Annotated in this window: 52 protein-coding genes, 1 tRNA gene, 1 other RNA gene and 1 pseudogene (1 of these 55 cut by a window edge); 22 read left to right on the top strand and 33 right to left on the bottom strand. The window is 69.3% G+C overall.

What is annotated here, in order from left to right; translation table 11 throughout:
- Positions 1-20: 20 nt before the first annotated feature.
- Complete coding sequence (locus V6S85_RS09125; RefSeq protein ID WP_101711910.1) at positions 21-407, top strand: RusA family crossover junction endodeoxyribonuclease; 387 nt, start codon at positions 21-23, stop codon at positions 405-407.
- Here V6S85_RS09125 and V6S85_RS09120 read toward each other — a convergent pair.
- The 14 genes from V6S85_RS09120 to miaA form a co-directional block, all read right to left on the bottom strand.
- Entirely contained in the window at positions 369-761 is a 393-nt protein-coding gene (locus V6S85_RS09120; RefSeq protein WP_116570129.1) for a hypothetical protein, read from the bottom strand. The two genes, V6S85_RS09125 and V6S85_RS09120, sit on opposite strands and share 39 nt — an antisense overlap.
- Before the next feature lie 55 nt (positions 762-816).
- Positions 817-2,685, bottom strand: a complete 1,869-nt coding sequence (locus V6S85_RS09115; protein WP_334348750.1) for a serine hydrolase domain-containing protein — start codon at positions 2,683-2,685, stop codon at positions 817-819.
- A 367-nt stretch (positions 2,686-3,052) separates the two neighbouring features.
- On the bottom strand, positions 3,053-3,853 hold the full coding sequence (locus V6S85_RS09110; RefSeq protein WP_334348749.1) for a C13 family peptidase: 801 nt from the start codon (positions 3,851-3,853) through the stop codon (positions 3,053-3,055).
- A gap of 7 nt (positions 3,854-3,860) precedes the next feature.
- On the bottom strand, positions 3,861-4,331 hold the full coding sequence (locus V6S85_RS09105; protein WP_334348748.1) for a PaaI family thioesterase: 471 nt from the start codon (positions 4,329-4,331) through the stop codon (positions 3,861-3,863).
- A gap of 3 nt (positions 4,332-4,334) precedes the next feature.
- The gene (locus V6S85_RS09100; protein WP_109099326.1) at positions 4,335-4,814 is read right to left on the bottom strand and encodes an SspB family protein; all 480 of its coding nucleotides are present in this window, start codon (positions 4,812-4,814) and stop codon (positions 4,335-4,337) included.
- A gap of 275 nt (positions 4,815-5,089) precedes the next feature.
- Positions 5,090-5,455, bottom strand: a transfer-messenger RNA (tmRNA) gene (gene ssrA, locus V6S85_RS09095).
- 5 nt (positions 5,456-5,460) lie between these two features.
- Entirely contained in the window at positions 5,461-5,688 is a 228-nt protein-coding gene (locus tag V6S85_RS09090; RefSeq protein WP_243410693.1) for an Atu4866 domain-containing protein, read from the bottom strand.
- Between the two features lie 271 nt (positions 5,689-5,959).
- Positions 5,960-6,841: a hypothetical protein gene (locus tag V6S85_RS09085; RefSeq protein WP_334348747.1), complete on the bottom strand. Its 882-nt coding sequence runs from the start codon at positions 6,839-6,841 to the stop codon at positions 5,960-5,962.
- 5 nt (positions 6,842-6,846) lie between these two features.
- Positions 6,847-7,404 carry an acetolactate synthase small subunit gene (gene ilvN / locus V6S85_RS09080; RefSeq protein ID WP_101717566.1) on the bottom strand — a complete coding sequence of 186 codons (558 nt, stop codon included), beginning with the start codon at positions 7,402-7,404 and terminating at the stop codon, positions 6,847-6,849.
- Positions 7,401-8,408, bottom strand: a complete 1,008-nt coding sequence (locus V6S85_RS09075) for a hypothetical protein (RefSeq protein ID WP_334348746.1) — start codon at positions 8,406-8,408, stop codon at positions 7,401-7,403. The genes ilvN and V6S85_RS09075 overlap by 4 nt, the downstream gene beginning before the upstream one ends.
- A 50-nt stretch (positions 8,409-8,458) precedes the next feature.
- Entirely contained in the window at positions 8,459-10,264 is a 1,806-nt protein-coding gene (locus tag V6S85_RS09070) for an acetolactate synthase 3 large subunit (RefSeq protein ID WP_334348745.1), read from the bottom strand.
- A gap of 109 nt (positions 10,265-10,373) precedes the next feature.
- A complete protein-coding gene (locus tag V6S85_RS26555; protein WP_370444040.1) occupies positions 10,374-10,421 on the bottom strand; it encodes a hypothetical protein in 48 nt (15 codons plus the stop codon).
- A gap of 117 nt (positions 10,422-10,538) precedes the next feature.
- A complete protein-coding gene (locus tag V6S85_RS09065; RefSeq protein ID WP_116570123.1) occupies positions 10,539-11,021 on the bottom strand; it encodes a CinA family protein in 483 nt (160 codons plus the stop codon).
- A 66-nt stretch (positions 11,022-11,087) separates the two neighbouring features.
- On the bottom strand, positions 11,088-11,957 hold the full coding sequence (gene miaA / locus V6S85_RS09060) for a tRNA (adenosine(37)-N6)-dimethylallyltransferase MiaA (RefSeq protein WP_442885650.1): 870 nt from the start codon (positions 11,955-11,957) through the stop codon (positions 11,088-11,090).
- A gap of 61 nt (positions 11,958-12,018) precedes the next feature.
- Here miaA and V6S85_RS09055 point away from each other — a divergent pair, with 61 nt between their 5' ends.
- Genes V6S85_RS09055 through V6S85_RS09045 form a run of 3 tightly spaced genes read left to right on the top strand, consistent with a single transcriptional unit; the run spans position 12,019 to position 14,042 of the window.
- Positions 12,019-12,489 carry a hypothetical protein gene (locus V6S85_RS09055; RefSeq protein ID WP_133244848.1) on the top strand — a complete coding sequence of 157 codons (471 nt, stop codon included), beginning with the start codon at positions 12,019-12,021 and terminating at the stop codon, positions 12,487-12,489.
- A 42-nt stretch (positions 12,490-12,531) separates the two neighbouring features.
- Positions 12,532-13,380, top strand: a complete 849-nt coding sequence (serB, locus tag V6S85_RS09050) for a phosphoserine phosphatase SerB (RefSeq protein ID WP_334348743.1) — start codon at positions 12,532-12,534, stop codon at positions 13,378-13,380.
- Entirely contained in the window at positions 13,377-14,042 is a 666-nt protein-coding gene (locus V6S85_RS09045) for an HAD family hydrolase (RefSeq protein WP_334348742.1), read from the top strand. The genes serB and V6S85_RS09045 overlap by 4 nt, the downstream gene beginning before the upstream one ends.
- Positions 14,043-14,167: 125 nt before the next feature.
- On the opposite strand, the gene hflC is transcribed toward V6S85_RS09045, so the two are convergent.
- Entirely contained in the window at positions 14,168-15,019 is an 852-nt protein-coding gene (hflC, locus tag V6S85_RS09040; protein WP_116570119.1) for a protease modulator HflC, read from the bottom strand.
- Positions 15,016-16,131, bottom strand: coding sequence for an FtsH protease activity modulator HflK (gene hflK / locus V6S85_RS09035; RefSeq protein ID WP_116570118.1), 1,116 nt, complete (start codon positions 16,129-16,131; stop codon positions 15,016-15,018). The genes hflC and hflK overlap by 4 nt, the downstream gene beginning before the upstream one ends.
- A gap of 105 nt (positions 16,132-16,236) precedes the next feature.
- Between hflK and V6S85_RS09030 the strand changes: the two genes are divergently transcribed.
- Positions 16,237-17,349, top strand: a complete 1,113-nt coding sequence (locus tag V6S85_RS09030; protein WP_334348741.1) for an Mrp/NBP35 family ATP-binding protein — start codon at positions 16,237-16,239, stop codon at positions 17,347-17,349.
- A 173-nt stretch (positions 17,350-17,522) separates the two neighbouring features.
- Here V6S85_RS09030 and V6S85_RS09025 read toward each other — a convergent pair whose 3' ends face one another.
- Together V6S85_RS09025 and V6S85_RS09020 are read right to left on the bottom strand one after the other, a co-directional pair.
- Positions 17,523-18,368, bottom strand: a complete 846-nt coding sequence (locus V6S85_RS09025; RefSeq protein ID WP_334348740.1) for a hypothetical protein — start codon at positions 18,366-18,368, stop codon at positions 17,523-17,525.
- A gap of 194 nt (positions 18,369-18,562) precedes the next feature.
- Positions 18,563-18,637 (bottom strand) — tRNA-Lys (locus tag V6S85_RS09020).
- 227 nt (positions 18,638-18,864) lie between these two features.
- Here V6S85_RS09020 and V6S85_RS09015 point away from each other — a divergent pair.
- The 4 genes from V6S85_RS09015 to V6S85_RS09000 all read left to right on the top strand — a co-directional run bounded on the left by V6S85_RS09015 (position 18,865) and on the right by V6S85_RS09000 (position 24,493).
- On the top strand, positions 18,865-20,115 hold the full coding sequence (locus tag V6S85_RS09015) for a rhamnogalacturonan acetylesterase (RefSeq protein ID WP_334348738.1): 1,251 nt from the start codon (positions 18,865-18,867) through the stop codon (positions 20,113-20,115).
- 19 nt (positions 20,116-20,134) lie between these two features.
- Positions 20,135-21,106 carry an alpha/beta hydrolase gene (locus V6S85_RS09010; RefSeq protein ID WP_334348737.1) on the top strand — a complete coding sequence of 324 codons (972 nt, stop codon included), beginning with the start codon at positions 20,135-20,137 and terminating at the stop codon, positions 21,104-21,106.
- Positions 21,103-22,548 (top strand): rhamnogalacturonidase, encoded by a 1,446-nt coding sequence (locus tag V6S85_RS09005; protein ID WP_334348736.1) that lies wholly within the window; start codon positions 21,103-21,105, stop codon positions 22,546-22,548. The genes V6S85_RS09010 and V6S85_RS09005 overlap by 4 nt, the downstream gene beginning before the upstream one ends.
- A 172-nt stretch (positions 22,549-22,720) precedes the next feature.
- Positions 22,721-24,493 carry a PAS domain-containing hybrid sensor histidine kinase/response regulator gene (locus tag V6S85_RS09000; RefSeq protein ID WP_165829099.1) on the top strand — a complete coding sequence of 591 codons (1,773 nt, stop codon included), beginning with the start codon at positions 22,721-22,723 and terminating at the stop codon, positions 24,491-24,493.
- A gap of 191 nt (positions 24,494-24,684) precedes the next feature.
- Here V6S85_RS09000 and V6S85_RS08995 read toward each other — a convergent pair whose 3' ends face one another.
- From V6S85_RS08995 to rhmD, 8 genes are all read right to left on the bottom strand, one after another.
- The gene (locus tag V6S85_RS08995; RefSeq protein ID WP_334348735.1) at positions 24,685-26,310 is read right to left on the bottom strand and encodes an MFS transporter; all 1,626 of its coding nucleotides are present in this window, start codon (positions 26,308-26,310) and stop codon (positions 24,685-24,687) included.
- Between the two features lie 89 nt (positions 26,311-26,399).
- Entirely contained in the window at positions 26,400-27,509 is a 1,110-nt protein-coding gene (gene bglB / locus V6S85_RS08990) for a beta-galactosidase BglB (RefSeq protein WP_109099342.1), read from the bottom strand.
- Positions 27,510-27,547: 38 nt separating this feature from the next.
- On the bottom strand, positions 27,548-31,327 hold the full coding sequence (locus V6S85_RS08985) for a beta-galactosidase (protein ID WP_334348734.1): 3,780 nt from the start codon (positions 31,325-31,327) through the stop codon (positions 27,548-27,550).
- A 31-nt stretch (positions 31,328-31,358) separates the two neighbouring features.
- The gene (gene rhaM, locus V6S85_RS08980) at positions 31,359-31,694 is read right to left on the bottom strand and encodes an L-rhamnose mutarotase (RefSeq protein ID WP_116570111.1); all 336 of its coding nucleotides are present in this window, start codon (positions 31,692-31,694) and stop codon (positions 31,359-31,361) included.
- Positions 31,695-31,723: 29 nt separating this feature from the next.
- Positions 31,724-32,629: an amidohydrolase family protein gene (locus V6S85_RS08975; protein WP_334348733.1), complete on the bottom strand. Its 906-nt coding sequence runs from the start codon at positions 32,627-32,629 to the stop codon at positions 31,724-31,726.
- A gap of 68 nt (positions 32,630-32,697) precedes the next feature.
- Positions 32,698-33,447, bottom strand: coding sequence for an SDR family NAD(P)-dependent oxidoreductase (locus V6S85_RS08970; protein WP_116570109.1), 750 nt, complete (start codon positions 33,445-33,447; stop codon positions 32,698-32,700).
- Positions 33,444-34,307, bottom strand: coding sequence for a fumarylacetoacetate hydrolase family protein (locus V6S85_RS08965; RefSeq protein ID WP_116570108.1), 864 nt, complete (start codon positions 34,305-34,307; stop codon positions 33,444-33,446). Before V6S85_RS08965 ends, V6S85_RS08970 begins: the two co-directional genes overlap by 4 nt.
- A 45-nt stretch (positions 34,308-34,352) precedes the next feature.
- Positions 34,353-35,531: an L-rhamnonate dehydratase gene (rhmD, locus tag V6S85_RS08960; RefSeq protein WP_058350573.1), complete on the bottom strand. Its 1,179-nt coding sequence runs from the start codon at positions 35,529-35,531 to the stop codon at positions 34,353-34,355.
- A 213-nt stretch (positions 35,532-35,744) separates the two neighbouring features.
- Between rhmD and V6S85_RS08955 the strand changes: the two genes are divergently transcribed.
- The 8 genes from V6S85_RS08955 to V6S85_RS08920 all read left to right on the top strand — a co-directional run bounded on the left by V6S85_RS08955 (position 35,745) and on the right by V6S85_RS08920 (position 43,406).
- The gene (locus tag V6S85_RS08955; protein ID WP_109099349.1) at positions 35,745-36,578 is read left to right on the top strand and encodes an IclR family transcriptional regulator; all 834 of its coding nucleotides are present in this window, start codon (positions 35,745-35,747) and stop codon (positions 36,576-36,578) included.
- 32 nt (positions 36,579-36,610) lie between these two features.
- Positions 36,611-37,372 carry an SDR family NAD(P)-dependent oxidoreductase gene (locus V6S85_RS08950; RefSeq protein ID WP_058350571.1) on the top strand — a complete coding sequence of 254 codons (762 nt, stop codon included), beginning with the start codon at positions 36,611-36,613 and terminating at the stop codon, positions 37,370-37,372.
- A gap of 15 nt (positions 37,373-37,387) precedes the next feature.
- Positions 37,388-38,527: an FMN-dependent L-lactate dehydrogenase LldD gene (gene lldD / locus V6S85_RS08945; protein ID WP_334348732.1), complete on the top strand. Its 1,140-nt coding sequence runs from the start codon at positions 37,388-37,390 to the stop codon at positions 38,525-38,527.
- On the top strand, positions 38,527-39,321 hold the full coding sequence (locus V6S85_RS08940; RefSeq protein ID WP_334348731.1) for a rhamnogalacturonan acetylesterase: 795 nt from the start codon (positions 38,527-38,529) through the stop codon (positions 39,319-39,321). The genes lldD and V6S85_RS08940 overlap by 1 nt, the downstream gene beginning before the upstream one ends.
- Before the next feature lie 195 nt (positions 39,322-39,516).
- Complete coding sequence (locus V6S85_RS08935; protein ID WP_334348730.1) at positions 39,517-40,743, top strand: SGNH/GDSL hydrolase family protein; 1,227 nt, start codon at positions 39,517-39,519, stop codon at positions 40,741-40,743.
- Between the two features lie 74 nt (positions 40,744-40,817).
- Complete coding sequence (locus tag V6S85_RS08930) at positions 40,818-41,003, top strand: hypothetical protein (RefSeq protein WP_116570104.1); 186 nt, start codon at positions 40,818-40,820, stop codon at positions 41,001-41,003.
- A 260-nt stretch (positions 41,004-41,263) separates the two neighbouring features.
- Positions 41,264-42,589 (top strand): serine hydrolase domain-containing protein, encoded by a 1,326-nt coding sequence (locus V6S85_RS08925; RefSeq protein ID WP_334348729.1) that lies wholly within the window; start codon positions 41,264-41,266, stop codon positions 42,587-42,589.
- Between the two features lie 49 nt (positions 42,590-42,638).
- Entirely contained in the window at positions 42,639-43,406 is a 768-nt protein-coding gene (locus V6S85_RS08920; protein ID WP_334348728.1) for an SDR family oxidoreductase, read from the top strand.
- A 202-nt stretch (positions 43,407-43,608) separates the two neighbouring features.
- Here V6S85_RS08920 and V6S85_RS08915 read toward each other — a convergent pair whose 3' ends face one another.
- A complete protein-coding gene (locus V6S85_RS08915; RefSeq protein WP_101717594.1) occupies positions 43,609-44,454 on the bottom strand; it encodes an arginyltransferase in 846 nt (281 codons plus the stop codon).
- Positions 44,455-44,565: 111 nt separating this feature from the next.
- Complete coding sequence (locus V6S85_RS08910) at positions 44,566-45,465, bottom strand: flagellar motor protein MotB (RefSeq protein WP_116570101.1); 900 nt, start codon at positions 45,463-45,465, stop codon at positions 44,566-44,568.
- A gap of 126 nt (positions 45,466-45,591) precedes the next feature.
- On the opposite strand from V6S85_RS08910, the gene V6S85_RS08905 reads away from it, so the two are divergent.
- Entirely contained in the window at positions 45,592-46,449 is an 858-nt protein-coding gene (locus tag V6S85_RS08905; protein WP_334348726.1) for an NAD(P)-dependent oxidoreductase, read from the top strand.
- Positions 46,450-46,451: 2 nt separating this feature from the next.
- Positions 46,452-47,534, top strand: a complete 1,083-nt coding sequence (locus V6S85_RS08900; protein WP_334348725.1) for an alpha/beta fold hydrolase — start codon at positions 46,452-46,454, stop codon at positions 47,532-47,534.
- Positions 47,535-47,700: 166 nt separating this feature from the next.
- Here the strand turns inward: V6S85_RS08900 and V6S85_RS08895 are convergent, their stop codons facing one another.
- The 5 genes and pseudogenes from V6S85_RS08895 to V6S85_RS08875 all read right to left on the bottom strand — a co-directional run bounded on the left by V6S85_RS08895 (position 47,701) and on the right by V6S85_RS08875 (position 53,682).
- Positions 47,701-48,591, bottom strand: a complete 891-nt coding sequence (locus V6S85_RS08895) for an exonuclease domain-containing protein (protein ID WP_334348724.1) — start codon at positions 48,589-48,591, stop codon at positions 47,701-47,703.
- Positions 48,567-50,915, bottom strand: a complete 2,349-nt coding sequence (ligA, locus tag V6S85_RS08890) for an NAD-dependent DNA ligase LigA (RefSeq protein WP_334348723.1) — start codon at positions 50,913-50,915, stop codon at positions 48,567-48,569. Before ligA ends, V6S85_RS08895 begins: the two co-directional genes overlap by 25 nt.
- A 178-nt stretch (positions 50,916-51,093) precedes the next feature.
- Positions 51,094-52,083 (bottom strand): DUF2891 domain-containing protein, encoded by a 990-nt coding sequence (locus V6S85_RS08885; RefSeq protein ID WP_334348722.1) that lies wholly within the window; start codon positions 52,081-52,083, stop codon positions 51,094-51,096.
- A pseudogene (locus tag V6S85_RS08880) lies at positions 52,064-52,957 on the bottom strand (DUF979 domain-containing protein). The gene V6S85_RS08885 and the pseudogene V6S85_RS08880 overlap by 20 nt, the downstream one beginning before the upstream one ends.
- A gap of 56 nt (positions 52,958-53,013) precedes the next feature.
- Positions 53,014-53,682, bottom strand: coding sequence for a DUF969 domain-containing protein (locus tag V6S85_RS08875; RefSeq protein ID WP_116570094.1), 669 nt, complete (start codon positions 53,680-53,682; stop codon positions 53,014-53,016).
- A gap of 151 nt (positions 53,683-53,833) precedes the next feature.
- Here V6S85_RS08875 and V6S85_RS08870 point away from each other — a divergent pair, with 151 nt between their 5' ends.
- From V6S85_RS08870 to V6S85_RS08860, 3 genes are all read left to right on the top strand, one after another.
- A complete protein-coding gene (locus V6S85_RS08870) occupies positions 53,834-54,610 on the top strand; it encodes a class II aldolase/adducin family protein (protein ID WP_334348720.1) in 777 nt (258 codons plus the stop codon).
- A 174-nt stretch (positions 54,611-54,784) separates the two neighbouring features.
- Complete coding sequence (locus V6S85_RS08865) at positions 54,785-55,909, top strand: efflux RND transporter periplasmic adaptor subunit (RefSeq protein WP_334348719.1); 1,125 nt, start codon at positions 54,785-54,787, stop codon at positions 55,907-55,909.
- Positions 55,909-56,157 carry the beginning of an efflux RND transporter permease subunit gene (locus V6S85_RS08860; protein ID WP_334348718.1) on the top strand. 2,898 nt of this gene lie beyond the right edge of the window, so only the first 249 of its 3,147 coding nucleotides appear in the window; its start codon is at positions 55,909-55,911; its stop codon lies off the right edge, out of view. Before V6S85_RS08865 ends, V6S85_RS08860 begins: the two co-directional genes overlap by 1 nt.

Raw genomic sequence — 56,157 nt, 5'->3', positions numbered from 1 at the left:
CGGGCCTGGAGGCCTCGCGCTTGCAAGACGACTGGACGCATCACGGCAAGGTTCGCGCCCGCGAGGCCGGGGGCGAGCTGACCATCGTGGTCGACGGCCTGACCACGCAGGCCAAATACTACAAGCCCTTGATCTACGAGTTTTTCCGCAAGAGCTGGCGCGGTTCGCGGCCCGCCTGGGGCGAGTTTTCGGTCGAGATCGGCATGGAGTTCGTCGGCGAGCCGCCGTGGCTGGACCTCGACAACCTGGCCAAGGCCCTGCTCGACGCCATCAAGGGCTACGCCTTCCATGACGACGCCCAGGTCGCCCGGCTGCTGGTGGAGCGGCGCCCGGGCGAGCGCGAGCGGATCGTGATCGTGGTGCGAAAGCTAGAGTCGCGCTTTCTGCGGGGCACGCTCGAAGACTGACGCGCCGATCGAGATATAGAGCACGATCAGGAAGGCGAGATAGCGCCCCAGGCTGGAGGGTTCAGCGCCGGGCGCCAGGGGCACGAGGCCCAGCAGGATCAGGTTCGCCGCAGCCAAGCCGGGCAGGGCGAAAGCCATCGCCGGATACAGGCGTCTCGCGCGGGGAATGCGCAGCAGGCGCGCGACGGCCTGGAAGGCGAAGGCGCCCAGCGTCGCGGCCAGGAAGGCGTTGAGGGCGTAGAACCAGAAGGCCCGTTCGATCAGTTCGGTCCCGAAGGCCCCGTAGAACAGCGTCGCGGCCAGCCAGACGCCGAGGCCTGCCCCGGCCAGGATACAGACGTTCCGTTTCGACACGCGCGAACTCCCCCATCGTCGCCACGACGGGGGAGCCTGCATGCGGCGTGCCGGATCAGGTGTTCCAGAACTCGAGGAAGCCCCAGGCGGCCAGCACCACGGAGAAGCCGATGAAGATCAGCGCCGTGACCGTGAAGCACAGCTTGCGCAGGTCGTTCCAGCTGTCGACGCGACGGCCGCCGCGCCAGACGACTGGCACCATGGCCAGGGTCAGCAGGGTCAGCAGGGTGGCGATGAAGGCGCAGGCCGAGGCCGTCAGCAGCCAGCCGCTGGGCCAGCCGAAGACCACGGCGGCCACGTCGCCCGAGCCCAGCGCGAAGGCGCCCACGCAGGCGATCGCCGTCAGCCACAGCACCGCCTGGGTGGTCTGCAGCAGGCTGGCGCGGGCCTGGCTGGTGGTCTGGCGGGTGTCGCGGCGGCTGCGCACGAACACGCCGGCCAGGGTGGCGATCGAGGCCAGGGCGGCCAGCAGGGTCATGCCGGCCAGGACGCCCTGCTTGAACAGCGGGCCGACCCGCTCGTAGGCGGCGACGCCGGAGGGCGCGAAGAACCGCGCGGCCGCGCCGTCCTGGCGCTGGAAGACCAGCATGTCGGCGCTGTCGGCGGCCTTGAAGACGTCCTCGCGGTCGGTGGGAAGCCACAGGCGGGTCTGGCCGTCGGTGGTGATGGCCAGGCCCCCTTGGGCGCTGGCGCGGACCTTGGCCACGCCGATCAGGCGGTTCACGAAGCCCTCCAGACCGCCATAGGCGCGGCGGTCGGTCAGGTAGTCGCCCTCGTAGACGGCCGCCGCCTCGGCCGAGAGCGGCGTGAAGGCCGGCACGGCCTTGGCCGGAGCGTAGAAGCGCTCGACGATCGCCGACGGCAGGGTGGCCGGCAGGCTCTGGCCGGTGTCGGTGTTGACCGAGACGAAGACGCCCAGGCCCAGGTCGGGCGCGATGACCATGTTGGAGTGGAACCACAGGGTGGCGCCGGCATGGCCGAAGCCGCGGCGATTGCCGGGCAGGGCGATGTCCTGGAAGCCGCTGTTCAGGCCGGCGGCGCCGGCCGCGGGCCGATAGCTGGGCGTGCGGAAGGCCTGGGCGGCGCGGGCCGAAAACACGGTGCGGCCGTCGATCGTCCCGCCGTTCAGCAGCAGGGTCATGTAGCGGGCCATGTCGGCGGCGGTGCTCGAGGCCGAGCCGGCCGGCGCGATCTGGCCGATGAACTCCACCGGCTGGGCCTGCAGGCCCAGCGGAGTCCAGCGATAGCCTTCGGCCATGTCGGCGGCCAAAGCGGGGGCCATCGGCGCGGGCAGGTCGTCGCGCCAGGCGCGCGGCTCGCGGAAAGTGGTGCGGGTCAGGCCCGCGGGAACGATCACGCGCTCGGCGATCAGGTCTTCGAACGGCTTGGCGCCGGTGTTGGCCAGGGCCGCGCCGACCAGGGCGACGCCATAGTTCGAATAGGCCGGCAGCACGCCGGGCTCGCGCACCCGGTTGGGGCGTTCCTGGCGCAGATAGACGTCCAGGGGCCGGATGCGACGCTCGTCGCGCTCGAACAACTGGCCCAGGGCGCGGTCCTCGAAGCCGGGCGTGTGGTTGTAGAGGTCGCGCACACGCACCGGGTTCTTCTTGCCCTGGTCGCGCACCTGCAGCTTCTCGGGCAGGTAGACGTTGATCGGCGTGTCGGGGCGGATGCGGCCGGCGTCGATCTCGTTCTGCAGGGCGATCCAGGTGAAGGTCTTGGAGATCGAGCCGATGCGGAACAGCGTGCGGTCCGGGTCGACCCGGCGACCGCCCGACAGGCTGGCGACGCCGTAGCCCTTCTTCAGCACGACCTGTCCGTTCTGCACCACCGAAACGGTGACGCCGGCGATGTGATCCTGGTTCATCGAGCGGCGGACGAAGCCGTCGACGAAGGCCTCCAGTTCAGGCGCGGGCAGGGGCATGACGCCGGGGAGTGCGGGAGCGACGGAAAGGGTCGCGGCGGGCGCGGCGGGCGCGGCGGCCGGCGCGAGCGGACGCGTCGCGCGAACGGGCGGCGCGGTCCTCGGCGTGGTCGTCGCCGGAGCGGGCGCAGAAGCGCGCGGCGCGGTCGATATGGGGGCTGTCGGCGCCGTGCCTTGGCTCGTGGCGCTGCTCGCGCCACCCAGCCAGATTCCCACGACCGCCGCGCACCGCGCGACCTTGGACGACAAACGCAACGTCACGTATCCCACCTCGCCGATAGAGCCCCTCAGGGCCTTCTTAGGCCAATTCGCGCGGCGAGGGACACCGGCGCCGGGAAGAAAACTGCCGCTGCGTCAGTCGGGCTGTTCAGTTTCCAGCCGGCGGCGACGAAGCAGCCGGCGTCGGCGCCGGCTTTCGCGCCTTGGCGAAGGTGTAGAGCGGCAGCAATGGGCGTAGTTCCGGGCCGATCCACATCTGCGGTTCCGACGGCGGGGTCATGCCGGTGTCGACTTCCTTGCGGGCAACGCAGGCCTGCACCGCCCGGCCTAGGGCGACGAAGTCGCGGGCCTTGCCGATCTCAGCCAGGAAGCAGTCGTCGAAATAGGGGTAGCGATCGCTCTCGCCGCAGCCGAACGAGGTGCGGTCAGGGCGCGCGGCGGTCAGGATCATGCGGTCGTCGCGTTCCAGCGCGGGCACGAACACGCCCGAGAAGCAGGCCGAGACGACCACGATCGAGGGGCGGCCCGGGCAGGCGCCGTCGACCATCGCCGCCAGGCGCTGGGGGCGCAGGACCTTGTCGCCCATCACCACGCCCTCGGGGGCGCCGTGCGAGGTGATGTAGACGAAGCAGCCGGCGGGAGAGGCCTCAGCGGCCGAGGCCAGGCCGGCCTGGATCGACTTGGGATCTGACGACGCGACGCCTTGGGACGGGTAGCGCTTCGGACGCGTCGAGAATTGGGCCGGGGCGGGGAAGCCTAGGGCGGTCAGGCTTTGAGAGACGTCGCGACGGGCATTGTCGAAGGCCTCGGTCGAGCCGCCGGAATGGGCGCGGAAGTCGCCGGCCACCACGACGGCGGCCCAACGGTCGAACGGCCCTTCGGCATGGGCGGGCGCGATGGCCAGGCAGGTTAGCAGCAGGCCAATGAGGAGGTTCGCCGTCCGGGCCATGGCGCGCCTATTTCTTGAACTTGGCGAAGGGCGTCGGCAGGGCCGTGCCCGTCGACGTGGCCAGCAACCGGCCCTCGGCGTCGTAAAGCTCGCCTTCCATGAAGCAGACCGTGCGTCCCCACTTCACCACGCGGCCGACGCCGCGCAGCGGGCCGGGCATGGCCGGCCGCAGGAAGCTGGTCTTCATTTCGAGCGTGGGAACCACGTGGGTCATGCCCGAGGTGATCAGTCCGGCCACCGACATGCACTCGTCCAGCATGGCGCAGACGAAACCGCCCTGGACCTGGCCCATCGGATTGGCCAGCCGGCCGGCGCGGGCGTCGAAGGCGATCTCGACGCGCCGATCGGCCTGGCTGACGGCGATGAGCTTGAAGCCCAGCGTCAGGGCGCTGGGCGGCGCGTTCTTGGAAGCCGTGAAGCGGGCGAGGATCGCCTCGTCGGTAAGAGCGCTCTTCTCCTCCGAGACGACGTCGTTCAAGGCCTACTTCTTCCGGAACTGATCGAGGGAGATGATCTTGGGGGCCTCGTCGCCGTCGGCGGGGGGCGGGGTCGGCTCGGGCTCCGGCTCGACCGGCGCGGGCTCGATCTCGGGCGCCTCGAACTGCAGGGCGAACTGCACGGACGGATCGTAGAAGCGGGTCACGGCGGCGTACGGGATCGACAGCCGCTTGGGCTGGCCGCCGAACTTCAGCGTCACCGAGAAGAAGGTCTCGCCCGGCGCCAGGTCCCAGTACTGGTGCTGCAGGATGATCGTCATCTCGTCGGGATACTTGCCGAGCAGGTCCTGCGGCGCGGAGACGCCGGCGGCCTGGGTCTTGAAGGTGATGTAGAGATGGTGCGGCTCGGGCAGGCCGCCGGGCGCGGCGGCCTTCTTCAGCGCGGCCTTCACGACGCCGCGCAGGGCGTCCTGGGCCATGGCCTCGTACTGCATCAGGTCTTCGGTCGGAGGAGTGCGGGCCATGGGTCTTCGATAAAGCAAAAACGACAAATCCAGCCGCCAGCGTAACCCGTCGCGGGGCTGCGGCAAAGGCGCCCGTATACGGTAGCGGCGTACAAATTTTCGAGGACGGCCGGCGGGCTCGAAAAGTGGCGGATTTCCGCCACCAGCGTCCCTGCATCCGTTGGATACGGAAGAAAGCGAGCCGTCCACATTCTGGGGGAAGTGAAGGGATTCTGTTGCCAGGCTCCCCCGTTCCACTTTTGAACAAGAGGAGGGAGCCGTCCACATTCTGGGGAAGTGAAGGGATTCTGTTGCCAGGCTCCCTCCGGGCCCCGCCTAGGGATCTGAACCCCTAGGACTTAAGAGGCGAATTCACCGGCGCCGCATTACGCGGCGACAGCGAACTCTTCAGCGAAGTTATCGTTCGCATTTAGTTTAAAGGCCCGAAACGGTGGGCCAAGCCGAGAGAAAGCAAACACCTTTACACGTCTGTCGATGCTGATCGGCCCCATGCAGTCCCGTGATAACTCGGGAGAGATTTGGTGGAGCCGCCGGGAATCGCACCCGGGTCCAGTCCGCTTATTACGTGCGCGTTTATCCCCATAGTTCGGCCGAAGCCGGACAAACTGAATATAGGCCTTCGGGCCCGCGGATGGAAGGGGCGCGGCTAAACCGTCCCCAGGCTGAGGCGGCCGTCGGACAGGCGACCGGTGACCACGGCGCCGTGATCCTCGAACAGCTTCAGGGTTTCGCCGACCAGGACATATGCGCCCGTGAAGACGCCGTCAGGGTTGGCGTGGACTTCGACGAAGCGGCCGTCGGGGTGCAGTTCCAGGCTGAAGCGGCCATCGGGCGAGGACCAGACGCCGGAGACGGGGAGGTGATCGATCATCATGGCAGGATCCTCCAGGTGGAAGCGGACGAGAGCAGAGCGGGCAGGGCGGCCATCGCACAGGCGCCGGCCCAGAGGGCGACGGCGAACCAGCGCGGCGCCGCCGTCGCGCGACGGGGCATGTGGCGGGTCATGGCCAAGCTTTGATTTGGGGTTTGGTTTTGGGGGAGCGCCGCAGGGGAGCTACGGCGGAACGAGGCCACTATGACCCGGCCGGCTGTCCAGCCGGTAGAGCGATGCTCCGGGTTGATTGCACGATCCTACGGATCTGCGGTCAGCGGGGCTCGGGCGTGGCGGGAGCGGGCGGCTCGACCGAGTCGGGCTCGTCTTCGGCGACCGGCACGGCCGGCGGCTGCGGGCGGCTGGAGGTTCCAGCCTTCAACTGGCCGCCCTGGGCCTTGAGGTCGGCATAGGCCCGGGCCTGGCGTGAGAAGTCGCCGCCGCGCGGCAGCACCGCGTCGAACAGCGGATCGCGACCGGCCGCCGCGCTGACCACGGCCGAGAGGACGCCGGCGATCGAGCCGACCTCGGCGTCGTCGCAGGCGCGGCGCAGATGGCGGGCCTGGCCGGGAACGAGCAGGGTCACGTCCCACGAGACGCCGTCGACGCAGACGCCTTCGACCGCGCCGCCGCCGTAGTCGACGATCACGCTGCGGGGCTGGCCCCAGGCCGGATCGCCGGCCAGGGCCTTGAGCGCGGCGATGCGGTCGTCTGGCAGCTCGGCGTTGATGTCGACACGTCGGCCGATCTCGGGGCTGCAGCAGCCCAGGCCCGCGCGGGCCTGGACGAAGGCGCGGCCGTCGCGGCGCACCGTGACGCGCACCACCGCCTGGCGGACGCCGCGCGCGGGACGGGCCCAGGCCTCGAGCACGAGCTCGCCGCCGCGCACCAGCTGGGTCTGCAGCGGTTGCAGGCCCCACAGGCGATAGAGCAGGGGATCGACGCCGTTATCGATCGGGACGGGCTGTTCCTTGCGCCCCAGCCGGCGGCCGGCCAGCGGGTCGACCTCCGACGAAGGGCGCGGAATCTCGTTCGACCACCACACCGCCGGATCGGGCGGCGGGGCGGGCGCGGCCGGAACCACGGGCGCGACGGGCTGGGCCTGGGCCGCGAGCGCCAGGGCTCCCGCGATGACGGCCGGTCCGATGACGCCCATGCGGCTTACATCCCTTCGAAGCCCCGTTCGATGGAAAGGACCCCGGTGCGGGAAAGTTCCACCAGGCCCAGCGGGCGCATCAGGTCGAGGAACTTGTCGATCTTCGACGGTGCGCCCGAGATCTCGAACACGAAGCTTTCCAGCGTGGTGTCCACGGGCTTGGCGCGGAAGATGTCGGCGATGCGCAGGGCTTCCACCCGTTCGGGGCCCGAACCGCGCACCTTGACCAGGGCCAGCTCGCGCTCGACGCCATTGGGGTCGCGGGTGACGTCGTGCACGCGACGGACATTGACCACCTTGTTCAACTGGGCCTCGATCTGGTCGAGCACCTGGCGCGTGCCGCGGGTGACCACGGTGATGCGGCTGGTGTGGGCCTTGCGGTCGGTCTCGGCCACCGTGAGGCTCTCGATATTGTAGCCGCGAGCGGCGAACAGGCCGACCACGCGGTGCAGCACGCCCGGCTCGTTGTCGACCAGCAGGGCGAAGGTCGCGGTCTGCTCGGCCTGTTCGTTGGGGCTGAGGTCGTAGGCCGAGGCGGGGGCGGGTTGGACGTTTGCGGTCATGGCGTTTCCGTCGGAGTTCTGGGTTTCAGCCCCAGGATTCGAGCCTGGGGATCATAAAGCACGGCGAAGGCCTGGAAGGGCAGGGAGCCGGCGGAGATTCTGTTGCGCGGCTGGCCCTTGCCGGCCCGGATGGTTACTCGCGAGGCCTGGTCCTGGTCGGTGACGAAGGGCATGGCCACCGCCGCGCCCGGACGCCCCATGGTCAGCCTCGCCTTCGTTCCGCCCGGCCAGGCCACGGGCCTGGCGTCGCCGCCGAGCGCCACCTCGACCACCGGCGCGCCGCTGTCGAGCAGCATCGGGCCGCAAAGCGAAGTCTCGCCGCCGGCCTTGATCACGCAGCCAGGCACGGCGTCGTGGAAGCCGCCGCGCAGGTTGGCGAAGACGGGATCCAGCGGCAGGGCCGTGAAGCCGGCGGTTTCGTCGTTGGTCGGGTTGAGGATCAGGCGGCCCGGCCGGTCGGATCCGGTCTTGGGCAGTTCGATGATCCACGAACGGGCCATCGCCTTCAGCGGATTGGCTGCGTCGGCGTCGCCCATGTTGGTCCCCAGTATGGCGACGAAGCCGTTCTCGCCGCGTCCGCCGATCCGGTACCTGTCGGCCGCGACCTCGCTGACCGGACAGTCGGGGCGTTCCTCGGCGCAGGCGGCCTTGTCGATCCGCTGGAAGACGAAGTCGTCGGGCGTGCGGGCTTCGCCCAGGGCGATCGCGGCCCTGACCGGCGGGCCGGTGAAGCGCGCCCCGGACGTATAGCCGTAGTTCTGTTCGGGTCCGGCCGCGGGCAGGGCCTTGGCCGATGGATCGGCGGCCAGGACGCGAAGGCCCGTCGAGCCGGTGTCGAGCATGGCCCGGATCGGCGCGCCGCCGGCGATCGACAGCTCGACCCAATAGCGCGGCGCGCCATTGGCGAGCACGCTCTGCTGGATCGGAACCTCGACGCGCGGCTGGGCGAAGGCCGCCGAGGCGGCCATCAGGGGCAGGGCGGCGATGACAAGCGTGGCGCGCATGGACGACTCCGGACGAGTCTGAAGAGCAGGCCTTGGATGGCGCCCGGCGTCTAGACCAGACCCGCGCCCTCTTCGCCGATGACGCTGCCGATGTCTTCGACCTCGCCCATGATCATCTCGTTGTGGGCCTTGCCCGAGGGGATCATCGGCAGGCAGTTCTCGTGCTTCTCGACGCGGCAGTCGAAGATCACCGGCTTGTCGCTGTTGATCATCTCCAGGATCTTGGCGTCGAGCTCGGCCGGATCCGAGCAGCGGATGCCGACCGCGCCATAGGCTTCGGCCAGCTTCACGAAGTCGGGCAGGCTGTCGGAATAGGAATGGCTATAGCGCTCGCCGTGCAGCAACTGCTGCCACTGGCGGACCATGCCCATCCATTCGTTGTTGAGGATGAAGATCTTGACCGGCAGGTCGAACTGGATCGCCGTCGACAGTTCCTGGATGCACATCTGGATCGAGGCTTCGCCGGCGATGTCGACGACCAGGCTCTTGGGGTGCGCCAGTTGCACGCCCAGGGCGGCGGGCAGGCCGTAGCCCATGGTGCCCAGGCCGCCCGAGGTCATCCAGCGGTTCGGCTCCTCGAAGCGGAAGAACTGCGCGGCCCACATCTGGTGCTGGCCGACTTCGGTGGTGATGTAGACGTCCTTGTCCTTGGACAGTTCGTACAGGCGCTGGATGGCGTACTGCGGCTTGATGACCGTGTCCGAGCGCTTGTAGGCGAGGCACTGGCGAGCGCGCCAGGCGTCGATCTGGGCCCACCAGTCGGTCAGGGCGGCCTTGTTGGGCTGGTGGCCGGCGGCTTTCCAGGCCTCGATCAGGTCTTCCAGGATGCTGCCTGCGTCGCCGACGATCGGCAGGTCGACGCGGACGTTCTTGTTGATCGACGAGGCGTCGATGTCGATGTGGATCTTCTTGCTGCCCGGCGAGAAGGCGTCGAGGCGGCCCGTGACGCGGTCGTCGAAGCGGGCGCCGACGCAGATCATCACGTCGCAGTCGTGCATGGCGTTGTTGGCTTCGAACGTGCCGTGCATGCCCAGCATGCCCAGCCAGGCCGGATCAGCCGCCGGGAACGCGCCCAGGCCCATCAGGGTCGAGGTGACCGGCGCGCCGGTCAGGGCGGCGAACTCGCGCAGGGCCTGGCTGGCCTTGGGCCCGGCGTTGATGACGCCGCCGCCGGTGTAGAAGATCGGCCGGCGCGCCTGGGCGATCATCCTGGCGGCTTCGGCGATGCGGCTGGCGTCGCCCTTGATGCGCGGCGAATAGGCGTGGCTCGAGGCGACCTCGGTCGGGCCGTAGTATTCGCCCTTGGCGAACTGGACGTCCTTGGGGATGTCGATCAGCACCGGGCCCGGACGGCCGGTGGTGGCGATCTTGAAGGCCTCGTGGATGATCTGGGGCAGGTCGCGGACGTCTTTGACCAGGTAGTTGTGCTTGGTGCACGAGCGGGTCATGCCGACCGTGTCGGCTTCCTGGAAGGCGTCGGTGCCGATCAGGTGGGTGGGGACCTGGCCGGTGATGACGACCATCGGGATCGAGTCCATCAGGGCGTCCATGATGCCGGTGATGGCGTTGGTCGCGCCCGGGCCCGAGGTGACCAGGACGACGCCCGGCTTGCCCGACGAGCGCGCGTAGCCTTCGGCGGCGTGGGTCGCGCCCTGCTCGTGGCGGACCAGGATGTGCTGCAGGCGCGGCTCGTGGAACAGCGCGTCGTAGATCGGCAGGACCGCGCCGCCAGGATAGCCGAACAGGACTTCGACGCCCTGGTCCACGAGGCCGCGGACCACGATCTCGGCGCCGGTCATGGCGCGGTTCGCGGAGTCTGCGGGAGCGTTGCTCTCGATGGTCTGGTGGGCGGTCATGGCGGAAGTCCCGGATGGACGTGAAACTGGGCTTTGGCGGCGGCGGAAAAGAAAAAAGGCCCCGAAGGACCTTTGTGCGCGCGACCGATCTATCAACGTGACTTCGAGGTCACGCCGTGAACGGCCGCTCCATAAGTACGATCATGGTGGTGCGCACGAGTGTTGCTCCAAATGGATGATCGGGGAATGCCATGCTCGTAAAGGGGCGTCAAGGCGCGCTTTGACGCAATAAAAGACCCGATGGCGCCGCCTTGCCGAAATGCTGGCGCGAATTTCAGCTCAAGGTTCGCAGCAGCAGGGCAAGAGCTTGCTCCGCAAAGCTGCGCATGTTGCTCTCGCGGTCTTCGACGCCGGTCTCGACGGTAAGACTGACCTCCTGGCCGGCGCCGACCACGGCGAGGCAAACATGACCGGCCGCGTCGCCATGGCGGTTGCCCTCGGGACCGGCGGCGCCGGTTTCCGAGAGCCCCCAGGTCGCCTTGAGGTTCTTTCCGACGACGCGGGCCAGCAGCAGGGCATAGGGCTCGCTCGCCGAGCGCAGGCCGTCCATCGCCTTCTGGGGGATGTCCAGCAGGGTCAGCCGCGCACGAGCGGTGTAGACGACCGCGCCGCCGGCGTAGAACTTCGAGGCGCCGGGCATGGCGAGAAGCGCCGAGGATATCAGGCCGCCCGCCGAGGACTCCGCCACGGCGACGGTTTCACCCCGCTCGATGAGGCGTTCGGCGACGGCGGCGGCTAGGCGGGCGAGTTCGGTCACGGCGAGTCCTGCAGTTAGGCCGGTGTCGTCTATGCCAAGCCGGTCCAGGCGGCGAGCGCCAAAGCTTCAGGACGGCGTGGGCGTTGGCGAGTGTCGCAACCAGTCCGCCGTCTGGTTCCTGAACCAGGTGAGCTGGCGCTTGGCGTAGCGACGGGTCTCCTGGCGGGCGGCGTCGAGGGCCTGGTCCAGGCTGGTCTCGCCGCGCAGGTGGGCGGCCAGTTCGCGATAGCCGACGGCCTTGAGGGCGGGCAGGGCCGGGTCGAGGCCTCGCGCCTCCATCGCCGCAACCTCTTCCAGCGCGCCGGTCTCGATCATGACGCTCAGGCGCGCGTCGCAGCGGGCGTAGAGCTCGGCGCGGGGCGGATCCAGGACCACGCCGCTCCATTCGCCGGGCTGCAAGGCGGGCCGGGTGTCGGCCTGCCAGTCCGACAGGGCGCGGCCCGTGGCCACGGCGACGGCATGGGCGCGGACCAGGCGCTGGCGGTCGCCGCTCTCGATCCGGGTCTCGGCGGCGGGGTCCAGGGGGCGCAGCAGGTCCCGAAAGGCGGCCTCGCCCTGGGCCGCGTAGAGAAGGCCGGAGATCTCGCGCTGGCTTTCGGGCACCGGCGGCACGTCGGCCAGGCCGTGGGTCAGGGCGCGGAAGTAGAGGCCGGTGCCGCCGACGACGATGGCGGGACGGCCGCGAGCGGCGATGTCGTGCAGGGTCCTGACGGCCGCCGCCTGCCAGCGGCCGACCGACCAGCCCTCGGCCGCGTCGGCGACCCCGAACAGGTGGTGCGGGGCGCGGGCTTCTTCCTCGGGAGCCGGAGCGGCCGTCAGCACGCGCAGGCCGGCATAGATCTGCATCGAGTCGGCGTTGATGATCTCGGCGCCCGTGCGCTGGGCCAGCTCGAGGGCGTAGGCCGACTTGCCGCTGGCGGTGGGGCCAGCGATCATCCAGACGCGCGAGTCGGGAGCAAAGGGCGTTTCGACGGTTGCATGGGGGGCGTCACGGTCCATGAAGCGTACATACATGATCGCGGCCGCGATGGTCGCCCTCCTGACGGCCGGATCCGTTCAGGCCGCCACCACCGAGGCGGCCAAGCCCAAGGCCCCGCCGCCGGCCGCCGCCCAGGCCGCGCCGCCGCCTGCCGAGCTGACCTCGCGGGAGAAGGCCGGCTGCGGCGCGGTGCTGGTGATCCTGGGCAAGGTGGCGACCAGCTATCCGCAGCTCTTCGCCCAGAAGGGCAATGACGGTCGCGGCGCGCAGTTCATGCTCGAGGCCTTCGGCGCCAAGGGGCGCATGATGATGGACGAGGCCTTCGAGGACGGCGCCGAGCAGGGGGTCAAGCCGACCAAGGTCTATGAGGACGGCCTGGGTTTCCTGTTCGAAAGCGTCAAGCCCGAGCCTGGCGAGAGCAGCGAGACCGCCGGCAAGCGGGCCGCCATGGCGCTCTTGCAGCGTTGCACGGGCATCAGCACGAACTAATCCGGGTTGACGGCGGGGGGCGACTGGCTTAGCCGCCCCGCCATGCACGTCCTGACCCTCGTCGGCCCGGAGGCCGAAACTTTCGCCGCCGCTCTTGCGCTGGGCCAGATCGTTCCGCTCGGCCCGGACGCCGTGGACGTGACCTTCGAGGGCGAGGCCGCCCCGGTCCGAGACCGGGTGATCGCCGCCATCGGCGACAAGCCGGTCGACTTCGCGATCCAGCCCGCCCTGAACCGCAGGAAGCGCCTGCTGATCGCCGACATGGACTCGACGATCATCAACGTCGAATGCCTGGACGAGCTGGCCGACTTCGCCGGCGTCAAGGACAAGGTCTCCGAGATCACCGAGCGCGCCATGCGTGGCGAACTGGCCTTCGAGGGCGCCCTGCGCGAGCGGGTCGGCATGCTGAAGGGCCTGGCGACCACGGCCCTTCAGACCTGTTTCGACGAGCGGGTGCGGCTCAATCCCGGCGCCGAGATCCTGGTGCGCACCATGGCCGCCCACGGCGCCCGCTGCGCCCTGGTCTCGGGCGGTTTCACCTTCTTCACCAGCCGGGTGGCGCAGGCCGCCGGCTTCCACCTGAACCGCGCCAACACCCTGATCGAGCTCGATGCGGCCCTGACCGGCGAGGTCGGCGATCCGATCCTCGGCAAGGAGGCCAAGCTCGCCGCTCTCGAGGAAGAGACCGCCGCGCTGGGCCTGACGCCGGCCGACGCCCTGGCCGTGGGCGACGGCGCCAACGACCTGGCGATGATCGAGGCCGCCGGCCTGGGCGTGGCCTACCGCGCCAAGCCGATCGTCGCGGCCCGTGCTCATGCGAAGGTCGACCACGCCGACCTGACGGCGCTGCTCTACTTCCAGGGCTATCGCGCCGAGGAGTTCGCGCAGTGAGCTTCCCGCGGCGTGTCGAGGCGGTGGTCTTCGACATGGACGGCCTGCTGCTCGACACCGAGACCGTCTATCGCGCCGCGATGATCGACGCGGGCCAGGCGTTCGGGGTTCCGGTCACGGCGGCGACCTACGCCTCAATGGTCGGCAAGACCAATCCCGAATGCGCGGTGATGCTGCGCGACCTCTATGGCGAGACCTTTCCCGTCAAGCCGTTCTTCGAGCGGCTGTGGGCCGACGTCGAGCTGCTGCTCGAGGCCGAGATCCGGCTGAAGGACGGCGTGCAGGAAATCCTCGACCACCTGGACGAGCTGGGCCTGCCCCGCGCCATCGCCACCTCGAACGGCCTGCCGGCGGTGGAGCGGTATCTGGGCCGCTTCGATCTCCTTCCCCGGTTCCACGCGGTGGTCGCCCACCACGACGTGACGCGCCACAAGCCGCACCCGGATCCCTACCTGCTGGCCGCCCAGCGGCTGGGCGTCGATCCGCTGGCCTGCCTGGCGCTGGAGGACTCCCACCCCGGCGTCCGCGCGGCGCACGGGGCGGGGATGATGACCATCATGGTGCCCGACATCCTCGATCCGACCGAGGAGATGCACGAGAAGTGCGTCCACATCGCCGACAGCCTGCACGTGGTGCTGGACCTGCTGAAGCGGGCGGGGTGAACAAGACGCTCCCCCTGAAGGGGGAGCTGTCGCGGAGCGACTGAGGGGGAAGTCGGCTGGCTCAGAGGGAGCTGAAAACGGCCCCCTCCGGCCCTTCGGGCCATCTCCCTCAGAGGGGGAGGATCTCAGCCCCCCGGACCCTTCTCGAAGTACTTGAAGTAGGCGCTGTCGGGCGACAGGACGAAGGTGGTGTCGCCCTTGCCCATCGACTGCTCGTAGGCCTGCATCGAGCGGTAGAAGGCGGCGAAGGACGGGTCGCGGCCGAAGCTGGAGGCGAACAGCTGGGCGCGCTGGGCGTCGGCCTCGCCTCGAATCTTCTCGGCTTCCTCGTAGGCGGTGGCGACGATCTCGCGGCGCTGCTGCTCGCCGATGGCGCGCAGTTCGGCGGCCTCCTGCTTGCGGGCCGTCTGCATCCGCTCGTAGACGGCCTGCTGGTTGGGCTCGGGCAGGTCGGCGCGCTTGATGCGCACGTCGATGATCTGGATCCCGAGGTCCGAGGCCTTGACCTGGCGAGCCACCTCGTCGCGGATCGCGGTCATGATCTCGGCGCGCTTGCCGGCGATCACGTCGCCGGAGTCGGCGCGGCCGATCTGCTCGCGCAGGGCGGCGTTGACGATCCGGTCCAGGCGGTCGCGGGCCACGGTCTCGCTGCCCAGGGCCCGGAAGAACTGGCGGGTGTCGGAGATCCGGTAGCGGACGAAGGCGTCGACCACCAGCTTCTGCTGGTCGGCGGCGGTGACTTCCTCCTGGTTGGCCGACAGGTCGATGTTGCGCTTGTCGAAGCGCATCACGTTGTCGATCGGCGACTTCAGGTGCAGGCCGGGCGCGGTGACCACGGCGACAGGGTCGCCGAAGCGCACCACCAGGGCTTGCTGGCGCTGGTCGACCTTGTAGACCGTCGTGCTGACGAGGATCAGCGCGCCGACCGCGGCGACGCCGGCGGCGATCAGGGGCGTGTTGCTGGCGGGGCGGCTCATCGGGCGACTCCGTCGGTGGCGGCAGGGGCGGCGGCGGCCGGGGCGACGGGCCTGGCGCGGAAGGTGTCCGAAGGCAGGATCACCGGGGCGTTGGCGCCCTTGTTGTCGACGATCACCTTGTTGGAGTTGGCCAGCACGCGCTGCATGGTCTCGATATAGAGGCGCTCGCGGGTGACGGCCGGGGCCAGCTTGTACTGGTCGTAGACCTGGTTGAAGCGGGCCGCGTCGCCCGAGGCCTCGCGCACCACCTGCTCGCGGTAACCCTTGGCCTGCTGGATCACCTGGGCGGCCTCGCCGCGGGCGACGTTGGCGGCCGACTGGGCGTTCTGGGCCGCGCGCTGCACGTCGCGGAAGGCGTCGACGACCGGCTCGGGGGCGTTGGCCACCTGGATGCGAACGCCCTCGACATAGACGCCGATATCGTAGCGATCGAGCACCCGCTGCATCAGCAGGCGGGTCTGGGCCTCGACCTCGCCGCGGCCGTTGGTGAGGATCGGGGTGAGGGCGGTCTTGCCGACCACCTCGCGCATGGCGCTTTCAGCCACGTCCTTGAGCACGACGTTCGGCTCGCGGACGTTGAACACGTACTTGCCGGCGTCGGACACGCGCCACTGCACGGTGAACGACAGGTCGACGATGTTCTCGTCGCCGGTCAGCATCAGGCGCTCGGCCGGCACCTCGGCGCCGGGCACGCCGCCGATGTCGAGGGTCTGGATCGAGGTGACGGGCACGCGCTGCACGGCCTCGAACGGCCAGGGCAGGTGATAGCGCAGGCCAGGATTGCTGGTGCGGCTGTAGGCGCCGAAGGTGGTGACCACGCCCTGCTGATTGGGCTGGACGACATAGGTCCCCGTCAGCAGCCACAGGCCGATCACGGCGCCGGCGCCCAGCAGGATCGCCTTGCCGCGGCCGGGGCCGCCGAAGGTGGCGCGCAGGCGCTCGGTGACCCGCTCGACCAGCTCGCTGACGTCGATCGGGGGCGGTGGAACGCCAGGCGGGCCGGAGGCGGGGCGGCGGCCGGGGTCGGACTTGTTCCGCCCACCGTCGTTCTTGTCGTCGCCCGGCGGGGGAGAACCCCAGGGGCCGGGTCCGGCGTTGTCGTTCCAGGGCATGGGCGGCGCTATCTTCCCGTCGCTCGTTCTTGCGGATGGCGGGGTTGTAAAAGCCCCCCCGTACGCGGATATGAGGACCCCCGCACGACAAGGCAAGACAAAGACGTGACCGCAAGTTCCCCGACGACCCCCGAAGACGCCCGCGCGGCCCTCGATCTGATCGAGGATCCGGCCACCGGCCTTGGTCTGGTGAAGGCCGGTCTGGTGCAGGGTCTGGTGGTGCGCGAGGGCAAGGCCGGGTTCGTGCTGGAGGTTCCCGCCGCGCGCGTCGGCGGCTATGCCGCGGTGCGCGAGGCGGCTGAAAAGGCCCTGGCGGGGCTGCCGGGGATCACCCGCGCCCAGGTGGTGCTGACCGCTCAGGCCCCGGCCGAGACCACGCGGGTGCGCAAGGGCGCCCGCGTCGCCGACGACCCGCAGGCCCAGGTCGGCCCGCCGCCGGCCTCGGAAAAGCCCGCTCACGTGCGCCATGTCATCGCCGTGGCCTCGGGCAAGGGCGGGGTGGGCAAGTCGACGGTCTCGACCAACCTGGCCTGCGCCCTGGCGGGGCTTGGCCTGAAGGTGGGCCTGCTGGACGCCGACATCTACGGCCCCTCGGCCCCGCGCATGATGGGCGTCGACGGCGAGCCGACCTTCGAGGACAAGAAGCTGCTGCCGATGCAGGCGCACGGCGTGAAGCTGATGTCGATCGGCTTCATGGTCGACGAGGGCAGGGCGATGATCTGGCGCGGGCCGATGGCCTCGTCGGCCGTGCGCCAGCTGATCCACGACGTGGCCTGGGGCAGCGAGGCCGAGCCGCTGGACGTGCTGGTCGTCGACCTGCCGCCGGGCACCGGCGACATCCACCTGACCCTGGTCCAGAAGCTGCGCATCGACGGGGTGGTGCTGGTCACCACGCCGCAGGAGATCGCCCTGATCGACGCGCGCCGCGCGGCGGCGATGTTCGCCAAGACCGCGACGCCGATCCTGGGCCTCATCGAGAACATGGCCTTCTTCTCCGACCCGGCGACCGGCGCCCCGATCCCGATCTTCGGCTCGGGCGGCGGCGTGGCCGAGGCGCAGGCTCTGGGCACGCCGGTGCTGGCCCAGGTGCCGATCGAGATGTCGGTTCGCGAGGCGGGCGACGCGGGCCGGCCGGTGGTCCTGGCGGCTCCCGACAGCGCGGCGGCCAAGGCGTTCGTCGATGCGGCGAAGGCAGTGTGGAAGAGCATTTCGCACTAGGCGTCGCCGCGAGCCTTCCCCTTTGGGCAGGCGATCGCGTGGAAAGCTGAAACCGCCCCTCCGGCCCTCCGGGCCACCTCCCCCAGAGGGGAAGGATCTATTGGCGGGCGGGGCTGGCCGCGTAACCCATCACATCTCCCTCTCCCTTCCGGGAGAGGGTCGCTTGGGGCGTTTCAATCGCTCGTCGGGCCTTGCGGCGTCGCGGGCTGGACCGGTTGCGGCGGGGCGGGGACGGGGGTGATGGGGTAGGCGGGCTTGCGCTTGCCCCTGGCGGCCTCGGGCGGGGCTTCCGCGGCCGGCGGGGCGTGGACGTCAGGGATCGGCTCGACGGTGGGGCCGACCACCGAGGGCTTGGGCTTGGGCGGCGGGGGCGGCGGCTCATCCTTGCCGCCCATGAACGGGAAGCGGCGCTTCTTGGCCGGTTCGGGCAGGGCCTCGCCGCGGTGCTGGGGCGTGGCCGGCGGCATGCAGCCGCGCGCCTCGCCCAGGCCCTTGAGATAGGCGCGGCGCACGGCGCCGGCGGCCATGGCCGACTGGACCATGCGGTCGTGCTTCTCGGCGCCCGACAGCTTGCGGACCCAGCCGCGCATCGGGATCAGGTCTTGCGCCGCGCTGGCCATGGCCCCCAGGGCCGCGTCGCCGGCGGCCCTGCGGCCGCGGTCCATCAGGTCCTCGTCCTCGCCCGGCGGCACCTGGTCGAGGTCGATCCCCAGCGCCGCGTCGAGGGGCTTCACCAGGGCGGTCAGCTGGCCGCAGCTTGAGGGCTGGGGGCGGGCGTAGGGGTCCTGCATGGCCTCCAGCAGCACGGCCGGGATCTTGGTGCGCATCAGGTTGACGTCGCGCAGCGGCGCGGTGACGGCGCCGGAAAGGCCGTCCTTGTTGGCCTCGGAGGTGGTCTGGATCTTGTCGGGGTTGTCGACCTCGGCCGGAGGCGTGGAGACCTGGGGAACAGGTTCGCGCGTGCTGGCGCAGGCGACCAGCAGGGGCAGCGCGGCGGCGAGGAGGAGCAGGCTTCGCATGACTTGACCCTAACGCGCGAGAAGCCGTGTCGTCATCCGCCGTGTCGCGTGCGAATCGAACAGCCCCCCGAAGAGGTCGCGGAAGTTGCGGGCCGACTACGGCCTAGATTGGGCGGCAGGATGAACGCGGCGACGCCGGTCCCCGCTGGATGTCCAGTTCGGGGCTGAATTCGTTCAGGTTTTCGAGAAGAGTTTGGTGGGCCGGCTGGGATTCGAACCCAGGACCATTCGATTAAAAGTCGAATGCTCTACCACTGAGCTACCGGCCCGCTGTCGACACGGAAGGCCGTGAGAAGCGGCGCGGAACATAGTCGGGCCTCGGCTGCGTCGCAAGCCGGGTTTCGTCCGTGGCTGTGGATGGGATGGCGATTAAATCCCATATGATGGGTTCGTGTGGCGATATGTGAAATATCTTGCGTCCGCGCCCGTTCTTCGGGATGGTCCGGCTCAGAATGACGGCCGCGGGTCGCGGTACGAAGGGGGAGGCGAATCCAGGATGCAGCTCGCGCGACGCAGTGTTCTGGCCGGCTTGCTGCTGGCCCCCGCGACCGCCGCCGCGGCGCTGGAGGCGCAGATGACGGCCCGCAGGTTCGACTTCACCGCCAAGCCGCGCGAGGGCTTTACGCCCGTCGCCGCCGATCGCCTGTATGACGCCGCCACCGGCTATGGCTTCGAGCCGGGCGAGGGACGGTCGTTCTCGGTCGCTGTTCCGGAGGGCGACTGGCGCGTGACCCTGGAGGTTGAAGGCGGCGCCGACCTGACCGTCAAGGCCGAGTCCCGCCGGCTGATGGCCGAGCAGATCCGCACCAAGGCCAAGGAACGCCGAGAGGTGACGTTCGTGGTCAACACCCGCGACGCCTCGCTGCCGCCGCCGCCGAAGAACGCCCCGGGCGGGACCGGCGTGATCCTCAATCCGCGCGAGAAGGGCACGCCCAACTGGGACGACAGGCTGACCGTCGAGTTCTGCGGCCCGGCCCCGAAGGTGGCGCGGATGACCGTCGAGGCCGCCAGCGTGCCGCGCGTCTTCCTGCTGGGCGACTCCACGGTCACCGACCAGCCCTTCGAGCCGGCCGCGGGCTGGGGCCAGATGCTGCCGAGGTTCTTCGCCCCGACCGTGTCGGTGGCCAGCCACGCCGAGTCCGGCGAGACGATGAAGTCGTTCCTGATGGAGCACCGGCTGGACAAGGTGCTGAGCCAGACGCGGGCCGGCGATTTCGCGCTGATCCAGTTCGGCCACAACGACCAGAAGGAAAACTGGCCGCAGACGTACGTGGCCGCCGACAGCACCTATCGCGACTACCTGCGGGCCTATGCCGGCGAGTTCCGGCGCAGGAAGGCCACGCCCGTGCTGGTGACCTCGATGCATCGCCGCCGGTTCGACGGCGAGGGCAGGATCATCAACACCCACGGCGACTATCCGGCCGCGGTGCTGGCGGTGGGCGCCGAGCTGGGCGTGCCGGTCATCGACCTGGCGGCCATGAGCAAGGTCTTCTACGAGGCGCTGGGGCCCGTGCAGTCGCCCAAGGCCTTCGCCGACGGCGGCAAGGACATCACCCACCATGACAACTACGGCGCCTACGCGCTGGCGCGCTGCATCGTGGAGGGGATCAAGGCCGGCGTTCCGCAGCTGGCGGGCCATCTTGCCGCCGACGTCGGGTCGTTCGATCCGGCCAGGCCCACGCCGCCCGACAGCTTCGTCATGGCTCCCAGCGCGGCCCGCAGCAACGCGGCCCTGCGCGGCAACTGACTTCTCGCGAGGTTTTCCGATGATCGACCGTCGCTCCCTGCTGGCCCTGGCCGGCGCGACCGCCGCCAGCCCGGCCCTGGCCCAAACCACCCAGGCGACCCCGGCCGTGAAGCCGAGCCTGGAGATCCAGCCGATCTGGCCGGGCAAGGCCCCGGGCGGCGAGAAGGTCACCGTCAAGGAGCAGGTCATCCTGCGCACGCCGGGCGGCGATCCCAACGACACGGCCTTCCTCAACATCACCGACCCGGTGCTGATGATGCGCCGCCCGGAAAAGCCCAACGGCGCGGCGATCCTGATGATCCCCGGCGGCGGCTACAAGCGCGTGGCGGTCAGCAAGGCCGGCGGAGCGATCGACAAGTGGATCGCCGACCAGGGCGTGACCGCCTTCGTCATGACCTACCGCCTGCCGGCCGACGGCTGGGCGGCGGGGCCGGACGTCGCCTTGCAGGACGCCCAGCGGGCCATTCGCATCATCCGCTCGCGGGCCGGCGAGCTGGGCCTGGACCCGGCGCGCGTCGGCGTCATGGGCTTCTCTGCCGGCGGCCACCTGGCCGGGCGCCTGTCGACCCAGTTCAAGCGCGAGACCTACGCGCCGACCGACGCCATCGACCAACTGCCAACCCGGCCGTCGGTGGCGGGCCTGTTCTATCCGGTGGTGACCATGCAGGCGCCGTTCGCGCACGGCGCCTCGATGAAGGAGCTGCTGGCCGGCGACGCCTCCGAAGCTCGCCGCAAGGCCGCCTCGCTGGAGCTGGACGTGCCGGCCGATACGCCGCCGACCTTCATCGCCACCGCCGCCGACGACAAGGTGGTGCCGGCCGACAATTCCCTGCTGCTCTATTCGGCCCTTCGCGCCGCGGGCGTGCCCAGCGAGCTGCACATGTTCGAGAAGGGCGGCCACGGCTTCGGCGTGACCGGTCCGCAGGGCATGGACATGGGCTGGCCGCAGCTGCTGCCGCCGTTCCTACGCCGCCACGGCCTCTACACGTGACTTTCGACGTCACGGGCTTCGGCGCCAGGGGCGACGGGCAGGCGCTGGACAGCGACGCGATCAACGCCGCCATCCAGGCCGCCCGCGCGGCCGGCGGCGGGACCGTGCGGCTGCCGGCGGGACGGTATCTCTGCTTCTCGATCCGGCTGGCCAGCGGCGTGACGCTGAAGCTGGAGGAGGGCTGCGTGCTGGTCGCCGCCGATCCGGCGCGGCACGGCGGACGCTATGATCCGCCCGAGGAGAACCCGCACGACCTCTACCAGGACTTCGGCCACAGCCACTGGCGCAACAGCCTGATCTGGGGCGAGGACCTGGAGGACGTGGCGATCGAGGGCCCCGGCCGCATCGACGGCGAGGGCCTGACCCGCGAGGGGCCGGGTTCGCGCTGGCGCAAGCAGGCGGGCGAGTTTCCGCTGAGCATGGTCGGCCTTTCCGCCGAGGCCATGGCCGAGCTCGTGCCCGAGCGCGCGGCGATGATCGGCCAGGGCAACAAGGCGATCGGGCTGAAGCGCTGCCGCAAGGTGCGGCTGTCGGGCTTCACGCTGGTCAGGGGCGGACACTTCGCGGTGCTGGCCACGGGCTGCGAGGACCTGACGATCGAGAACCTGCTGGTCGACACCAACCGCGACGGGCTGGACATCGACGGCTGCACGCGCGTGCGCATCAGCGGCTGCCGGGTCAACACGCCCAATGACGACGCCATCGTGCTGAAGGCCTCGATGGCCCTTGGAGAGGCGCTGCCGACGCAGGACGTCGAGATCACCGGCTGCCACGTCTCGGGCTTCGACCTGGGCACGGTGCTGGACGGCAGCCTGGGGCGCGAGCAGCGGCTGTCGCCCGACCAGGACCGGGTCACCGGCCGCATCAAGATCGGCACCGAGAGCAACGGCGACTTCCGCCGCATCCGCATCCGCGACTGCGTGCTGGAGCGCTCGCGGGGGCTGGCGCTCGAGACCGTCGACGGCGGAACCATCGAGGACGTCGAGATCGAGAACGTGCGGCTGGTCGAGATGACCAGTTCGCCGCTGTTCCTGCGGCTGGGCGCGCGGCTGCGCGGGCCGGAGGGAACCCGGCCGGGCGCTCTGCGCCGGGTGAGCGTGCGCAACCTGGACGGCGAGGTCGCCTTCGCCGACCTGCCGGTGATCCTGGCGGGCCTGGCCGACCATCCGATCGAGGACGTGCGGCTGGAGAACCTGGACCTGTCTTTCCTGGGCGGGGCGGGGGAGGCGGGCGTCGAGCCGCCGGAACTGGAGGACGCCTATCCCGAACCTCGCATGTTCGGCGATCCGCCGGCCTGGGGCCTGTGGGCGCGGCACGTGAGGGGACTGGAGGTCACGGGGCTTTCGCTGAACGGAAACGCCGACGCCCGCTCGCCGGTGCGGATCGACGGCCGGCCGGTCGCGCCGGAGGCCCTGGCTGGGCGCCCGTACGGTGCGGCTTAGCGTCGCGAGCCGAGATTAAACGCGCGCGACGCGTCGATTTTAGCACCTTCGCCTCATAGATGAGCGACAAGGGGCGGGATCGAGCCGTTCGATCCGGCGTGACGTCGACCCTGGGGCCATGTTTCTAGCCACGTTCCTGAGAACCGTTGCGACTGTCGTGCTGGCCGCGTTGATGGCCGTGACGACGGACTACTGCGTCAACATCCTGATCCTGAAGCGGGCCGAGGTCTTCACGCCGTGGATGACGATGGTCATCGTCGTCATCGTGGGCGGGCCGCTGTTCTACTTCCTGCACAGCCAGCGCCTGAACCTGAAGGCCGCCAAGCGGGACCTCTCGCACAGTCTGAAGATCCAGCGCCAGACGGCCGAGGAAGCCGAACGCCGGCGCCGCGAGGCCGAGCACACCCTGTCGCGCCTGCGCGAGCACGAGTCGCTGTACCGTATCCTGGCCAACAACCTGACCGACGCCCTGTCGATGTGGTGGCCGGACGGGCGGCGGCGCTACAATTCGCCGGCCATCGAGCGGCTGACGGGCTACACCCCCGCCGAGTTCCTGGTCGCGCCCAACCTGCTGGGCGTCAGCGACGAGGACGGCGCCAAGGCCGTGGCGGCCATCCGGGCGCTGCAGACCCCCAGCGACAGCAGCACGCTGGAGTACCGGTTCCGCCGCAAGGACGGCCAGGAGATCTGGATCGAGAGCACCTATTCGCTGGTGCCCAAGGAGGAGGGCGGCGGCTTCATCGCCACCAGCCGCGACATCACCGAGCGCAAGCGCCTGGCGCAGGAGCTGGCCCGGGCTGCGGAGGAGGCCCAGGCGGCCGCCGCGGCCAAGGCCGACTTCCTGGCCAACATGACCCACGAACTGCGCACGCCGCTGACCGCGATCATCGGCTTTTCGGGCCTGCTGCGGCAGTCGTCGGGCCTGGACGAGACCGACGCGCGGCAGGTGCGCCTGATCCACGAGGCCAGCAACACCCTGCTGGGGGTCATCAACGACGTGCTGGACTTCTCGCGCCTGGAGGCGGGACTGGAGCTGGACGCCGAGCCGTTCAAGCCCTGCGACATCGCCCGCTCGGCCGCGGCCCTGATCGAGAGCCAGGCCCAGGCCAAGGGCCTGCCGGTGCTGATCGAGTTCGGTCCGGGCCTCACGCCGCTGCTGGGCGATGCGGCCCGTCTCAGCCAGGTGATGCTGAACTTCCTGTCGAACGCGGTGAAGTTCACCAGCGAGGGGCAGATCGTCATCAGCGTCGAGCAGACCGCGACCGCCGTGGGCCAGCGCCTGCGGATGGCGGTGCGCGACAGCGGCATCGGCCTGCCCGACGACATGCACGAGGCGGTGTTCGAGCGCTTCATCCAGGCCGACGCCGGGGTCGCCCGCCGGTTCGGCGGCACCGGTCTGGGCCTGGCGATCTGCAAGCGGATCATCGAGGCCATGGGCGGGCGTATCGGCGTCGAGAGCGCGCAGGGGCGCGGCTCGACGTTCTGGTTCGAGGTCGAGCTGCCGGTGACCGAGACGGTGGCCAACGACCTGCCCGTCGCGTCCCAGCCGGCGCCGCTGGAACGGCCCGTGCGGCTGCTGCTGGTCGAGGACAACGCCGCCAACCGCGAACTGATCGGCGCCCTGCTGGCGCCGTTCGAGGTCGAGGTGGACATGGCCGTGGACGGCGTGGCGGCGGTCGACGCCTTCAAGGCCGGCAAGCGCTACGACCTCGTCCTGATGGACGTGCAGATGCCGGTGATGGACGGCCTGACCGCCACCCGGCGCATCCGCGCCCTGGAGCCGATGGGGATCCGCACTCCGATCGTGGCCATGACCGCCAACGTCCTGCCCGAGCAGGTGGCGACGTGCATGGCCGCCGGCATGGACGACCACCTGGGCAAGCCGATCAATCCCTCGCGGCTGCTGGAGATGGTGGCGCGCTGGGGGCAGGCGGAGGCGGCCTGAACGTTCGGGAACCTCCCCCTGTGGGGGAGGCGATCGCGAAGCGATCGGTGGGGGGAGTGACCTGCAAAAGCGGCCGACGCCTCGAAAGCTGAGAACGTCCCCCTCCGGCCCTCCGGGCCACCTCCCCCGGAGGGGGGAGGATCTTCATGCCTCCCTTCCCCCATCGAGGGGGAAGGGCTCTAGTTTCAGTCTCAGTTGATATCCGGGATCTGGTCGCTGCCGACCGAGGGCCTGGCCTTTTCGCCGCGGCCCCAGAGGCGTTCGTACTTCCAGCCGGTGAGGTCCTCGACGATGGCCTTGGACTCGGGCGTCTCGGCTTCCGTCGCGCCGGCGCGCAGGCGTTCGACCTCGTGGACCAGGACCTCGTGGGTCTTGGCGTTGAGGCGGAACTTCCACGAGATGATCATGCCGGTGACCATCACCAGGATCGGGCCGCCGACCATGATCAGCACCAGGGTGTGGATCGCCTGCGGGGTCTGCTGGACCACCTGGCCCTTGCCGCCCGAGACGAAGCCGCCCAGGCCCAGCAGGGTGGTGGTCAGCAGGATGGCGCCCGACTGGGCGATCTTGCGCACGAAGGTCATGACCCCGGCGAAGATGCCCTCGCGGCGCTGGCCGGTGACGGCCTCGTCGACGTCGGGCAGGTAGTTGTAGACGCCCCAGGGCACGAAGTTCAGCGTGCCGCGGCCAAGACCCGCCAGGATGATCGGCAGGAACAGCCAGAACAGGACGGTCGGGTTGAAGCCCGAACCGGCGGCGTTGAAGATGTTGCCGTGCAGGCCCTCGACGCCCGCGGCGAAGCCGGCCGGCTTGACCAGGTAGAAGCCCAGGAACAGCAGCAGGGCCGCGCAGACGAAGGTGATGGCCATGCGGTAGGCGGCCGTCGGGCCGGTCTTGATGATCACGCGGATGGCGATCATCACCGAGATCAGCTGGGCGAAGTACATCATCGTCATCGCCTGGGAGATCACCAGGGTCGAGCCGACCATCACCGTGGCCACGAACAGCGGGAAGGCGGTGTTGAAGATGTCCTGGCTGATGTAGCCGCCCAGATAGAGCGACAGGTGCTGGCGGAAGGCCTTCAGCTTCAGGGTCGAGAACAGGTCGCGGAACATGTTGACCGGGATCAGGGCGGCCTTGCCCCAGTCCATCGGCTCGGGCTGGATCAGCTTCTCGTCGTCGGTGTAGGGACGCTCCCAGGTGAACAGCACCACCAAGACGACCACCAGGCTGAACAGGCCGCCGAAGATGGCCGCCATGATCAGGAAGGTGTTGGAGCTGTCCTTGCCGCCGAAGTTGTTGATGATCAGCGTGGGCAGGTACGAGGCCAGGATCGCCGAACTCTGGGCGATCAGCATGCGGGCGCCCGCGAACTTGGCCTTCTCCTTGTAATCCTTCGTCATTTCCGCCGCGAGGGTCTCCCACGGGATCAGGAACATCGTGTAGACGAACTCGAAGAAGATGAAGGTGACCAGGTAGTAGGTGAAGGTCTGTCCCGACACGAAGATCAGGGCGAAGCTGGGCAGCAGCGGGATGGTCAGCAGCAGGAAGATCTTCCGCCGCCCGACCTTACGGCCGATCCAGGTGTGGCGCAGGTTGTCGGAGATGTAGCCGATCAGCGGGCAGGTGATCGCCTCGAGCAGGCGCGGCAGGCCCAGGATCAGGCCGGTCTCGACCGGCGACAGTCCGCAGAAGGTGATGAAGAAGTAGGCCAGCCAGCCGGTGATGACGGCTTGCGCGCCGGCCCCCAGCATGTCGCCGGAGCCCCAGCCCCAATAGTTGATCCAGGACGGTTTGCGGGCGTCTGGCGTGGCCATGTGCGTCTCATTCCCAAGAGGAGGGGGTCTTCTCGCCCCCAAGTCCGGTCCGGCGCTGGGCCAGACCGGATTAGTTCGAAGTCAGCGGCCTAGATGAAAGCGCGCTGGAACTCGCCGAGCGCCAGCATGGCCAGCGACTGGCCGTACGGCATCGAGGTCAGCGGGATGTCCTTGTAGCCCTGGATCGTGTCGAACACCGGGGTGCCGAACGAGACCTGCTGCAGTTCGCCGGCGTCGTCGATGTTGGCCAGCACGCCCTTGATGGCGCGGATGGCGACGGCTTCGTATTCCTTGCCGATGTAGCGCTTGCGGACGGCCTTCAGCACGCCGTAGGCGAAGCCGGCCGTGGCCGAGGCTTCAAGGTACGAGGTCTTGTCGTTGATGATCGTGTGCCACAGGCCGGTTTCCTGGTCCTGGTATTCGGTCAGGGCCTTGATCTGGGCTTCCAGGGCGTCGATCAGGAAGGCGCGCAGGCCGTCGCCCGGCTTCAGGTCGAGCAGCTCGATGAATTCCGGGATGGCGATCGTCACCCAGCAGTTCCCGCGGGCCCACAGGGCGTCGGCGAAGTTGTGACGGCCCTCGAAGGTCCAGCCGTGGAACCACAGGCCGGTCTTGCGGTCGGCCAGGTACTTGATGTGGACCATGAACTGGCGCTTGGCCTCCTCGACGAAGTCGGGGCGGTCGAGCAGCAGGCCGATCTTGGCCAGCGGCAGCACGCTCATCATCAGCGTGTCGTCCCACAGCTGCTGCGGGTTCTCGCTGTTGAAGACGATGTGCTGGAAGCCGCCTTCCTCAGTGCGCGGACCCTCGTACATGACGTAGTCGGCCCAGGTCTCGAGGTAGGGGATGTAGGTGTGGTCGCCGGTGGCCTCGTAGAGGTAGGCCAGGGTCAGGAACGGCGAGACCGTGTTGATGTTCTTGGTCGGGGTGCCGGCCTCGAAGCGGTCGGCGAACCACTTGGTCATGATGTCGAAGGCGCGCTCGTCGCCGTACATCTCGTACTGCTTCCACAGGCCGTAGAGGCCCACGCCGTGGGTCCATTCCCAGTCGTTCCAGCCCTTGGTGTCGATGACGCGGCCGTCGTCGAGGCGCAGCAGGAACTCGCCCGTCTCGTCGGTGATGTCGACGAGGTTGCTGATCAGAAGGGCGATCTTGGCCTTGACGTCCTTGGCCTCGATGCCGTGAGCGAGATTGGGCACGGTAGTCTCCTAAAGGTAAGTTCGGGGTAGGCGGGGGCCTACTGCTTGTAGTTCGGCGCGGGGACGCGGGCGACGGGCACGCCGCCTTCCACGTTGCGCAGCACTTCCAGTTTGACGGCTTCCAGGGCGTCGCCGGGGGCGCCGTCGCTGGTCACGGCCAGGGCGATGGTGTTCTTGCCGTGCAGATCGACGATGCCGCTCGGCAGCACGAAGGTCCGCTGCGGGCCGACGTGGGCGATGAACTGGCCCATGTTCCAGCCGTTGACGAAGATCAGCACGCGATAGCGGCCCGGCGAGCGCGGGGTCTTGGGATCGCCGATCGTCAGGCCCAGGGTCACGTCCTGGTCCTTGGGCAGGGCCAGGTCGAAGTTGGTGCGATACCAGGTCGTGCCGGCATAGGGCGCAGGTGCGGCCATGTCGGCCTTGGTCCAGCCCTGGTCGGGGAAGCCCGGCAGGTGCCAGCCGTTGCGCTCGCCGTACTGGCCGCCTTCGTTCATTGGGCCGCGCACCGGATCGGCGATGTCCTCGCCGCCCTTGTTGCCCTGGATCTTCCAGCTGATCGGCACGGCGAAGCTGTAGCTCGTGGGGCTCGACAGCGAAGCCGAGACCAGGCCGCGGGCTTCCTTGTGGAAGTCGTCGGCGTCGAGGTCCCAGTTGTGGCCGTTGTTGCGCACCATCACCGACAGTACGTGCTCTCCGTCGCCGCGCAGGGCTTCCGGCAGCTTGAAGGTGGCCACGCCCGTGGTGATCGGGCGGGGCAGGCCGCCGTCCAGCTCGTGCTGGCCCAGGAACTTGCCGTCCAGCCACACCTGGATCATGCCGGCGCCGCCGGCGCCGTAGTGCAGGGTCAGGGTGTCGATGTCGGCGCGGCCCTTGTAGCGGCCGCGGTACCAGACGTCGCCGTGGTGGAAGCCGTGGGTGCTCATGTCGAGCGCCGGCTGGCCCGTCGGCGGACGCACGGTTGAGCCGCCGCGCTTGCCCTCGGCCTTGGCCCAGGCGCTGTCGTCGAAGGCCGGGTCGGACTCGGGCGAGCCGGCGGCGGTCTTCCAGTCGAGCTTGGCCAGATCCGGCACGGTGACGGCGGTCGGGCCGGCCAGCGACTTGGAGGCCAGCAGCGAGCCCGAAGCCGTGGCCTTGGCGGCGACGGCCGCGCCGTTCCAGCGGACGGACTTCACGCCCTTGGGGGCGAAGACTTCCAGGGCGCTTTCGGTTTCGGTGTCGCCGGTCAGCGACAGCACCGCGCCCTTGACGCTGGCGGTGCGAACGAGGCCCGGGCCGCGCTGCAGGGTCGGGCCGGCGGCGGTGTCCTGGCGCCAGAAGGTCTGGCCCGTGGCCTCGTCGGCCAGCAGCAGCACGAGCGGCGGGCGGTCGCCGCCGGTGATGCGCACGCGGGCCAGGCCCGTGTGGCTGTAGGAGAGCTTCAGGTCGCCCTTGGCGGCGTCGAAGCTCGACGAGACCTGGCCTTCCAGCACCTCGACCTTGGGGGCCTCGGCGTAGCGCAGGACGGTCTCGCCAGCCTCGCCGGCGCGGCCGTACATCAAAGCGAGGTCGCCGCCGTTCCAGGGCAGGTGGGTCTGGATCTCGGACGTCGAGTAGACCAGGCGCTGGCCGCCCAGGTCGTAGCTGGCCATCAGCATCTTGCTGTCCTGGCCCTTGATCCGCGAGGGGACCACGTACTCGCCGTCGCGGGTCTTGACCTTGAAGGTGAAGGCCTCGTCGCCGGTGGCGCTGCTGGGGTTGTGGATCACCACATAGAGGTGGCTGCCGGTCTCGGCGTTGACGTTGTGATAGACGCGGACCTTGTCGTTCGAGGGAACGACGGCCTCGCCCTTGTCCATGCGGGTCAGGTCCGGAACCGCGTTCAGGAACTGGCCCATCTGCTTCATGACGCGGGCCTTGTCGCGCAGGCCGCGGGCCTCGTCGATGGCCGAGCCGTAGTCGTAGGAGCTGAACACCACCGGGGCCGGCGACCAACCCCAGCTGGTCCCGCCATAGGTCATGTAGAAGCTCTGGATCGTCAGGCCGTTGGCGATGTTGGTTCCGTAGAACACCCGCTGATAGCCGACGCCGCGGTGGATGGCGGTGCAGTCGTAGTCGCCGTTGCTGCCCCAGTAGTCGAACCAGCCGCCGCCGAACTCGGCCGCGAAGCCGGGGGTGTTGGGGCTAGCCGAGGCGCCGCCCTTGGCCCCGCCGGCGCCGTAGAGGCCCCAGTCGGGCGCCACGCCGGGCGAGGAGGGGGTCGAGTCGACCTTGCACGAGCCGCCCGGATAGCCGTCGAAGGCGTAGAGGTCGGTCGGACCTTCCACCGCGCCGGGCACGTTGGAGCCCTTGGGCACCCAGTAGCCGTTGCGGCCCTTGTCGTTGTGGAACAGCGGGACGGTGATGCCGTCGGCGCGGGCCTTGTCGGCCAGCCACTGCATGTAGCGCTGCTGCGGCGCGCCGACGACGTCGAGCTCGTTCTCGATCTGGTGGGCGATGACCGTGCCCTGGCCGGTGGTCAGCTGGTGGCGGGCGATGACCTTGTTGATCTGCGAGAGCCACTCGTCGGCGGCCTGGATGTATTCCGGCGCGTCGGTGCGGGCGCGGGCCTGCTGGTTGACCAGGTGGCCGGGGAAGCCGCCGCGCGTCAGCTCTGCGTTCACGTACGGGCCGGCGCGGGTGATGACGTAGAGGCCTTCTTCCTTGGCCATGGTCAGCACGCGATCCATGTCGCGGATCCCGCTGAAGTCGTAGACCCCCTGCTTGGGCGAGTGGTAGCCCCAGTCGATGTAGATCGCGACGGTGTTGTAGCCGCTGGCCTTCATCTTCTGGAGGATGTCGCGCCACAGGTCGGGGCTGGGCACGCGGAAGGGGTGGAACTCGCCGCCCCAGGAATAGATGCGATTGCCGTCGACCTTCAGGGAATACTTGTCCCAGGTGATCTTGTGGGCTTCCGCCGGCTTGGCCGCGACGGCCTGGTCGCCGCCTTCCTTGAGCACGGTGAAGTGGCGGACCGTGCCGGAAAGCTCGGGCAGTTCCTTCTTGGGCGTCCAGGTGCGGAAGCCGTCGGTGCTGTCGGAGTACCAGTAGCGCTTCGACATGTACTCGTCGAAATAGATGCGCCACGCGCCTTCGGGGGTGCGGGTGAGGGCGGGGCCCTCGAGGAACTTGCCCCAGCCGGCCCAGTCGCCGCCGCCCTTGACCTGCCAGGGGCCGTCCAGCGACGGGGCGGTCAGCAGCTCGATGAACTTGGTGGTCTCGTTCTTGGCGAAGGCCTGGTACTGCGAGCCCTCGCGCACGACGAAGGCGTCGATGTAGTTGGGGCCCATGCCCGACAGCGGGCGCGGCTTGCTCCAATTGGCAAGCTCGGAGTCTTGGGCCGTGATCCGGTAGGGCTGGAACTGCCCGGCGATGCCCGTGGTCGAGACCGACAGGATCAGGTGCTCGGAGCCGTCGGCGTCGACGAACCACTCGGGCGCCCAGGTGTTGGTCGAGCCGGACACGTCGACGGTGACGTCGCGCAGGAAGGTCCAGTCGACCAGGTCCTTGCTGCGGGCCAGGCCGATGGTGTTGCCGGTCCAGCCGGTGGTGTAGGCGACGTAGTAGAAGCCGTCCTTGCGCTTGATCACGCTCGGATCGCGGATCAGCCCCTTGGGCGGGGTGTAGGCCAGCGGCTTTTGCAGCGTGAAGCGCGAGCCGTCGGCCGAGTCGTACACGCTCATGTTCGACTGGCTGGCGTTGGTGAACGCCGTCATGACGTAGCGCGTCGGCTCAGCCGAATTCGCGCTGGAAAGCGCGGTGGTGGCGAGCAGGGCGGCGGCGAGGCCGAAAAGACTCATCGTTTTGGGGGCGGGACGTTTGATCACTGCTTCAGCCCTCGAAGTAGAAGACGGGCTTGAGCGGCCATTCGACCGGCTTGTTGTCCGGATGGACGTCCATCAGGTCGGCCATGAAGTCCCACCAGCGCTTCATCACCGGCTGCAGGGGCAGGGCGTCCTTGTCGTTGTCCGGCTTCAGGCGAAGCACGGCGAACAGGCTCATGGTCTCTTCGTCGAGGAAGATCGAATAGTCGTAGATGCCCGCGTTGCGCAGGGCCTCGGCCAGGTCGGGCCACAGCTCGTCGTGACGGCGCTCGTACTCGGCGGCGACACCGGCCTTCAGCTGCATGCGGAAGGCGATCGGGCGGCCCTCGGTCAGCGTGCTCATGGTTTCCTCCTGGCGTCGTTTCTTGGTTTTCAGGCGATGCGGTAGACGGCGGCGGCCGTGCCGGCGAACAGGCGCTGGCGCTCGGCGTCGCTGAAGTCGGCCGTGATGGCGTCGTAGGCCGTGTAGAAGGCGTCGAACGAGCCGTGCACCTTCTCGACCGGGAAGTTGCTGGCGAACATGGTCCGCTCCACGCCGAAGGTCTCGATGACCCGCAGGACGAACGGGCGCAGGCTTTCCACCGTCCAGGCGCGGTCGACCATGGCCAGGCCCGAGACCTTGCAGGTGACGTTCGGACGCTGGGCCAGCGCGGCCAGGCCCGAGCGCCAGAGCGCCAGGCCGTCCTCGTCGCGGTCGGTGGGCATGCCGGCGTGATTGACGACCAGCGGGATGTTGGGATGGGCGTCGGCCAGGGCCGCGGCCGTCTCCATCTGCGAGGGATAGAGTTGCAGGTCGAACGACAGGCCATGCTTGGCCAGCAGGCCAAAGCCCGCGCGCCACTGGTCGTTCAGCAGCAAGTCGGCCGGGCCGTAGGTCTTGGCCGGGTCCGCGTGGAAATTGACGATCTGGCGGATCCCGCGCACGTGGGGCCGCGAGGCGTGCGCCTCCAGCAGGGCCTCGACGTTGGGATCGTCCAGGTTGGCGCCGGCGACGATCGCGCCGATGGGCGCGCCGGCGGCGATCAGGCTTTCCAGCCAGTCGGTTTCGGAAAGCTGCTTGTCGGTCGGCAGGCCGCACTCGACATGGACCAGGCTCTGGACGCGCCAGGGCAGGGCGTCGGCGGCGTAGTCGGCGGGCAGGTAGTTCTTGCCGGCGATCAGGCTCATGTCGCCCGCCGGGTTGTTGGGCAGGGGAACGTCCTGCAGCCAGGAATAGTAGTGCTTGTCGAGATCCCACAGGTGCATGTGGGCGTCGATGATCGGACCCGTGTACGCCATGCCTGTCCCCTTGGTCTCGTAGTGTCCGGGCCCGCCCATCCCGAAGGACGGGCGGGCCCGGTCTCAAACTAGAAGGTCGTCCGGCCGCCGGACGTGTCGAAGGTGGCGGCGGTGGTGAAGCTGCACTCCTCGCTGGCCATGAAGCAGACCATCGCGGCGCTTTCCTCGACTTCGCCCAGGCGACCCATCGGGATCTTCGAGCGCATGTACTCGACCTGGCTGGCGGGCAGCTGCTCGAGGATCGGGCTTTCGAAGGTGGCGGGGGTCAGGCTGTTGGCGATGACGCCCTTGCCGGCAAGTTCCTTGCCCAGCGACTTGGTCAGGCCGATCACGCCCGCCTTCGACGCCGAATAGGCGCTGGCGTTCGGATTGCCTTCCTTGCCGGCCACCGAGGCGACGTTAACGATGCGGCCGTAGCCGGCCGCCAGCATGTGCGGCACCACCGAACGGCAGCAGTAGAACAGGCCGTTCAGGTTGATGTCGATGACGCGCTTCCAGCTGTCGAGCGGGAACTCGTGAACCGGCACCGTGGCGCCGGTGATGCCGGCCGAGTTGACCAGCACGTCGATCTTGCCGAGAGCTTCGGCGCTGGCGGCGGTGGCCGCGGCCACCTGGGCCTCGTCCGAGACGTCCAGCGCGTAGGTGAAGCTGGCGCCGACTTCCTCGCCGGCGGCCTTCAGGGCCTCGGCGTTGAGGTCCCACAGGGCGACCTTGCCGCCTTCGGCGACGATGCGGCGGGCGGTTTCCTTGCCCAGGCCCGAGGCGCCGCCGGTGATGACGGCGGTGCGGCCCGAGAAGCGGTTGGCGTAGACGGTCATGCAACGCCTTCCTTGGTCCAGGCGATGACTTCCTGGCGCTGCGTGCCGAGCTTCTCGATGCCCAGCGTCATGACGTCGCCGGCCTTCAGGAAGATCTTCTCGGGCTTCTGGCCTTCGCCGACGCCCGGAGGGGTGCCCGTCGTCAGGATGTCGCCGGGCTCGAGGGTGACGAAGCGGCTCATGTAGGCGATCAGCTCGGCGACGCCGAAGATCATCGTCTTGCTGTTGCCGGTCTGCATGCGCTTGCCGTTGAGGTCGAGCCACATGTCCAGGTTCTGGCAGTCGCCCACTTCATCGGCGGTCACGACCCAGGGGCCCACCGGACCGAAGGTGTCGCAGCCCTTGCCCTTGTCCCACTGGGAGCCGAGCTCCTTCTGGAAGGCGCGCTCGGAGACGTCGTTCACCAGCACGTAGCCGGCGACGTAGTCCAGGGCTTCGTCCTGCTCGACATAGCGGGCGCGCTTGCCGATCACGACGCCCAGCTCGACTTCCCAGTCGCCCTTCTCGGCGCCCTTGGGCAGCATGACCTGGTCGTTCGGGCCGTTCAGGCACGAGATCGCCTTGGTGAAGAAGATCGGCTCGGGCGGGGGCTCGAGGCCGGCTTCCTTGGCGTGGTCGGCGAAGTTCAGGCCGATGGCCAGGAACTTGCCGACATTGGCGATCGGCACGCCGTAGCGCGGCGAGCCTTCGACCACCGGCAGGGTGGTCGGGTCGATGGCGGCGATCTTGGCCAGGCCTTCCGGGGTCAGGTCCGCGGCGGTGATGTCGGACACGTGGCCCGACAGGTCGCGGATCTTGCCTTCGGAATCCAGCAGGCCGGGCTTTTCGGCGCCCCGCGGGCCGTAACGCAACAGTTTCATGGTCTTCTGGCTCTAGGGGTAAATTGGGGGAAGGGGAGGCGCGGTTTACCGCGGATACGGACGGTGCAGGCCGACGTCGCGGTTCAGCTCGACGCCGAAGCCGGGCGCGTCGCCGAGCTTGAGCTTGCCGTTGACCGGAACGGGCTCGCCGATCAGCTGCGGATGGAACATCGGCACGACTTCGTCGGCCTTCGGCGCCATCATCAGGAACTCGGCGAACGGGCTGTTATGGCGCGTGATGACGAAGTGGTAGCTGTAGACCGACGATCCGTGCGGGATCATCATCACGCCCTTGCTGTCGGCCAGGTTGGCGATCTTGATCAGTTCGGTGACGCCGCCGCACCAGCCCACGTCCGGCTGGATGATGTCGCAGCATTCCATCTCGAGCAGCATGCGGAAGCCCCAGCGGGTGGCTTCGTGCTCGCCGGTGGTGACCAGCATGCCGGGAGGGGCGTTCTTCTTGAGGTCGCGATAGCCCCAGTAGTCGTCGGGGCTGAGAGCTTCCTCGATCCACTTCAGGCCGTACTCGTGGGCCTTGTGCGCCAGCTTGGTGGCGTAGTTCAGGTCCAGCGACATCCAGCAGTCGAACATCAGCCAGAAGTCCTCGCCCACGCGGTTGCGCATGGTTTCGAGCTCTTCGAGGTTCTTGCGCAGGCCTTCCTCGCCCTCGGCCGGGCCGTGGTGCAGGGGCATCTTGCCGCCGATGAAGCCCATCTCCTTGGCCAGGTCCGGACGGGCGCCGGTGGCGTAGAAGGTCAGTTCGTCACGGACCTTGCCGCCGAGCAGGGCGTAGACCGGCTCCTGGCGCAGCTTGCCGATCAGGTCGTAGAGCGCCAGGTCGACGCCCGAGATGGCGTTCACGACCAGGCCCTTGCGGCCGTAGTACTGGGTGGAGAAATACATCTGGTCCCAGATCTTCTCGACCTCGGTCGGGTCGCGACCTTCGAGGAAGCGGGCCAGGTGCTTTTCGACGATGAAGGCGGCCGGTTCGCCGCCGGTGGTCACCGCAAAACCGATCGTGCCGTCGACGGCCTCGATCTCGACGACCAGGGTGCCCAGGACGTTGATGCCGAAGCTCTGGCGGCTCTGGCGGTACTCGGGATAGCGCGACATCGGCGTGGCGATGTGATCGTCGATCCAGTGGCCTTCGCCCTGGTCGTGATAGTCGGCGCCGCCCCCGCGGACCACATAGGCGCGAACAGCCTTGATCAAGGGAAGCGGCATCTCGTGCTCCAACCATCGCCCGGTCTCTCGTGACCGGATCTGCCCCTATTAGAGGAGGCGCGCCAGCGGGGCCGCCGAACGACGCGAACGGATGTCCGCGCTACCTCCCCAGAACATCGTATGACACGCTTGTCGCAGGACCCCCGCGACCGAAAGAGTCGCTGACGCGAGCCCTTGTCTTGCGTTCCATATTATGAGAGGTAGTGCTACAAAATGAAACCCAGCACGTCAAGGGGAGCGGAACCGGTGGCGGACGACGAAGGCGCGGCGACCAAGAGCCCAAGCGGCAGCCAGACGCTGTTTCGCGGCCTGGACGTGCTCGACGTGGTGGCCGACGCGGGGGCCATCGGCCTGCCGGCGCTGGCCGCGCGACTCGGCCTGACCCGCAGCACCACGCACCGCCTGGCCACCGCCCTTGTCGAGCGCCGCCTGCTGACCCAGACCCCGCGCGAAGGCTACAGCCTGGGCCCCAAGCTCCTGGAACTGGGCTATCTGGCCAGCCAGCAGATGGACCTGCCGCGCATCGCGCGCCCGCACCTGGAAAAGCTGTGGGAAGAGCTGGAGGACACCGTCCACCTGGGCGTGCTCGACGACGACCGCGCTCTTTACCTGGACAAGCTGACCGGCCGCCGTCGCATCAACATCTCCTCGCGCGTGGGCGATCGCCAGCCGATCCGCTCCACCGGCCTGGGCAAGGCCCTGGTGCTGGACGACGACGAGAGCCGCTGGCGGACGCTGTATCGGAAGGAAGGCCCGGCCGCCGCCGGCGCGCCGAACGAGGAGCAGTGGATCGCCTGGATGCACGACTACTCGCAGCGCGGAATCGCCTTCGACCTTGAAGAGAACGAAGACCGCATCCGCTGCGTGGCCGCGCCCGTGCGCGGGGCGGGGGGGCAGATCGTCGCCGCGATCAGCGTCTCGGGCGCTGCGCAGTACATGGACGACGAACGGATGGGCGGACTGGTGGACGACATCCGCCTGGCCGCCGACGCGATCAGCCGCGATCTGGGCTGGAACGGTAAGCGGGGTTCGGGCGCCAAGACCTGACGCCTCCCGCGCGTATGTATGACGGAGGAACTATGCTTCTGAAGGACAAGGTGGTGCTGGTGACCGGCGCCTCGGGCGGTATCGGCAAGGCGGCCGCCATCGGCGCGGCGCGTCACGGCGCCGACGTGGCGATCAACTACCACTCCGACGAGGCCGGCGCGGCCGACGCCGTGGCGCAGATCGAGGCCCTGGGCCGTCGCGCCATCGCCGTGAAGGGCGACGTGGCCCAGGTCGAAACCGCCCAGGCCTTCGTCGACGCCGCGGTCGCGGCCTTCGGCAAGGTCGACGTCTTCGTCAACAACGCCGGCATCTGCCCGTTCCACGCCTTCTTGGACATGCCGCCGGAAGTGATGGAGCGGACCATGAAGGTGAACCTGTTCGGCGCCTACTACATGGTGCAGGCGGCGGCCAACCAGATGGTCAAGCAGGGTCACGGCGGTTCGATCATCGCCGTCTCCTCGATCAGCGCCCTGGTCGGCGGCGGCATGCAGACGCACTACACCCCGACCAAGGCCGGCGTGCACAGCCTCATGCAGTCGACCGCCATCGCGCTGGGCAAGCACGGCATCCGCTGCAACTCGGTGCTGCCGGGCACGATCGAGACGGCGATCAACAAGGAAGACCTCGCCGACGTCGCCAAGCGCGAATACATGAGCGGCCGCATCCCGCTGGGCCGCCTGGGCGAGCCCGACGATCTGGCCGGCCCGATCGTGTTCCTGGCCTCGGACCTGGCCAACTACGTCACCGGCGCGGCCCTGCTGGTCGACGGCGGCGCGTTCGTGAACCTGCAATAGGCGCAGCTTCCTTCCATGATCGTCTCGTCGACCACCGACTTCCGTGAGGCTGCGCGGCGCAAGCTGCCGCGCTTCCTCTTCGACTACATCGACGGCGGCGCCTACGCCGAGCGGACCCTGGCCCGCAACGTCTCCGACCTGGCCGATCTGGCCCTGCGACAGCGGGTGCTCAAGGACGTGTCCAAGGTCTCGACGGCGACCAGCCTGTTCGGCGTGGAGCAGTCCATGCCCGTGGTGCTGGCCCCCGTGGGCCTCACCGGCATGTACGCCCGGCGCGGCGAATGCCAGGCGGTGCGCGCGGCTTCGGCCAAGGGCGTGCCGCTGTGCCTGTCGACGGTGTCGGTGTGCGACGTGGACGAGGTGGCGGCCGCGTCCAGCCGGCCGCTGTGGTTCCAGCTCTACGTGCTGCGCGACCGGGCCTTCATGCGCGACCTCCTGGCGCGGGCCGAGGCGGCGGGGGCGAGCACGCTCGTCTTCACCGTCGACATGCCCGTGCCGGGGGCCCGCTATCGCGACGCGCACTCAGGCATGAGCGGCCCGAACGCCGGGGCTCGCCGCATCCTGCAGGCCATGGGCCGGCCGCAATGGGCGTGGGACGTCGGTGTCATGGGCCGTCCCCACACCCTGGGCAACGTGGCTCCGGTGCTGAAGGGCAATACGGGCCTGGAGGACTTCATGGGCTGGCTGGGGGCCAACTTCGACCCCTCGATCCAGTGGAAGGACCTCGAATGGATCCGGCAGTCCTGGAAGGGGCCGCTGGTCATCAAGGGCGTGCTCGATCCCGAGGACGCCAAGGCCGCCGCCGACATCGGCGCCGACGGGGTGGTGGTGTCCAACCACGGCGGCCGCCAGCTGGACGGCGTGCTGTCTTCGGCGAAAGCGCTTCCGGCCATCGCCGACGCGGTGGGCGACAAGCTGACCGTGCTGGCCGACGGCGGGGTGCGCTCGGGCCTCGACGTGGTGCGGATGCTGGCCCTGGGCGCCAAGGGCGTGCTGCTGGGCCGGGCCGCCGTCTACGCCCTGGCTGCGCGCGGCCAGGCGGGCGTGACCCAATTGCTGGACCTGATGGAGAAGGAGATGCGGGTGGCCATGGCGCTGACCGGCGTCAATTCCGTCTCCGAGATCGACCGTTCAATCCTGGCGGAGACCCGCTGATGAAGACCGCCGCCGCCCTCGCACTGGCCATGGTCATGGGGGCGGCGCCGGCCGCCCTGGCCGATCCCAACCGTATCGTCATCGCCAGCGACTCCACCGCCGCCGACTACAGCGCCCGCAGTTTCCCGCAGATGGGCTGGGGCATGGTTCTGAAGTGTTCGCTGAAGCCCGACGTCCAGATCGTCAACCTGGCCCGCGGCGGCCGCTCGACCAAGACCTTCCAGGAGGAGGGGCTGTGGTCGGTGCTGATGGCGCAGCTGAAGCCGGACGACACGGTGCTGATCCAGTTCGGCCACAACGACGCCGACACCAAGAAGATCGTCCGCTTCACCGATCCGAACGGGGCCTATGCCGACAATCTGCGCCGGTTCGTTGCCGACGTGCGCACGGCCGGCGCCAAGCCGGTGCTGATCACCCCGATCGCCAAGCTGATCTTCAAGGACGGCCAGATCCAGGACGCCCACGGCCCGTACTCGGCGACCGTGCGCCGCGTGGCGGCCGAGACCAGGACCCCGCTGATCGACCTGGACAAGGAAAGCCAGGCCGCCTTGCAGAAGATGGGTGAGGCGCAGGGCGCCAAGCGCTTCATGATCTACTCGGCGGCCGACAAGATCGCCAGCCACCCGGAAGGGATCAACGACACCACCCACCCCAACGAACTGGGCGCGCGCATGGCGGCCGGCATCGTGGCCAAGGGGCTGAAGGGCGCGAAGGTTCCGGCGTCCAAGCTGGTGCTGCGGGGCGAGGCCGACGCCTCGGCGCGCGGCGAGCCGACGTGTGCGGGCAGGCCCTGAGCTTGAGGCAAAAAGAAAGGAGCGACGGCGGGGCCGGCGCTCCTGGACCTCAGAGGGGGAAGTACGAGGTCAGGCAGAACAGGGAAGGATCGAGCTTCGATCCATCGATCAATTCTCACAATGTGGACAATTAATCGATATATTGAGAATAGCATTGAAGCGGCGAACGTCAACCGCCGTTGTGGGGAAACGCTGATGAACCGTACGATCCTGTCCGCCGCCCTGATCCTGGCGCTGGCGCCCGCGCCGCTGCTGGCCGCGCCGAAAGCCCGTCCGGCCGCCGTCTCCGAAGCGCCTGTCTGGCGCAGCGCCTGGGGCAACGCGCCGATCGCGCCGCAGGCCGTGGCCCGGCCGGGCGAGGCGAGGGCCTTCACCGACGTCACCGTGCGCCAGGTGATGCGCCTGAACGCCGGCGGCGACGCCGTGCGGCTGCGCCTGTCCAACGAGCTGAACGAGCGGCCGCTGGCGGTGGGGGCGATCACGCTGGCCCCGGCCGACGCCGACGGAAAGATCCTGGGCGCGCCGATCGCGGTGACGGTCGGCGGTAAGGCCGAGTTCACGATCCCGCCGGGCGCGCCGGTGCTGACCGACCCGGTGGTGCTGCCGGTGAAGGCGATGGACTACGTGTCGGCGGCGATCTTCTACGTCGGGACCCAGGCCCCGGCCGGCCACCGCGTGCGCCTGTTCGTGGCCCCGCCCGGCAACCACGTCGCCAAGGACGCGATCCCGGGCGAGCAGGCCCTCAAAGGGCCGGGTCTGGTCAGCGGCGTCGAGGTGCGCGGGTCGGGCGAGGCGCCGGTGCTGGTGGCCATCGGCGACTCGATCACCGAAGGCTCCGGCTCGACCCCGAACGCCGACAAGGGCTGGCCCGAGCAACTGGCGGCGCGGCTGGCCGCGCGCGGGCAGGGCTGGAGCGTCGTCAACATGGGCGTCGGCGGCGGGCGGTTGCTGCGCGAGGTCTCGGGCCCCAGCGCGCTGTCGCGCTTCGATCGCGACGTTCTGAGCGTGGCGGGGGTCAAGGCGGTGGTGGTGCTGGAGGGCATCAACGACATCGGCCGCCCCGCCCAGCCGGGCTTCGCCGCCGACGCGGTGACGCCCGAGGACCTGATCGCCGGCTATCGCCAGCTGATCGCCCGGGCCCACGCGCGCGGCGTGAAGATCTATGGCGGCGTCATCCCGCCGTTCGAGGGCGCGGCCTACTATCACGACAAGGGCGAGGCCACGCGAGCGGCGGTCAACGCCTGGATCCGCACCGGCGGCGAGTTCGACGGCGTCATCGACTTCGACGCGGTCCTGCGCGATCCGGCCAAGCCGAGCCAGCTGCGCGTCGAGACCCATGGCGGCGACCATCTGCATCCCAACGATGCGGGCTACGCGCTGATGGCCGAGGCGGCGGACAAGGCCGTCTTCTCGGGCAAGTAGCGCCTCCACCCGCCTTGCCGCGAAGGCGGCGGGCGGGTTAGCTCCCTCTGGAGTATTCGCGAGGGGGCTTATCCATGAAGACCATCAGGTCGCTGCTGATCATGACCGCCGTGCTGGCGACGCCGGCCCTGGCCCATGCCGCCGACGGCGACTCCAAGAAGTCGGTGGCGATCTTCGCCGCTCTGATCGCGGTGTTCGCCGGGGTGGGGACCACGTTCCTGGCGGTGTTCGCCGCCAATGCGAAGAAGAACAAGAAGTAGGCGGCTTTGCCGCCCAACCTCTGTTCGCCTTCCTCGCCCTTGTGGCGAGGATCCATCGTTCAGCCGCTCAGACATTCGCGGGGCGTTCTCGGTCTGAGCAGCGGCCGGCATGGGCCCTCGCCACAAGGGCGAGGGAGGCGGGGAGGGAGGGCGGTTCAAGTTAGCCTCGGACCTAGTTAGTCCCCACAGCCTCACCCTGCGTGATTGCGCCTGTCGCAATCCTGGGTAAGGTCGCCTCAAACGACTGTTTGGGGTGTGGCATGACGATGCAAGGTGTGGGGCGGCGTTTCGGGCTGGCGACGGCCCTGGCTCTCTCCCTGGCGTGGAGCGGCGCGCCCGCCCTGGCCGCGCCGAAGGACCAGCTGGTCGCTGCCGCCCCCGAGAGCGTCGGCGTCTCGCCCGAGCGGCTCAAGCGCCTCGACGCCCTGATGAAGGACCTGGTCGCCACCGGCCACCTGCCGGGCGCGACGACGATGCTGGTGCGTCACGGCAAGGTGGTCAGCTTCGAGACCTACGGCGCGCGCGGTTTCGGCGGCCCGCCGATGACCAAGGACACGATCTTCCGCATCTACTCCCAGACCAAGCCGGTCACGGGCGTGGCGATGATGATCCTGTTCGAGGAGGGCAAGTGGCGCCTCGACGACCCGGTGACCAAGTACGTGCCGGAGTTCGCCAACCTGCGCGTCTACAAGGGCGTCAACGCCGATGGCTCGTTCGTCACCGAGGCGGCCGACCGGCCGCCGACCATGCGCGAGATCATGAGCCACACCGGCGGCTTCGCCTACGGCCTCGTGCCCAACAACCCGATCGACAAGGCCTATGTCTCGACCGGCGTGCTGGGCTCCAAGAGCGGCCAGGAGTTCGTCGAGAAGGTCGCCAAGCTGCCGCTGGTCGGCCCGCCCGGCAAGCAGTGGAAATACAGCGTCGCCGTCGACGTCCAGGGCTTCATCGTCGAGAAGCTGTCGGGCCAGAGCCTGCCGGACTTCATGCAAAGCCGCATCTTCACGCCGCTGAAGATGAAGGACACCGGCTTCTGGCTGCCGGCCGAGAAGGCCGACCGCCTGGCCAGCCTGTATCTGTGGGACGCCAAGGCGAAGAAGATCGCGCCGGCCGAAGGCTTCATGGTGCTGGACGTCAGCAAGCCGCCGGTGGTGGCCTCGGGCGGCGGCGGCTTGGTTTCGACCAACGCCGACTACGCCCGCTTCTGCCAGATGCTGCTGAACGGCGGCGAGCTTGACGGGGCGCGGATCCTGTCGCCGGCCACGGTGAAGCTGATGGCCTCCGACCACCTGCCGGACGCGATCCTGGACGACCCCAAGGGCGAGTTCTCCAAGGCCAGCGGCAAGGGCTTCGGCCTCGACTTCATGGTGGTCACCGATCCGGCCCGGGCGGGCACGCTGGCGGGGAAGGGGACCTACAGCTGGGGCGGGGCGGCCGGCACCTGGTTCTGGATCGACCCGGAGAACGACCTCTTCTTCCTGGGGATGATCCACGTTCTGGCCAAGGACGGCGACCCGGCCCTGCGCGATCTTGGCGACCGCGCTTCCACCCTGGTCTACCAGGCGCTTGTCCAACCAGGGAAATAGGCCAATCCCGAAAAATAAGGCCCGCCAAAGGGCTGACGGAGGAAATCACATGCAGGATCTGTTTTCGCTCGAGGGCCGTGTCGCCCTCGTCACCGGCGGTTCGCGCGGCATCGGCCGGATGATCGTCGAAGGCTTCCTGCGCCACGGGGCGGCCAGGGTCTACATCACCGCCCGCAAGGCCGGCGCCTGCGACGAGGCCGCGCAGGAGCTGTCGCAGTTCGGTGAGTGCGTCTCGCTGCCGGGCGACATCTCGACGATGGAGGGCGTGCAGGGCCTGGCCGCGCGAATCCTCGAGCGCGAGAGCAAGCTCGACATTCTGGTGAACAACGCCGGCGCGGCCTGGGGCGCGGGCATCGACGAGTTCCCCGAGGCCGGCTGGGACAAGACCGTCGACCTCAACATGAAGACGCCGTTCTTCCTGACCCAGGCCCTGCTGGCCCCGCTGCGCGAGGCGGCCAAGACCCGGGTGGCCAAGGTGATCAACATCGCCTCGATCGACGGCCTGTCGGTGACCAAGGAGGAGACCTATCCCTACGGCGCCAGCAAGGCCGGCCTGATCCACATGACCAAGCGCATGGCCCTGCGCCTGGCGCCCGAGAACATCGCGGTCTCGGCCATCGCGCCGGGCGCCTTCGCCAGCGACATGAACCGCGTGGCCCGCGATCACGCCGACGCCGTGGCCAAGTTCATCCCCGCCGGCCGCATCGGCGAGGCCGAGGACATGGCGGGGGCTGCGATCTATCTCGCCTCGCGGGCGGGCGACTACGTGGTCGGCTCGACCCTGGCGGTCGACGGCGGAGTGGCCTGGTCGCGGTAGGCCTGATCCCTCTCCCGAGGGAGAGGGAGGGGCCCAGGCGAACCCTGGGAGGGGGAGGGGTTAAAGCCTGACCGATCGAAGCGCTGTTGGAGCGTCGTCGCGGCGGTCGGGGTCTGTGTGAAATCGGCCAAGAGTGAAACCACTCACCCTCCCACCGCTGCGCGGCGGGCCCCTCCCTCTCTCAAAGAGAGAGGGTTTCTCCCTATGGCTTGCCCGCCGCGGGCAGTTCGGTCAGCGGGATGGCGTCGGACAGCTCGACCTCGCGCACGGCCGGGGCCGGGGCGGCCTTGGGCGGGCGGGCGCCGCGCTCGCGGGCCGACATCAGCGACCAGCCGCCGGGCTTGAGGATCTCCAGCGGCGAGAACTTGGCCTTGTAGGCCATCTTCTCCGATCCGGGCACCCAGTAGCCCAGATAGACATAGGGCAAGCCGGTCAGGCGGGCCTGGACGATGTGGTCGAGGATGATGAACGACCCAAGGCTGCGGCGCTCCTGCGTCGGGTCATAGAAGCTGTAGACCAGCGACAGGCCGTCGGCGAGCACGTCGACCAGCACGCAGGCCACCAGTTCGCCCGGGCCGCGGTCGACGGACGGACGGCGATACTCGATCAGGTGGGTGCGGACAGCGGTGTCCTCGACCATCGCCACGTAGTCGGGCCAGGTCATTTCCGCCATCCCGCCGTCGGCGTGGCGGGCGGTGAGGTAGCGGCGCAGCAGCTCGAACTGCTCCAGCGTGGCCTCGGCCTCGACCAGGCAGCGCACCAGATCGTTGTTGCGGTTCAGGGCGCGGCGCTCGGAGCGCGAGAATTCGTAGTCGGCGGCGGGCGCGCGGGCCGACTGGCAGGCGCGGCACGTCTCGCAGGCGGGCCGGTAGGCGATGTTCTGGGAGCGGCGGAAGCCGACCTGGGTCAGGCTGTCGTTGACGCCGGGGCCGTCGGAAAGAGGCAGGTGGGTGAACACCTTCCGCTCCTGGCGGCCGGGCAGGTACGGGCAAGGGGTTGGCGCCGTCAGGAAGAACCGAAGCTGTCGCGTCGGAAAATGCTGCGTCACGTCGTCCCTGTCCCCTTACTCCCGGTCAGGCCCCCGCCCGATCCGTGAAGGTGATTAGGCGGCATGCCGAGCCGTTGTGCAAGCAGGACAAACGCGCGACGCGGCTAACGGTCACAGGTTGTCGGGCAGGACGGGCTTTTCGCGCAACAGGACGATGGAAATCCGGCGGTTGCCGGCCAGGGTCGGGTCGTCGGCGTAGAGGGGCTCGGAATTGGCCTTGCCCGAGACCTGGTAGATGCGGTCGTCGTCGACGCCTGCGCCACGCAGGATCTGGCGCGAGGTGTCGGCCCGCTGGGCCGACAGGGCCCAGTCGCTGTCGGCCTTGCGGCCGCGCTGGTCGGCGCTGGTGTGGCCCGAGACGGTGATGCGGTTGGGCAGCTGGTTGATGACCTTGGCCACCGCGCGCAGCAGCAGGCGGGCGCGGTCGTTGGGCTCGCGCGAGCCCTCCTTGAACATCGAGCGGCCTTCCTGGTCGACCAGCTGGATGCGCAGGCCTTCCGGGGTCTGGTCGATGAGGATCTGTTTCGACAGTTCGGCCAGTTCCGGCATGTCCTGCAGCGACTGGCGCAGGGACTGGGCGGCCGAGGCGAAGCTGTCCTGTTCCTTCTTGGCCAGGGCGTCGCGCAGGGCCTGCTCGCTGGCCGAGTCGAGGCTGGCGGTGGTCGAGGACTGGCCGTCCTGGTTGGTCTGCTCAGGGGCCTCGGGCGCCATCTGCTGGACGACCGACATCTTGCCGTCGGCTTTGGCGCCGTCGTCGCCGAGCGAGGTGCCGCCCAGGATGCCGCCCGAGCCGCTGGTGCTGGACGAGATCGAGGCGGGTGCGAAGTAGTCGGCGATGCCCTGCTTCTGTTCGGGGCTCGTCGTATTGAGCAGCCACATCAGCAGGAAGAAGGCCATCATCGCCGTCACGAAGTCGGCATAGGCCACCTTCCAGGCGCCGCCATGGTGACCATGGCCGCCGCCCTTCTTGACCTTCTTGATGATGATCGGCGCTTCGCCGGTCGACGCCATCGTGCTTAAGCCTGCTTAACCCTGTCGAGGCAACCTGCCCGCAGGACGTTAAAATGGCGTTGCGATACGGGCCCGATGGGCTCATGCACGGGGCCAATTCGCAGGGTGCGGCAAGGAGTCTCGCGCATGAGGACGGCGTTCATCGGTCTTGGCGTCATGGGCTTTCCGATGGCGGGCCACCTGCAGGCCGCGGGCCACGAGGTGACCGTCTACAACCGCACCGCCGAAAAGGCCGCGCGCTGGGTGGAAAAGCACGGCGGCAAGAGCGAGCCGACCATCGCCGGGGCCAGCACGGGCGCGCAGCTGGTCGCCCTGTGCGTGGGCAACGACGACGACGTCCGCGCCGTGGTGGCGGAAATCCTGCCGGCCCTGGAAGCCGGCGCGATCATCGTCGACCACACCACCACCTCGGCCAAGGTGGCCCGCGAGATGGCCGACCTCTGCGCCGCCAAGGGCGTGGGCTTTCTCGACGCGCCGGTCTCGGGCGGGCAGGCCGGGGCCGAGAACGGCCAGCTGACCATCATGGTCGGCGGGGACGAAGGATCTTACGCCGCGGCCGAGCCGGTGCTGAACGTCTACGCCAAGGCCATGCGCCGTATGGGTCCGTCGGGCGCGGGGCAGCTGACCAAGATGTGCAACCAGATCGCCATCGCCGGCGTGGTGCAGGGCGTGGCCGAGGCGCTGCACTTCGCCAAGCGCGCGGGCCTGCCCACCGACGACGTGCTGGCGGCGATCTCCAAGGGGGCGGCCCAGTCCTGGCAGATGGAGAACCGCTGGGGGACGATGTCGCGCGGCGAGTTCGAGTTCGGCTTCGCGGTCGACTGGATGCGCAAGGATCTCGGCATCGCCCTGGACGAGGCGGCCAGCAACGGCGCGACCCTGGAGGCCACCAGGTTGATCGACGGCTTCTACGGCGAGGTGCAGGCCATGGGCGGCAATCGCTGGGACACCTCCAGCCTCGTGGCCCGCCTCGAGAAGAAGTGAACATGCGACGCCTGCTTCTGACCCTGGCCGCCTGCGCGGCCCTGAGCCCCGTCGCCGCCGCCTCCTCTTCGGTCTGGGCCGCGCCGGCCGTGACTCCCAAGGAAGGCGACTTCGTCGTTCGGGACTTCAAGTTCGGCTCGGGCGAGACCCTGCCGGAGCTGCGGCTGCACTATACGACGCTGGGCGAGCCCAAGCGCGACGCGCAAGGGCGCGTGACAAACGCCGTGATGGTGCTGCACGGCACCGGTGGTTCGGGGAAGCAGTTCCTGTCGCCGCAGTTCGCCGACGAGCTGCTGGTTCCGGGCGGCCTGCTGGATCCGGCCGAGTGGTACGTGATCCTGCCCGACGGCATCGGCCACGGGAAATCCTCCAAGCCCTCGGACGGGCTGAAGGCCAGGTTCCCGCACTATGACTACGACGACATGGTGCGCGCCCAGCACCAGTTGCTGGTCGAGGGTCTGAAGGTGGATCGCCTGCGGCTCCTGATGGGCACGTCGATGGGCTGCATGCACGGCTTCGTGTGGGGCGAGACCTATCCGGGCTTCGCGCAGAAGCTGGCGCCGTTCGCCTGCCAGCCGGCAGCCATCGCCGGCCGCAACCGCATGTGGCGCAAGATGACCATGGACGCCATCAAGGCCGACCCGGCCTGGAACGGCGGCGACTACGCCGAACAACCCAGGCAGGGCCTGCGCACGGCCACCGACTTCCTGATCATCGCCGGCGCCTCGGCCCTGCCGATGCAACTGGCCCTGCCGACCCGCGAGGCGACCGACAAGGCGCTGGAGGCCGACTTCAACCGCCGGATCGCGGGCCTGGACGCCAACGACCTGCTCTACCAGGTCGACGCCTCGCGCACCTACGACCCGTCGGCGGGGCTGGAGAAGATCGAGGTTCCGGTCCTCTGGATCAACTCGGCCGACGACTTCATCAATCCGCCGGAGCTGGGCATCGCCGAGCGCGAGGTCAAGCGGCTCAAGCGCGGGCAGTTCGTGCTGCTGCCGGCCAGCGAGAAGACCAAGGGGCATGGGAGCCATACCTGGGCCGTGCTGTGGAAGGACCGACTGGCGGCGTTTTTGGCCAAATGATCCTTCTCCCCTTGCGGGAGAAGGTGGCGGCCGAAGGCCGACGGATGAGGGGTTTCTCAGACGCCAAACGCCGCGACAGCTGAATAGCCGTCGCTGCGTTTCTGTTCGCGCAACCCCTCACCCGACCCGCTTCGCGGCCCACCCTCTCCCGCAAGGGGAGAGGGGTTTACCCCACCAGCGCCAGCCAGGCCTCTTCGTCCATCACCTGCAACCCGCGCTCGCGGGCCGTGCGCAGCTTGGCGCCGGCGCCGGGGCCGGCGACCACGAGGTCGACGGCCTTGGTCACCGACAGCACCACCCGCGCGCCCATGGCCGCGGCCAGGTCTTGAGCGTCGGGGCGGCTCATGGTGTCGAGCTGGCCGGTGAAGACGACGGTGCGGCCGGCCAGACGGCGCTCGGCGCCCGGCGGCAGGACAGGGCGTGGCGGGGGCGGGGCCTTCCTGGGAAGATGCCGGCTCTGCGACGGAGCGTAGTCGCCCTGGCTCAGCCGGCCGAGCGTCAGGCCGATGCGGGCCGGCAGGTCGTGGACGCCGGTAGCGCCGGCCCGGCCGGCGGCGGCGAGGGCCACCTGGCCGCAGGCATAGGCGTCGCCGGCCGCGTCGTGGTGCTTGAAGCTGATCCCCAGATGCCGGCCGACCACGTTCAGCTTGTGCGAGGGCAGGCTGGGCCAGACGCTGCGGGCGACCTGCACCGTGCACATGTAGTCGAAGGCCGGCGGGGCGATGCGATAGTGCTCGCAGGTGCGGCGGATGACGCTGATGTCGAACGCGGCGTTGTGGGCCAGCACCAGGGCGCCGTCGAGCTTGGCCCGCAGCCCGTCCAACACGGCGGGAAACTCGTCGGCGTCCGCCACGTGGCCCGGGCCGATGCCGTGGAAGGCTATGTTGAACGGCGCGAAGCGCATGTCCCAGGGCCGGATGTAGTGGTGCTCGACGCGGGCGACCGCGCCGTTCTCGATAAAGGCCAGACCGATCGAGCAGGGGCTCGACCGGGTCTCGTTGGCCGTCTCGAAGTCGATGGCGACGACCTTCATCAGCCGGCGACCAGGGCCAGCCATTCGTCCTCGGTCATCACCTGGATGCCGAGGTCCTGGGCGGTCTTGAGCTTGGAGCCGGCGCCGGGGCCGGCGACCACCAGATGGGTCTTCTTGGACACCGACGAGGCGACCTTGGCGCCCAGGCTCTCGGCCTGGGCCTTGGCCTCGTCGCGGGTCATCTTCTCCAGCGCGCCGGTGAAGACCACGGTCTTGCCGGCGACGGCGGTGTCGGTCTTGGGCTTGGCTACGGCCTGGACGTAGAGCTGGGCCAGGAGGTTCTCGACCTTCTGGCGGTTGTGCTCTTCGGCGAAGAAGCGGGCCAGGGACTGGGCGGCGACGGGGCCTACGCCGTCGATGGCGGCCAGGGTCAGGTAGTCGTCGCCCGGCGCGCCCTTGGCGGCTTGCGCCAGGCCCTCGGCGAAGGCCTCCCAGGTTCCGTAGCGCTGGGCCAGGGCCGCGCGGGCCGGCTTGGTCAGCTTGGGGACCACCTGGCCGATCTTCAGCTCCAGGTCTTCGGACTGCGGCCAGGGGTCGGCCGGCACGCCGGCGCGGCCGGCCTCGACCAGCAGGTCCAGCGCCTTGGGGCCGACGCCGGCGGCGGTCGACAGCTCCAGATAGGTCGCGCCGGGCAGGCCCTTTGCGGCGCCCTCGGAGGCGGCTTGCAGGTCGGCGAACTGGTCGAAGTGGCGGGCCAGCACCGTCGAGGTGGTCTCGCCGATGTCGCGCGCGCCAAGGCCGTAGATCATCCGGTCGAGACCGATGGTGCGGCGGGCCTCGATGCCGGCGACCAGGTTCTTGACCGAGGTCTCGCCGTAGCCGTCGCGTTCGCGCAGGGCGGCCAGCTTCTCCTCGTCGCGCGCCAGGGCGAAGATGTCGGCCGGCTCCTTGATCCAGCCTTCCTCGAAGAAGGCCTGGAGCTGCTTTTCGCCCAGGCCCTCGATGTCGAAGGCGCGGCGGGAAACGAAGTGGCGCAGGTGCTCCACGCGCTGGAACGGGCAGGCGAACTCGCCGGTGCAGCGGCGGACGACGGACTCGATCCCATTGGCGTTGGTCTCGCGGGCCAGCGGCGTCTTCAGCGGGCACTCGCAGACGTGCGGGAATTCGTAGGGTTCCGCGCCTTCAGGGCGCGCGGCGACGTCGACCTCGACGATCTGCGGGATCACGTCGCCGGCCCGTTGCAGGACCACGGTGTCGCCGATGCGGGCGTCGAGGCGGGCGATCTCGTCGGCGTTGTGCAGGGTGGCGTTGGTCACCGAGACCCCGCCGACGGTGACGGGCTTCAGCCGCGCGACGGGGGTGTGGGCGCCCGTGCGGCCGACCTGGATGTCGATGGCTTCGAGAATGGTCCTGGCGCGCTGGGCCGGGAACTTGCGGGCGATGGCCCAGCGGGGCGAGCGCGAGACGAAGCCGAGGCGGCGCTGCCGCTCCAGGTCGTCGACCTTGTAGACCACGCCGTCGATGTCGAAGGCCAGCTGCGGGCGCAGGGTCTCGAAGCGGGCGTAGATGTCGAGCAGGCCTTGCGCGCCCTCGACCCGCTCGGCTGGCGGGGCGGTGGTGACGAACCCCCATTCCTTCAGCTTGCCGAGCGCCTCGGACTGGCTGGCGGCGAAGGGCGCCGACACCAGGCCCCAGGCATAGCCGAAGAAGCGCAAGGGCCGCGTGGCGCTGATCTTCGGGTCGATCTGGCGCAGCGAGCCGGCGGCGAAGTTGCGCGGGTTGGCGTAGGTGCGCGAGCCGGCCTCCTCGGCGGCCTTGTTGAAGGCGGCGAAGGCATCGAGCTCGACATAGACCTCGCCGCGGATCTCGATCACGTCCGGCCAGCCCGAGCCCTTCAGGCGGTGGGGGATGTCGGCGATGGTCTTGAGGTTGGCGGTCACGTCCTCGCCGACGCGGCCGTCGCCGCGCGTGGCGCCCTGCACCAGCACGCCCTTCTCGTAGCGCAGCGAGGCCGACAGGCCGTCGATCTTGGGCTCGGCCATGTAGAAGACCGGTTCGTCGGCGGCCAGACGCAGGAAGCGACGGATGCGGGCGTCGAACTCCGCGGCCTCGTCGTTGGAGAAGGCGTTGTCGAGGCTGAGCATCGGCACGCCGTGCTCGACCGGCGAGAACTGGGCCGAGCGCGCGGCGCCGACCTTCAGGGACGGCGAGTTCTCGCGCTGCAGGTGCGGGAAGAGCGCCTCGATATCGGCGTTGCGGCGCTTGAGTTCGTCGTACTCGGCGTCGCTGACCGTGGGGGCGTCGTCCTGATAGTAGCGCAGGTCGTGGCCGGCCAGGTCGTCGGCCAGGCGCTCCAGTTCCTCGACGGCCTGGGCTTCGGTGAGATCAGAGACGGGGATCAGGGGCACGGGTCGGCGAATCCGGTTGCGGTCGGCGGGGCAGGTTAGATGATCCTCCCCCTGTGGGGGAGGTGGCCCGAAGGGCCGGAGGGGGGACGTTTTCAGCCGCCGCTGACCTGAGAGCGTCAGCAGCAACTTCCCCCTCAGTCGCTTCGCGACAGCTCCCCTTTCAGGGGGAGCATCTTGCTTACCCCTCCAGCATCGCCAGCAGCGCGAAGCTGGCCAGCCAGTGTTCGCCCATGTAGTCGCCGGTGACGTGGGGCAGGGCGGTCGCCAGGTGCAGGTCGGCGGCTGCCGTGGCCACGGCGGCGAGCGCCGGCGGGGCGTCCTTGGCGACTGCGCGCCAGCACCAGGCGCGGGAAAGCGACAGGCCGTCGAGGTGGGCGATCTTGCCGTCGGTGCGGTCGCTGACGCTGGGCGGGGTGAACAGCGTGGCGGGGCGGCGGTCGGAAAGGTCCGGAAGGAAGGCGGCGAACCACTCGGCGAAGCTGTCGGGGTGCAGGCGGCGCATGGCCAGGGCCTCGACCAGCGCGGAAGAAAGGAAGTCGTCGCCCGACGGCTCCCAGGCCTGGCAGGCGTGATCCTGGCCGTACCAGGCGGCGGCCTTCGCCGCGAGCATGGCGCGGAAGTCGGCGTCGCCTGTCGCATCCGCGTAATCTGCGGCCAGGGCCAGGGCGAAGGCGGTGTTGGAGTGCACGCCGGCCCGGATCGGATAGTCGGCGATCGGCAGGAAGGCGCGGTAGCGGGCGACGAAGGCGTCGGCCAGCGGCTGCATGACGGCGGCCCAGGGCGCATCGTGGCCCAGCAGTTCGGCTTGCAGCTTCAGCAGCCAGGCCCAGCCGTAGGGACGCTCGAAGCCGCGGCTTTCGGGGCGGGCCAGATAGGCGACCTCGGCGGCGACCTTCTCGGCCGTGAACGCGTCGTCGAACAGGGCGCGGATGGCGCTAGCCTCGGCGATCTGCGGATGCAGGCGCAGGATCGTGGCCAGGGTCCAGTAGCCGTGGACGCACGAGTGCCAGTCGAAGCTGCCGAAGAAGATCGGGTGCAGGGCGCGCGGCCCTAGGGCGTCGGCGTCGCCCGCCATCACGTGGTCGAGCTTGTTGGGATACTCGCGGGCGACGTGGCCGAGGGCGGCCTGGGCGAAGCGGGCGGCGGTCTCAGCGGAAGGCGAGGACATACATCAGGACCATGTTGATCAGCAGCATCAGCACCGCCGTCGGCGCCTGGGCCTGGATGACGGCGTAGCGGTTCGAAAGCTGGAGGAGGGCGGCGGGAACGAGGTTGAAGTTGGCGGCAAGCGGCGTCAGCAGGGTGCCGCAGAAGCCCGACAGCATGCCGATGGCGCAGACCACGGCCGGGTCGCCGCCGAAGCGGCCGATCACCAGCGGCAGGCCGATGCCGGCGGTCATCACCGGGAAAGCGGCGAAGGCGTTGCCCATCATCACGGTGAAGATCGCCATGCCCAGGCAGTAGGCGACGACCACGGCCAGGCGGCTGTCGATGGGCGTGATCGCCAGGGTGATGTCGCCGATGGTCTGGCCCACGCCCGCCAGGGCGAAGACCGCGCCCAGGGCGGCCAGCATCTGCGGCAGCAGGGCGGCTCAGCCGACCAGGTCCATCAGGCGGCGACCTTCCTGAAGCGGTGCGCTGGCGGGCTGCTTGAAGAGGCGCTGGGCCAGGATCGCGGCGACCACGGCGGCGATGGCCAGGGACACCAGCGTCGCCTGCTTGGGATCGACCATGTGCTGGCCGTTCCAGGTCAGGGCCTTGAACGCGAAGGTGCCGGCCAGAACGATCACCGGGATCAGCAGGGCAGGCAGGAACAGCTTGAGGCCGAAGCGCTGCGCCATTTCGGCCCGTTCCTCGCCGGTGGTGGTGGCGGGCTGGCCGACGCCCAGGCGCCCCGTGCCGGCCAGCAGGGCCAGCGCCACGACCAGGAAGCCGTTGCCCAGATCGCCGAAGCGGTCGCCGAACAGGAAGCTCAGCGCGAACAGGCCCCAGAAGGCGGCGTTGCCCCAGCGCTTGGGATTGGCCTTGTCGCCCGCGCTCATCGCGGCGAAGGCGGTGAACATCAGGCCGGCGAGGACGTAGACGAGCGGCAGGCCGATCATGCTTTGGTCCTCCGGCGCGAGAGCTTCCGGTCGAAGAGCAGCAGGCGCGCCCCGTGCACCAGGAAGGCGCAGATCGCCGTCGGTATGGCCCAGACCGACAGGTGCAGGGGCTCGACCACCAGGCCGTTCTGGTCGAGGAAGCCGACGATCAGCAGGATGGAGCCGATGGCCATGAAGACGTCCTCGCCGAAGAAGACGCCGACATTGTCGGTGCCGGCGCTCATGGCCTTGACCTTGTCGCGGGTTGCGTCGTCCAGGTCGCCCTGGTTCTCGGCGGCGGCCTCGGCCATGGGGGCGACGAGGGGGCGGACGGTCTGGGCGTGGCCGGCGATCGAGATCAGGCCCAGGGCCGCGGTCAGCTGGCGGGCCAGCAGGTAGACGACCAGGATCCGCCCGGCGGTGGCCGCCTTCATGGCCCTGACCGCGGTGCGGGCGCGCTCCTGCAGGCCCGAGCGCTCCAGCACGCCGATGGCGGGCAGGATCACCCAGACGATGCTGACATAACGGTTCTGGTTGAAGGCCTTGCCGAAGGCGGCCAGCACCTCCAAGGGGCCAAGGCCGGCGGCCAGGCCCGAGGCCATGGCCGCGCAGACCACCACCAGCAGCGGATTGAACCTCAGCGCGAAGCCGAGGACGATCACGCCCACGCCGATCAAGGGCAACATGCGGACGATCCCCCGTCTTCGAATCCGCCAGGACCGTCCGACGGCGAAAGGGCTCTGGCAAGTACGATCCCGTCTAACGCTGGTCGCTTGACGTCGGCGCCCGTCGGCGCGACGCTCAACTCAACAATGATAACTTACGGGAGCAAGCGTCATGGCCGACGGAACCGGCGCGATCGCCGCATCGATCAAGGATCAGGTCAGCGAGGCCGAATGGCAGGCCCGCGTCGACCTGGCGGCCCTCTATCGGCTGGTCGGCCTGCACGGCTGGGACGACATGATCTTCACCCACATCTCGGCGCGGATCCCGGGCCCCGAGCACCATTTCCTGATCAACCCGTACGGCATGTTCTTCGGCGAGATGACCGCCTCGTGCCTGGTTAAGGTCGACCTGGACGGAAACGTCATCGACAAGACGCAGTACTTCATCAATCCGGCGGGCTTCACGATCCACTCGGCCATCCACGCCGCGCGTGAAGACGCCCAGTTCGTGATGCACCTGCACACCGACCAGGGCGTGGCCGTGGCCGCCCACGCCGAGGGCCTGCTGCCGCTCAGCCAGCAGGCGCTGATCGTCACGCCGCAGCTGGCCTATCACGACTACGAGGGCATCGCCCTGAACCTGGACGAGCGCGAACGGCTGGTGGCCGATCTGGGCGACAAGCGGTTGATGCTGCTGCGCAACCACGGCACCCTGGCCACGGGCCGCACGGCGGCCGAATGCTGGCTCGGAATGTTCTTCCTGGAGCGCGCCTGCGCCCAGCAGGTGATGGCTCTCAGCGCAGGGCGCGATCACGTGCTGCTCGCTCCGGAGGCAGCCCAGGCAGAGGTTCGCAGCCAGACGGGCATGGGTCTTGGCATGATCGCGGGGCTGGCCTGGCCCGGTTGCCTGCGCCAGCTGGACCGCCAGTCCCCGGGCTACGCGGATTAGGCGGCTGCAGCCAAGCTTGGCGACCGATGTTACGTCACGCTAAAGCTTTGCAACTGTTTCAAAGTTGAAATGTCACGTAATTCTAGTGTCACTAGACGCGGGTCTAGGGTGGGGTCATATGTCGCCCCAACCTAGACCTTAAGGGCGCCGGTTCAACGGCGCCGGAGCGTATTTGTGATCCGCAGGCACTTCTTCCTCATCGCGGCCGGGGTCGCGTTGGTTCTGATGATCCTGGCCGGCGGAGCCAAGCTGATGCTTGGCGGCAAGGCCGAAGGGCAGGGCGGCCCGGGCGGCCGCGCCACGGCCGTCTCGCAGGTCAAGGTCGGCGAGCGACCCTTCACCGATCGCATCGAAGTGCTGGGCGTGGCCAAGGGCCGCCAGTCGGTAACGATCACCTCCAACACCACCGAGCTGATCACCGCCGTCCACTTCACCGACGGCCAGCTGGTTTCGCGGGGGCAGGTCCTCGTCACCCTGAAGGACGACCAGGAGACCGCCGACATCGCCCAGGCCCAGGCCAACCTGGACCAGGCCAAGCGCAACTACGACCGCTGGAAGACCCTGGCCGACAAGGGCATCGCCCCGCGCGCCACCGCCGAGCAGAATCTGGCCGCCTATGAGAGCGCCAAGGCCGCCCTGGCCTCGGCCAAGGCCCAGCGGCTGGACCGCGTGATCCGCGCGCCGTTCTCGGGCCGCGTGGGGATCTCCGACGTCGCCCCGGGCACGCTGATCGCGCCGGGCGGGGCCATCGTCAGCCTGGACGACGCCTCGGTCGTGCGGGTCGATTTCTCGGTGCCCGACCGCTACCTCGCCACCCTGCGCGACGGCCTGCCGATCAAGGCCAGCCCCGACGCGCTGCCGGGCGAGACCTTCCAGGGCCAGATCGCCCAGATCGACACCCGCATCGACGCGGCCACCCGCGCCATCAAGGCCCGCGCCGAGTTCCCCAACCCCGGCGGCCGGCTGAAGCCGGGCATGCTGGTCAAGGTCGCCATCGACCAGGGCGTGCGCCAGGGCCTGGCCGTGCCGGAAGCGGCCGTTCAGTTCGAAGGCCAGCAGGCCTCGGTGTTCCTCGTCGCCAAGGGCGAGAAGGGTCAGGTCGCCCGCCGCACCAACATCACCACCGGCCTCACGGCCGACGGCTTCGTCGAGATCCGCTCGGGCCTGAAGGCCGGCGACCTGGTGGTGGCCGACGGCCTCAACCGCGTGCAGGACGGCGGCGCGGTGCGCGACGTGGCCAAGCCGGCCGGTGGCCCGGGCGGCCAAGGCGGCAAGCCCCAAGACCGTAAGGCCGGCTGATGCTGTCCGACATCTCCGTCCGCCGCCCGGTATTCGCCGCCGTCGCGGCGATCATCCTGTGCGTCATCGGCCTGGCGGCCTTCGGCTCGCTGCCGATCCGCGAACTGCCCAATGTCGACCCGCCGGTGGTGTCGATCTCGACCGTCTATCGCGGCGCCTCGGCCGAGGTCATCGAAGAGCGCATCACCCAGGTGATCGAGCGCCAGGTCTCGGGCATCCAGGGCATCGACCGGGTCAACAGCTCCTCG

The sequence above is a fragment of the Caulobacter sp. CCNWLW153 genome (genome assembly GCF_036889365.1).
In the GTDB taxonomy this organism is placed as follows: Bacteria; Pseudomonadota; Alphaproteobacteria; order Caulobacterales; family Caulobacteraceae; genus Caulobacter; species Caulobacter radicis.
This window is presented reverse-complemented; position numbering and strand designations above follow the sequence as displayed.

Bases quoted from the DNA above. Each gene is read 5' to 3' on its own strand.
- hflK (WP_116570118.1), bottom strand. From the start codon at position 16,131: ATGCCCTGGAACGACAACGCCGGACCCGGCCCCTGGGGTTCTCCCCCG.
- lldD (WP_334348732.1), top strand. From the start codon at position 37,388: ATGATCGTCTCGTCGACCACCGACTTCCGTGAGGCTGCGCGGCGCAAG.
- V6S85_RS08895 (WP_334348724.1), bottom strand. From the start codon at position 48,591: ATGGCTGGCCCTGGTCGCCGGCTGATGAAGGTCGTCGCCATCGACTTC.
- V6S85_RS08910 (WP_116570101.1), bottom strand. From the start codon at position 45,465: ATGGCGTCGACCGGCGAAGCGCCGATCATCATCAAGAAGGTCAAGAAG.
- serB (WP_334348743.1), top strand. From the start codon at position 12,532: ATGCACGTCCTGACCCTCGTCGGCCCGGAGGCCGAAACTTTCGCCGCC.
- V6S85_RS08935 (WP_334348730.1), top strand. From the start codon at position 39,517: ATGAACCGTACGATCCTGTCCGCCGCCCTGATCCTGGCGCTGGCGCCC.
- V6S85_RS08885 (WP_334348722.1), bottom strand. From the start codon at position 52,083: ATGTCCTCGCCTTCCGCTGAGACCGCCGCCCGCTTCGCCCAGGCCGCC.
- rhaM (WP_116570111.1), bottom strand. From the start codon at position 31,694: ATGAGCACGCTGACCGAGGGCCGCCCGATCGCCTTCCGCATGCAGCTG.
- V6S85_RS09025 (WP_334348740.1), bottom strand. From the start codon at position 18,368: ATGCGAAGCCTGCTCCTCCTCGCCGCCGCGCTGCCCCTGCTGGTCGCC.
- V6S85_RS09115 (WP_334348750.1), bottom strand. From the start codon at position 2,685: ATGCCCCTGCCCGCGCCTGAACTGGAGGCCTTCGTCGACGGCTTCGTC.
- V6S85_RS08900 (WP_334348725.1), top strand. From the start codon at position 46,452: ATGCGACGCCTGCTTCTGACCCTGGCCGCCTGCGCGGCCCTGAGCCCC.
- V6S85_RS08875 (WP_116570094.1), bottom strand. From the start codon at position 53,682: ATGTTGCCCTTGATCGGCGTGGGCGTGATCGTCCTCGGCTTCGCGCTG.
- V6S85_RS08905 (WP_334348726.1), top strand. From the start codon at position 45,592: ATGAGGACGGCGTTCATCGGTCTTGGCGTCATGGGCTTTCCGATGGCG.
- V6S85_RS08920 (WP_334348728.1), top strand. From the start codon at position 42,639: ATGCAGGATCTGTTTTCGCTCGAGGGCCGTGTCGCCCTCGTCACCGGC.
- rhmD (WP_058350573.1), bottom strand. From the start codon at position 35,531: ATGCCGCTTCCCTTGATCAAGGCTGTTCGCGCCTATGTGGTCCGCGGG.
- V6S85_RS09015 (WP_334348738.1), top strand. From the start codon at position 18,865: ATGCAGCTCGCGCGACGCAGTGTTCTGGCCGGCTTGCTGCTGGCCCCC.
- V6S85_RS08925 (WP_334348729.1), top strand. From the start codon at position 41,264: ATGACGATGCAAGGTGTGGGGCGGCGTTTCGGGCTGGCGACGGCCCTG.
- V6S85_RS08975 (WP_334348733.1), bottom strand. From the start codon at position 32,629: ATGGCGTACACGGGTCCGATCATCGACGCCCACATGCACCTGTGGGAT.
- V6S85_RS08950 (WP_058350571.1), top strand. From the start codon at position 36,611: ATGCTTCTGAAGGACAAGGTGGTGCTGGTGACCGGCGCCTCGGGCGGT.
- V6S85_RS09055 (WP_133244848.1), top strand. From the start codon at position 12,019: ATGAAGCGTACATACATGATCGCGGCCGCGATGGTCGCCCTCCTGACG.
- V6S85_RS08985 (WP_334348734.1), bottom strand. From the start codon at position 31,327: ATGAGTCTTTTCGGCCTCGCCGCCGCCCTGCTCGCCACCACCGCGCTT.
- V6S85_RS09110 (WP_334348749.1), bottom strand. From the start codon at position 3,853: ATGGCCCGGACGGCGAACCTCCTCATTGGCCTGCTGCTAACCTGCCTG.
- V6S85_RS08955 (WP_109099349.1), top strand. From the start codon at position 35,745: ATGAAACCCAGCACGTCAAGGGGAGCGGAACCGGTGGCGGACGACGAA.
- V6S85_RS09090 (WP_243410693.1), bottom strand. From the start codon at position 5,688: ATGATGATCGATCACCTCCCCGTCTCCGGCGTCTGGTCCTCGCCCGAT.
- V6S85_RS08970 (WP_116570109.1), bottom strand. From the start codon at position 33,447: ATGACCGTCTACGCCAACCGCTTCTCGGGCCGCACCGCCGTCATCACC.
- V6S85_RS08965 (WP_116570108.1), bottom strand. From the start codon at position 34,307: ATGAAACTGTTGCGTTACGGCCCGCGGGGCGCCGAAAAGCCCGGCCTG.
- V6S85_RS08995 (WP_334348735.1), bottom strand. From the start codon at position 26,310: ATGGCCACGCCAGACGCCCGCAAACCGTCCTGGATCAACTATTGGGGC.
- V6S85_RS08940 (WP_334348731.1), top strand. From the start codon at position 38,527: ATGAAGACCGCCGCCGCCCTCGCACTGGCCATGGTCATGGGGGCGGCG.
- V6S85_RS09085 (WP_334348747.1), bottom strand. From the start codon at position 6,841: ATGGGCGTCATCGGACCGGCCGTCATCGCGGGAGCCCTGGCGCTCGCG.
- V6S85_RS08930 (WP_116570104.1), top strand. From the start codon at position 40,818: ATGAAGACCATCAGGTCGCTGCTGATCATGACCGCCGTGCTGGCGACG.
- V6S85_RS09075 (WP_334348746.1), bottom strand. From the start codon at position 8,408: ATGCGCGCCACGCTTGTCATCGCCGCCCTGCCCCTGATGGCCGCCTCG.
- V6S85_RS09100 (WP_109099326.1), bottom strand. From the start codon at position 4,814: ATGGCCCGCACTCCTCCGACCGAAGACCTGATGCAGTACGAGGCCATG.
- hflC (WP_116570119.1), bottom strand. From the start codon at position 15,019: ATGAGCCGCCCCGCCAGCAACACGCCCCTGATCGCCGCCGGCGTCGCC.
- V6S85_RS08870 (WP_334348720.1), top strand. From the start codon at position 53,834: ATGGCCGACGGAACCGGCGCGATCGCCGCATCGATCAAGGATCAGGTC.
- V6S85_RS09010 (WP_334348737.1), top strand. From the start codon at position 20,135: ATGATCGACCGTCGCTCCCTGCTGGCCCTGGCCGGCGCGACCGCCGCC.
- V6S85_RS09000 (WP_165829099.1), top strand. From the start codon at position 22,721: ATGGCCGTGACGACGGACTACTGCGTCAACATCCTGATCCTGAAGCGG.
- ilvN (WP_101717566.1), bottom strand. From the start codon at position 7,404: ATGACCGCAAACGTCCAACCCGCCCCCGCCTCGGCCTACGACCTCAGC.
- V6S85_RS09070 (WP_334348745.1), bottom strand. From the start codon at position 10,264: ATGACCGCCCACCAGACCATCGAGAGCAACGCTCCCGCAGACTCCGCG.
- miaA (WP_442885650.1), bottom strand. From the start codon at position 11,957: ATGATCGCTGGCCCCACCGCCAGCGGCAAGTCGGCCTACGCCCTCGAG.